Annotated in this window: 52 protein-coding genes, 1 pseudogene and 1 riboswitch; of the genes and pseudogenes, 28 read left to right on the top strand and 25 right to left on the bottom strand. The window is 59.4% G+C overall.

Annotated features, from left to right (window positions below; genetic code table 11):
- Positions 1-167: 167 nt before the first annotated feature.
- From GDJ97_RS08495 to GDJ97_RS08485, 3 genes are all read left to right on the top strand, one after another.
- Entirely contained in the window at positions 168-470 is a 303-nt protein-coding gene (locus GDJ97_RS08495) for a DUF2958 domain-containing protein (RefSeq protein WP_152070858.1), read from the top strand.
- Positions 471-472: 2 nt separating this feature from the next.
- The gene (locus tag GDJ97_RS08490) at positions 473-889 is read left to right on the top strand and encodes a DUF4313 domain-containing protein (RefSeq protein ID WP_193221379.1); all 417 of its coding nucleotides are present in this window, start codon (positions 473-475) and stop codon (positions 887-889) included.
- Between the two features lie 93 nt (positions 890-982).
- Entirely contained in the window at positions 983-1,186 is a 204-nt protein-coding gene (locus GDJ97_RS08485) for a hypothetical protein (protein WP_152070856.1), read from the top strand.
- Positions 1,187-1,445: 259 nt separating this feature from the next.
- Here the strand turns inward: GDJ97_RS08485 and GDJ97_RS08480 are convergent, their stop codons facing one another.
- The 8 genes from GDJ97_RS08480 to GDJ97_RS08450 form a co-directional block, all read right to left on the bottom strand.
- On the bottom strand, positions 1,446-3,386 hold the full coding sequence (locus GDJ97_RS08480) for a type IV secretory system conjugative DNA transfer family protein (protein ID WP_193221378.1): 1,941 nt from the start codon (positions 3,384-3,386) through the stop codon (positions 1,446-1,448).
- Positions 3,383-4,741: a hypothetical protein gene (locus GDJ97_RS09430; protein WP_193221377.1), complete on the bottom strand. Its 1,359-nt coding sequence runs from the start codon at positions 4,739-4,741 to the stop codon at positions 3,383-3,385. The genes GDJ97_RS08480 and GDJ97_RS09430 overlap by 4 nt, the downstream gene beginning before the upstream one ends.
- Positions 4,728-5,192, bottom strand: coding sequence for a hypothetical protein (locus GDJ97_RS08475; protein WP_117862498.1), 465 nt, complete (start codon positions 5,190-5,192; stop codon positions 4,728-4,730). The genes GDJ97_RS09430 and GDJ97_RS08475 overlap by 14 nt, the downstream gene beginning before the upstream one ends.
- Before the next feature lies 1 nt (position 5,193).
- A complete protein-coding gene (locus GDJ97_RS08470) occupies positions 5,194-5,679 on the bottom strand; it encodes a hypothetical protein (protein ID WP_152070854.1) in 486 nt (161 codons plus the stop codon).
- Between the two features lie 223 nt (positions 5,680-5,902).
- Positions 5,903-7,132 carry a virulence-associated E family protein gene (locus GDJ97_RS08465; RefSeq protein ID WP_152070853.1) on the bottom strand — a complete coding sequence of 410 codons (1,230 nt, stop codon included), beginning with the start codon at positions 7,130-7,132 and terminating at the stop codon, positions 5,903-5,905.
- Positions 7,132-7,770, bottom strand: coding sequence for a hypothetical protein (locus GDJ97_RS08460; RefSeq protein WP_152070852.1), 639 nt, complete (start codon positions 7,768-7,770; stop codon positions 7,132-7,134). Before GDJ97_RS08460 ends, GDJ97_RS08465 begins: the two co-directional genes overlap by 1 nt.
- The gene (locus GDJ97_RS08455; RefSeq protein ID WP_152070851.1) at positions 7,763-8,827 is read right to left on the bottom strand and encodes a site-specific integrase; all 1,065 of its coding nucleotides are present in this window, start codon (positions 8,825-8,827) and stop codon (positions 7,763-7,765) included. The genes GDJ97_RS08460 and GDJ97_RS08455 overlap by 8 nt, the downstream gene beginning before the upstream one ends.
- Positions 8,817-9,026, bottom strand: a complete 210-nt coding sequence (locus tag GDJ97_RS08450) for a DNA-binding protein (RefSeq protein ID WP_152070850.1) — start codon at positions 9,024-9,026, stop codon at positions 8,817-8,819. Before GDJ97_RS08450 ends, GDJ97_RS08455 begins: the two co-directional genes overlap by 11 nt.
- Positions 9,027-9,199: 173 nt before the next feature.
- Between GDJ97_RS08450 and GDJ97_RS08445 the strand changes: the two genes are divergently transcribed.
- A complete protein-coding gene (locus tag GDJ97_RS08445) occupies positions 9,200-9,784 on the top strand; it encodes a helix-turn-helix domain-containing protein (protein WP_193221376.1) in 585 nt (194 codons plus the stop codon).
- Between the two features lie 713 nt (positions 9,785-10,497).
- Positions 10,498-11,271 (top strand): class B sortase, encoded by a 774-nt coding sequence (locus tag GDJ97_RS08440; RefSeq protein ID WP_226808972.1) that lies wholly within the window; start codon positions 10,498-10,500, stop codon positions 11,269-11,271.
- An 11-nt stretch (positions 11,272-11,282) separates the two neighbouring features.
- Here the strand turns inward: GDJ97_RS08440 and GDJ97_RS08435 are convergent, their stop codons facing one another.
- The gene (locus GDJ97_RS08435; RefSeq protein WP_152070848.1) at positions 11,283-12,056 is read right to left on the bottom strand and encodes a hypothetical protein; all 774 of its coding nucleotides are present in this window, start codon (positions 12,054-12,056) and stop codon (positions 11,283-11,285) included.
- 4 nt (positions 12,057-12,060) lie between these two features.
- A complete protein-coding gene (locus tag GDJ97_RS08430; RefSeq protein ID WP_193221375.1) occupies positions 12,061-12,831 on the bottom strand; it encodes a nucleotidyltransferase in 771 nt (256 codons plus the stop codon).
- 208 nt (positions 12,832-13,039) lie between these two features.
- Here GDJ97_RS08430 and GDJ97_RS09425 point away from each other — a divergent pair, with 208 nt between their 5' ends.
- On the top strand, positions 13,040-13,189 hold the full coding sequence (locus GDJ97_RS09425; RefSeq protein ID WP_193221374.1) for a hypothetical protein: 150 nt from the start codon (positions 13,040-13,042) through the stop codon (positions 13,187-13,189).
- 106 nt (positions 13,190-13,295) lie between these two features.
- Here the strand turns inward: GDJ97_RS09425 and GDJ97_RS08425 are convergent, their stop codons facing one another.
- Both GDJ97_RS08425 and GDJ97_RS08420 read right to left on the bottom strand, forming a co-directional pair.
- The gene (locus tag GDJ97_RS08425) at positions 13,296-13,571 is read right to left on the bottom strand and encodes a transposase (RefSeq protein WP_152070847.1); all 276 of its coding nucleotides are present in this window, start codon (positions 13,569-13,571) and stop codon (positions 13,296-13,298) included.
- A gap of 119 nt (positions 13,572-13,690) precedes the next feature.
- The gene (locus tag GDJ97_RS08420; RefSeq protein ID WP_211158995.1) at positions 13,691-13,969 is read right to left on the bottom strand and encodes a hypothetical protein; all 279 of its coding nucleotides are present in this window, start codon (positions 13,967-13,969) and stop codon (positions 13,691-13,693) included.
- 589 nt (positions 13,970-14,558) lie between these two features.
- Here GDJ97_RS08420 and GDJ97_RS08415 point away from each other — a divergent pair.
- From GDJ97_RS08415 to GDJ97_RS09680, 6 genes are all read left to right on the top strand, one after another.
- On the top strand, positions 14,559-15,083 hold the full coding sequence (locus GDJ97_RS08415; RefSeq protein WP_152070846.1) for a type IV toxin-antitoxin system AbiEi family antitoxin domain-containing protein: 525 nt from the start codon (positions 14,559-14,561) through the stop codon (positions 15,081-15,083).
- Between the two features lie 89 nt (positions 15,084-15,172).
- Entirely contained in the window at positions 15,173-15,901 is a 729-nt protein-coding gene (locus tag GDJ97_RS08410; protein ID WP_226808970.1) for a nucleotidyl transferase AbiEii/AbiGii toxin family protein, read from the top strand.
- A gap of 392 nt (positions 15,902-16,293) precedes the next feature.
- Positions 16,294-18,834 carry a DEAD/DEAH box helicase family protein gene (locus GDJ97_RS08405; RefSeq protein WP_152070844.1) on the top strand — a complete coding sequence of 847 codons (2,541 nt, stop codon included), beginning with the start codon at positions 16,294-16,296 and terminating at the stop codon, positions 18,832-18,834.
- A 758-nt stretch (positions 18,835-19,592) separates the two neighbouring features.
- The gene (locus GDJ97_RS08400; RefSeq protein WP_152070843.1) at positions 19,593-20,090 is read left to right on the top strand and encodes a hypothetical protein; all 498 of its coding nucleotides are present in this window, start codon (positions 19,593-19,595) and stop codon (positions 20,088-20,090) included.
- 264 nt (positions 20,091-20,354) lie between these two features.
- Positions 20,355-20,990 (top strand): GyrI-like domain-containing protein, encoded by a 636-nt coding sequence (locus GDJ97_RS08395; RefSeq protein WP_152070842.1) that lies wholly within the window; start codon positions 20,355-20,357, stop codon positions 20,988-20,990.
- A gap of 168 nt (positions 20,991-21,158) precedes the next feature.
- Positions 21,159-21,281: a hypothetical protein gene (locus GDJ97_RS09680; RefSeq protein WP_255445812.1), complete on the top strand. Its 123-nt coding sequence runs from the start codon at positions 21,159-21,161 to the stop codon at positions 21,279-21,281.
- On the opposite strand, the gene GDJ97_RS08390 is transcribed toward GDJ97_RS09680, so the two are convergent.
- Genes GDJ97_RS08390 through GDJ97_RS08370 form a run of 5 tightly spaced genes read right to left on the bottom strand, consistent with a single transcriptional unit; the run spans position 21,259 to position 26,196 of the window.
- A complete protein-coding gene (locus GDJ97_RS08390; RefSeq protein WP_152070841.1) occupies positions 21,259-22,797 on the bottom strand; it encodes a sensor histidine kinase KdpD in 1,539 nt (512 codons plus the stop codon). The genes GDJ97_RS09680 and GDJ97_RS08390 overlap by 23 nt on opposite strands.
- Entirely contained in the window at positions 22,785-23,447 is a 663-nt protein-coding gene (locus GDJ97_RS08385; RefSeq protein ID WP_152070840.1) for a response regulator transcription factor, read from the bottom strand. Before GDJ97_RS08385 ends, GDJ97_RS08390 begins: the two co-directional genes overlap by 13 nt.
- A 45-nt stretch (positions 23,448-23,492) precedes the next feature.
- Complete coding sequence (locus GDJ97_RS08380) at positions 23,493-24,701, bottom strand: hypothetical protein (protein ID WP_152070839.1); 1,209 nt, start codon at positions 24,699-24,701, stop codon at positions 23,493-23,495.
- Positions 24,701-25,471 carry a hypothetical protein gene (locus GDJ97_RS08375; RefSeq protein ID WP_152070838.1) on the bottom strand — a complete coding sequence of 257 codons (771 nt, stop codon included), beginning with the start codon at positions 25,469-25,471 and terminating at the stop codon, positions 24,701-24,703. Before GDJ97_RS08375 ends, GDJ97_RS08380 begins: the two co-directional genes overlap by 1 nt.
- On the bottom strand, positions 25,468-26,196 hold the full coding sequence (locus tag GDJ97_RS08370; protein WP_152070837.1) for a lantibiotic protection ABC transporter ATP-binding protein: 729 nt from the start codon (positions 26,194-26,196) through the stop codon (positions 25,468-25,470). The genes GDJ97_RS08375 and GDJ97_RS08370 overlap by 4 nt, the downstream gene beginning before the upstream one ends.
- A gap of 123 nt (positions 26,197-26,319) precedes the next feature.
- Here GDJ97_RS08370 and GDJ97_RS09610 point away from each other — a divergent pair, with 123 nt between their 5' ends.
- Both GDJ97_RS09610 and GDJ97_RS08360 read left to right on the top strand, forming a co-directional pair.
- Positions 26,320-26,424, top strand: a complete 105-nt coding sequence (locus GDJ97_RS09610; RefSeq protein WP_226808968.1) for a TetR/AcrR family transcriptional regulator — start codon at positions 26,320-26,322, stop codon at positions 26,422-26,424.
- Positions 26,425-27,299: 875 nt separating this feature from the next.
- Positions 27,300-29,447, top strand: a complete 2,148-nt coding sequence (locus GDJ97_RS08360; RefSeq protein ID WP_193221372.1) for a YecA family protein — start codon at positions 27,300-27,302, stop codon at positions 29,445-29,447.
- Positions 29,448-29,857: 410 nt separating this feature from the next.
- Here the strand turns inward: GDJ97_RS08360 and GDJ97_RS08355 are convergent, their stop codons facing one another.
- Together GDJ97_RS08355 and GDJ97_RS08350 are read right to left on the bottom strand one after the other, a co-directional pair.
- Positions 29,858-30,049: a DUF6019 family protein gene (locus tag GDJ97_RS08355; RefSeq protein ID WP_152070835.1), complete on the bottom strand. Its 192-nt coding sequence runs from the start codon at positions 30,047-30,049 to the stop codon at positions 29,858-29,860.
- A 213-nt stretch (positions 30,050-30,262) separates the two neighbouring features.
- On the bottom strand, positions 30,263-30,682 hold the full coding sequence (locus tag GDJ97_RS08350) for a YjdF family protein (protein WP_152070834.1): 420 nt from the start codon (positions 30,680-30,682) through the stop codon (positions 30,263-30,265).
- A gap of 271 nt (positions 30,683-30,953) precedes the next feature.
- Here GDJ97_RS08350 and GDJ97_RS08340 point away from each other — a divergent pair, with 271 nt between their 5' ends.
- The 3 genes from GDJ97_RS08340 (at position 30,954) to GDJ97_RS09900 (ending at position 34,406) form a co-directional block, all read left to right on the top strand.
- Positions 30,954-32,159: an ATP-binding protein gene (locus tag GDJ97_RS08340; protein WP_152070832.1), complete on the top strand. Its 1,206-nt coding sequence runs from the start codon at positions 30,954-30,956 to the stop codon at positions 32,157-32,159.
- Between the two features lie 728 nt (positions 32,160-32,887).
- Positions 32,888-34,057: an ATP-binding protein gene (locus tag GDJ97_RS08335; protein ID WP_152070831.1), complete on the top strand. Its 1,170-nt coding sequence runs from the start codon at positions 32,888-32,890 to the stop codon at positions 34,055-34,057.
- A gap of 82 nt (positions 34,058-34,139) precedes the next feature.
- Positions 34,140-34,406: an Arm DNA-binding domain-containing protein gene (locus GDJ97_RS09900; protein ID WP_373422679.1), complete on the top strand. Its 267-nt coding sequence runs from the start codon at positions 34,140-34,142 to the stop codon at positions 34,404-34,406.
- A gap of 93 nt (positions 34,407-34,499) precedes the next feature.
- Here GDJ97_RS09900 and GDJ97_RS08325 read toward each other — a convergent pair whose 3' ends face one another.
- On the bottom strand, positions 34,500-35,471 hold the full coding sequence (locus tag GDJ97_RS08325; RefSeq protein ID WP_152070830.1) for an AraC family transcriptional regulator: 972 nt from the start codon (positions 35,469-35,471) through the stop codon (positions 34,500-34,502).
- Positions 35,472-35,651: 180 nt separating this feature from the next.
- On the opposite strand from GDJ97_RS08325, the gene GDJ97_RS08320 reads away from it, so the two are divergent.
- From GDJ97_RS08320 to GDJ97_RS08300, 5 genes are all read left to right on the top strand, one after another.
- Entirely contained in the window at positions 35,652-36,425 is a 774-nt protein-coding gene (locus GDJ97_RS08320; protein WP_152070829.1) for an energy-coupling factor transporter transmembrane component T, read from the top strand.
- The gene (locus GDJ97_RS08315; RefSeq protein WP_152070828.1) at positions 36,425-37,996 is read left to right on the top strand and encodes an ABC transporter ATP-binding protein; all 1,572 of its coding nucleotides are present in this window, start codon (positions 36,425-36,427) and stop codon (positions 37,994-37,996) included. The genes GDJ97_RS08320 and GDJ97_RS08315 overlap by 1 nt, the downstream gene beginning before the upstream one ends.
- Positions 37,997-38,014: 18 nt before the next feature.
- Entirely contained in the window at positions 38,015-38,638 is a 624-nt protein-coding gene (locus tag GDJ97_RS08310; RefSeq protein WP_152070827.1) for an MptD family putative ECF transporter S component, read from the top strand.
- 72 nt (positions 38,639-38,710) lie between these two features.
- Positions 38,711-40,534, top strand: a complete 1,824-nt coding sequence (locus GDJ97_RS08305; protein ID WP_226808966.1) for an ABC transporter ATP-binding protein — start codon at positions 38,711-38,713, stop codon at positions 40,532-40,534.
- Positions 40,524-42,269, top strand: a complete 1,746-nt coding sequence (locus tag GDJ97_RS08300) for an ABC transporter ATP-binding protein (protein ID WP_152070826.1) — start codon at positions 40,524-40,526, stop codon at positions 42,267-42,269. The genes GDJ97_RS08305 and GDJ97_RS08300 overlap by 11 nt, the downstream gene beginning before the upstream one ends.
- Before the next feature lie 531 nt (positions 42,270-42,800).
- On the opposite strand, the gene GDJ97_RS09600 is transcribed toward GDJ97_RS08300, so the two are convergent.
- Both GDJ97_RS09600 and GDJ97_RS09895 read right to left on the bottom strand, forming a co-directional pair.
- A complete protein-coding gene (locus GDJ97_RS09600) occupies positions 42,801-43,034 on the bottom strand; it encodes a transposase (RefSeq protein ID WP_226808992.1) in 234 nt (77 codons plus the stop codon).
- 461 nt (positions 43,035-43,495) lie between these two features.
- Positions 43,496-43,717 (bottom strand): annotated as a pseudogene (locus GDJ97_RS09895) (transposase family protein); the annotation flags it as partial.
- A gap of 562 nt (positions 43,718-44,279) precedes the next feature.
- Here GDJ97_RS09895 and GDJ97_RS08290 point away from each other — a divergent pair.
- The 4 genes from GDJ97_RS08290 (at position 44,280) to GDJ97_RS08275 (ending at position 52,669) form a co-directional block, all read left to right on the top strand.
- Entirely contained in the window at positions 44,280-49,709 is a 5,430-nt protein-coding gene (locus GDJ97_RS08290) for a discoidin domain-containing protein (protein ID WP_226808964.1), read from the top strand.
- A 536-nt stretch (positions 49,710-50,245) separates the two neighbouring features.
- A complete protein-coding gene (locus GDJ97_RS08285; RefSeq protein WP_152070823.1) occupies positions 50,246-51,469 on the top strand; it encodes an ATP-binding protein in 1,224 nt (407 codons plus the stop codon).
- Positions 51,470-51,587: 118 nt separating this feature from the next.
- The gene (locus GDJ97_RS08280; RefSeq protein WP_152070822.1) at positions 51,588-52,268 is read left to right on the top strand and encodes a nitroreductase family protein; all 681 of its coding nucleotides are present in this window, start codon (positions 51,588-51,590) and stop codon (positions 52,266-52,268) included.
- A complete protein-coding gene (locus tag GDJ97_RS08275) occupies positions 52,268-52,669 on the top strand; it encodes a helix-turn-helix transcriptional regulator (protein WP_226808962.1) in 402 nt (133 codons plus the stop codon). The genes GDJ97_RS08280 and GDJ97_RS08275 overlap by 1 nt, the downstream gene beginning before the upstream one ends.
- Positions 52,670-52,995: 326 nt before the next feature.
- Here the strand turns inward: GDJ97_RS08275 and GDJ97_RS08270 are convergent, their stop codons facing one another.
- Positions 52,996-53,463: a hypothetical protein gene (locus GDJ97_RS08270; protein WP_152070821.1), complete on the bottom strand. Its 468-nt coding sequence runs from the start codon at positions 53,461-53,463 to the stop codon at positions 52,996-52,998.
- 8 nt (positions 53,464-53,471) lie between these two features.
- Positions 53,472-53,566, bottom strand: a riboswitch (SAM riboswitch).
- An 18-nt stretch (positions 53,567-53,584) separates the two neighbouring features.
- On the bottom strand, positions 53,585-54,478 hold the full coding sequence (locus GDJ97_RS08265) for a hypothetical protein (RefSeq protein WP_152070820.1): 894 nt from the start codon (positions 54,476-54,478) through the stop codon (positions 53,585-53,587).
- 56 nt (positions 54,479-54,534) lie between these two features.
- Between GDJ97_RS08265 and GDJ97_RS09415 the strand changes: the two genes are divergently transcribed.
- The gene (locus tag GDJ97_RS09415; RefSeq protein ID WP_193221383.1) at positions 54,535-54,687 is read left to right on the top strand and encodes a hypothetical protein; all 153 of its coding nucleotides are present in this window, start codon (positions 54,535-54,537) and stop codon (positions 54,685-54,687) included.
- A 248-nt stretch (positions 54,688-54,935) separates the two neighbouring features.
- Here the strand turns inward: GDJ97_RS09415 and GDJ97_RS08260 are convergent, their stop codons facing one another.
- The gene (locus tag GDJ97_RS08260; protein WP_226808959.1) at positions 54,936-55,388 is read right to left on the bottom strand and encodes a hypothetical protein; all 453 of its coding nucleotides are present in this window, start codon (positions 55,386-55,388) and stop codon (positions 54,936-54,938) included.
- 161 nt (positions 55,389-55,549) lie between these two features.
- Between GDJ97_RS08260 and GDJ97_RS08255 the strand changes: the two genes are divergently transcribed.
- Complete coding sequence (locus GDJ97_RS08255; protein WP_152070819.1) at positions 55,550-56,035, top strand: helix-turn-helix domain-containing protein; 486 nt, start codon at positions 55,550-55,552, stop codon at positions 56,033-56,035.
- The last annotated feature ends 129 nt before the right edge of the window (positions 56,036-56,164 follow it).

The following is a 56,164-nucleotide window of genomic DNA, read 5'->3' as shown; positions in this document are numbered from 1 at the left end:
TACGCTTCGCTCCGATTGGTGGAGGTCTCGCGGACCTCCCTTGACCCCTCTTCGCTCCGGCGCGGCTTTGCGGGGAGCAAAGCGAACGACGACGCGCGGCGTCGCCATTCGCTTTGCCCGCAAGGGCTCGAGATTCTAAGGGCCACGCGCCCGGAACGGAGGAAGACATGCAAGCACTCATGACCGAGGAAATCGCCAAGGGGCTGCCGGCGCTGTACGCGCAGGACGGCGCCGACGACCCGACCGTTTTCGTCCACTACTTCTCATGCGTGAGCGGGTGGGACTGGTGGCTCACCGAGTACGACCCGGCGACCGGCGAGGCGTTCGGCCTCGTGCGCGGGCTCGCCGAGGAATGGGGCTACTTCTCCATCCCCGAGATGGAGGGCCTCAACCGCTCCAAGGGCTTCGGGGCCATCGAGCGCGGCGAGCGCTTCTCGCCCGCCCCGGCGAGCCGCATCGAGGGGAGGTAGGGATGCTCTCCTTCGAGTTCGAGCACCGAGGCGAGAGGCGTAGGCTCGCGGTCTACCGCGACGCCTACGCCGCGGGCGGCAACCTCGCGCTCGTTATGCTGGACGCGACCGACCCCCGCGAGGACGGGTACCTGGAGGAGTACGGCGTCCTTACGGTGAACCTCCCTTGCGACCCCGCCGCCGCCAGGTGGTGCGCCTGCCCGGGCCACGTCGTGGTGGACACCAACAACAACCCCGCCCTCCTCGTGGGCGCGCTGGAGGAGCAGGGGGTCCTGCGGGTCGCGCCTGCCTCCGTGCGCTCGGGCCATTGCCTTTACCCTCTCGCGTGTCTCTCGGCCGCGGCGATGGACGCGCTCGAGGACGCGGAGGGCACCGCGCGCTCGCTGCTCTCCGAGGCGGGGCCGCTGCCCGCGGGCTGACGCCGACGCCCCGGCCGGCGCGAGCGCCGGCCGGGGCACACTGTGGGCATGGGGGCGGGGCGGGCCCGCCCCGCCTAGGGGAAGGAGACCCGTATGGACCCGGAGGACCTGGAGGACCTGGACACCCTCGAGGAGGTCAGGCGCCACCTCTACTTCTGGGCCGAGGTGGGGACGGTCAGCGGGCACGAGGACTGCGACCATCAGCTCATCGGCGAGGAGATGGCGAGCGCCCTCAGTGCCGACGCAGACAGGGTGGGCGCCGTCCTCGCGAGGCTTTATGGGAGGCGCGGCCGCTGACGCCGGCCCGGCTGGACACGCAGAAGCGGGGCGAGGCGCAGGGACCCTCGCCCCGCTGTTTTTCCGCCGCGGGCGGCGGTGCAGGATAAGGCTCCACTACGTTTCGCCGAAGGCGAACGGCGCAACTCGGCGAGCCGAGTTCGAAGGTGCAGGTAGATAGCTGTGCCAAGCATGAAAAACGCCCGCGCCCGCGTGAAGTGCGCAGGCGCGGGCGTGTAATCGATCGGGACATTTCCGCTGGGTATGGGCGATTACACGGCTAGAAGCCCTCGGGAACGTAACCTGCGACCGTTTTCGGCTTCGTTGGCGCTGCCGCCGTGGCATCGGGGGCGGTCGGGCCCTGCCAAACCTCCGGGACCGTCCCGTTCCTGACCTTACGACGAGCGGTCGATTGCTCCATGAGCGCCCGCTCGGCATCGGGCGACGTCATCCCGAGCATGGTTCCCACGAAAGTCTCGGTGACGTCTCTGCTGGGAAAGGCCATCGGCACGCCGTCGTGGATAACGAGGGCTCCCGTCTCGCGGCCGGTCCAACGCTGGAGCTCGTCGGGCGTGATGAGCGGCCTGCGCACGAGCCCCTCGCTCGTGCCCGTCGACCCGGTGTTCGTTCCCTTCGTTCGGCTCGTGGACTGTGCGATCGCTGTGTAGGAGCCCATCGACTCCGAGAGCTTGCGTGCGGTGTCCAGGTTGGAGCAGGAGAGAACGACCTTGTCCTTGAGGAGGTCGAGTATCGTCTCGGCCTCTTCTTGGCTGTAGCCGGAGACGGACTGGAGCTGGAGGAGCGACTGGCAGAACCAGAGGACGTGGATGCCCTCCGAGCGCATCTCTCCCAGGTCCTGGACGATCCTCTCGTTGCGGCCGAGGGAGGCCGCCTCGTCGAGGAGGAGGACGGTCTCGACGGGGCAGCGTCCGGCATGGCCCGCAGCGCAGGAGCGCAGCGCCGAGAGCGCTTGCGAAACGAACGTCTGGACGAGTCGCTTGTAGTTGCCCGTTGCCGAGGACGATGAGATGAAGACCACCGTGGGTTCCTCGCCGATGCCCCCGAGACCGCACTCGTCATCGTGGAGCATCCGGGCCACGTTGCCATCGACGTATTCGGTGAGGCAGTTGCTCAAGGTCGAGACGATGCCGGGCCCGCCCCCGTGCTCGCCGTTGAGTCCGCCGAGGAAGGGGAGCGCGGGGTCTCTAGCGGGCAGGGATGCTGCCAGGGCGGCGATGCGGTCGAGCGGGCCCTGGTCGCCCAAGGGCGAGATCGCGGCCGCGACGGACATGACGGTCTTCTCGTCTTCCGGAATGGAGGCGTTCTCGATGAGGGTGAGGGAGATGCCGACGAAGAGGTTTCGAGCGCCGTCGTAGAAGAATGGCTGGCCTTTCGACGGTGAGGGTACGATGCAGCGCGCGAGCTCGCGCAGCTCCCTCGCACAGCCGCCGGCCCCCTCCGCCCTAAAGGCCTCTTTTGCCCTTTCGAGCGGATTGAATCGTACTGAGGACGCGGGCGCGTCGAACATAACGTCGACGATGCGGTGCGTGCCCGCCTTCTCGAACGCTGGCTCAAGGTAGGCCCTGAGCTCGCCCTTGATGTCGTTGATCACGATCGAGCGACCCTGCTCGAAGTTTGCCATGGCGGACATGATCGCGATACGGCGACTCTTGCCCTCGCCACTCTCGGCGAGGATGCAGGCGTGGACCGAGTCGATGAGCCTGATGCTCTTTCCGACCTCGCCCACGACCAGTGTGCCGCCTGAGGGCCTTTTGCCTTCCTGCCATGATTCGCTTCTGCGCTTTAGCTCACCGTGTGCTGAGATGAGCCTTGCGTCGCCGTGGATGGGTGCGCCTGGCGCGCGACGTCCGCCGACCCAGGTCCCGTCGTGGAGCCAACGGGACCAGTCGAGGTGGCTCCAGATACCGGCGGCTATTGAGAGGACGAGGATTGTCGCGCATCCCGCGAGGAAGGTGTCGTCCCCGATCAGCTCCGGCAGGGCTTCGAGCGGGTTTTGGAGCACGGTCTCGGGGAGTTTGGGCACCATAGCTGTGCCGAAGCTGGCGAGTGTCGCTGCCGTGCCGACAACCCATGCCCTCAGCCAGCGCCATATTGCGGGCAACGGCACGAGTGCGATCGCGACCCCGACGGCCGCGCTGGTGGCGACACAGCGCTTGAAGTGCGCGGCCTCGTCAACGTTGAAACTCTTCTGCTTGCTCATAGAATCATTCCCTTCACTATCGTTTTCGCCGGTGCCAGCACGATGCCAGCTGCATCGCCCCTGATCGCGGCCGATATGGCCGCTGCCAATGCTCTTGCGAGCACGCGCTCGGCTTTTCGCCCGACCTCGTCTGACAGGTCCTTCCTGCCTTTCGAGTTTTCCGTTGCGGATACGAGCGCTTTGGCAAGAGCTTTTCCCGCCGCAACGGGGGCTTTTGCCATGGAGAGCGCGTAGGACGGGCATGGCCGGAGACAACTCTCCGGGATGGGCCTCCGCTCGCGGACGGCTTTCCGCGCCTCCTCCAGGTCTTTACCTGTGACGCAGGCACGGATTTCGCCGATGAGCGTCCTCATGCGCTTGCGTTCCGTTGCGGGGCCGTCGTCCAGCCTTGCAGACGCTATCGGTTCCCGCTCGTTGGCCGTCGTTCGGTCTGGCGCGATGGTTCTCAGCAGGGCGTTGCCCTGGCGTACGCGCAGTTCGCGAACGGCGTCGTTTACGTAACGGTCTCTTGCGACGCCTTCGAGGCCCTTGAGGCCGGCGCAGCGCTCCACGGATTCGCGGTAGGAGGTGCCCGCTTCCTTGATTTCAGGGTGCTTTGACTCGGCTTTCGCAATCGCGGTGTCGACCGCCCTGGCGACATCTGGGTGCCAGCGGTGGAGGTGTGCGTAGGATATGCGGCCGTTCGGCGGCAGCGCGACGTCTATCTCCTCGGCGGGAACGCGGCGGGTGGCTTCGACTGTTCGCGATCTCGCGAGGTCGCGAGCCTCGTGCTCGGCCGCGAGAGCTGGGGCCAGGGCCGCGTCGGTAAGCGCCCCTCTTGCCCGATTGAGCCTGCTGCGGGCTATGAGCGAGTCGAACAAGCCGTCGGACGACCACGCTATGACGTGCACGTGCTTGGAGCTCGGGTGGTTCTCGTGCTCGGCGGCCACCCAGCGGACGCTTGACTCGGGGACGTCCATCGCCTCGGCGAGTGCTGGTGTGAGGTTCCGGCGACAGAAGCGCTGCCAATCCTCCTTGCAGGCGAGATCGAGCTCGCTCGCCTCGTCTCTTCGCACGCTGAGCACGACGGTGGCGATCGCGCCATCGGCTTTCTCGAGCTCCCTGCGGGCTGCGCGGAGCGGGATGGCCCCGTCCTGGTCGAAGAGCGCGGTCGACCCGGGTCTCTCGGCGCAGTAGCCGACGAGACCCATCCTCTTGGCGAGCGCGGAGCGCCTGAGGTCGTCGACGGTGGCGGACTTGTCGGCTCCCTCGCGTGTGGCGATGTACTCGACGTTGTTGGTGATGACGGCGGAGCGCCCGCGCGACCCGGAGAGGTGCACGTGGGCATTCACGACGAGGCTGCTACGACTTGCCATCTGACAGGCGCTCCCTCGCCTCCGAGAGCGTCATGCCGCGCTGCATGAGACCGGCCTGCTTGTCGTAGGCGGCATAGATGTCCGAGGCGCTCACGCCGCCCAGGCCCTCGAACGTGCCCTTCTCGATCTCGACCGCCGCGATAGCTGCGACGATGGAGGCTCGTGTCGCTCGGTGGACGACGCGCGCGATGCGGTCCTCCTGCTCGGCGTTGCGCTCGCCGAGCGTGCGGTCGAGCTGCTCCAGCAGCGGCTGCATGACGCCGCGAAGATAGGTGCCGAGCTCGGTGGAGTAGAGCGAGAGCCCGTCGGAGGCTAGCCCGGCGGTGATGAGCTCGCGCGTGGCTGCACTGTCGCTGAGACCCCTGGAAACCCCGTAGGCGTGGAGCCGACGGTAGGTCTTGTCGGGGAGGCGAAGGCTCATGACCTTCGACCGGTCTTTGCCGGCGGCCATATCAGATCCCCTCGTTCGGGAGGGGCGCGCCGACGGAGCGGAGGGCGGCGATGTTCTCGGGCGTACGCTCGTAGGTCTTGGGCCAGAAGGTGACGGGCACCATGACGAGGTCGTCGCGGGGGATGCCGTAGGCGAAGAGGTAGGCCGCGATGGCATCGCTGTACTCCATATTGTCGACGTTGTAGGCGTCGGTGAAGAAGATGCCGGTGGGGTCGTCGTTGCAGCCCTTGACGAAGTAGACGCCGTTCCCGCCTTCCTTGAACGGATTCAGGACCTTGTACTCCGGCTTTGCGTAGTAGGCGATCCCCGCGCGGACAATGCGCGTGAAGCCCGGGCGTTCACTGGCTCGCGCCGCTCGTGCGAAGCTCAGGCCGGGATCGGACTCCAGCAGATGGGCGAGCACGGAGCCAACGGCGTCGCCCTTGTGCTCGGGGATCGTCCCGAGAAGGTCGTCGAGGCGCGATTTGATTTTCTTGATCAGTTCCATCGTGGTTTTCCTTTCTGCCGGTGCCGTACGGGTGCCGGCAATTCGCTCGAATGTCTTGGTCGGTGATGGTTCTAGCTGCGGGGAGGTTGCGTGGTGCCAAAGGTGCCCAAGCTCGGTTAAGAGTTTTGGAATCCATGGCACCTTCGGCACCGTCCGCAAGGTCTTGCAGGTGAAGGGCGGAAGATAGGGTGCCGCTGCAGCATGCTGTGGCACCCCATCGGCCCTAATCCATTCCCCGGAACACCCAACAGCGCTGCTTGCCGTATGGAGGGCAGAGACGCTTGTTGCCCGGAACCCAACCGGGGCACTGCGACGAGAGGATGCGGCTGACCATCTTGCAGTTGGCCTTGGTCTTCTCAAGGTGGAGGGCCTTATCGAGGATCTCGAACGTGCACATGGGACGGTCGGTATTACCGGGGAGATATGCGAGGACCTTCTGCACACAGGGGTCTTCCTCGACGAAGCGTCCGCGCTGCATGGCTGCCTCGGCCTCCATCTCAGGTGTGAGGATGGTTGAGAAGCGGGGGTCGCCCGTCTTCATCCAGGTACGGGCCTCCGCCCATGCCTGGCGGACGGCGGCGGGAAAGTCCTCGTCGAAGACGGAATTCTCTGTGCGCTCGATGCCACAGAGCACTGGGAGGAAGCGCCTTGCGCCGCTCGTCCGCTCGCGGATGAAGTCGGCCTCGTTCGTGGTACCGACGAAGACCACGCGCCGTGGGAAAGCCTCCGTCCGCCGGCAGTAGGCCCCGCGGAATTCGTCGACCTGGCGGGTAATTCCGGCCTTGACACTCTCGACGGAGCGCTCGGACATGCCGTTGAGCTCGGGGATTTCAATGATCCACTTGCCCCGGTTCTGCTCGCCCGTGAGCTTGACGTCACCGAGGTTAATCACGGAGTCGCTGAAGTACTCGTCGCGCATGGCAAGGCCCCTCGCGAAGGAGGACTTGCCGATGCCCCCGGCACCGCACAGGATAGGCATGTAGTCGGCCTTGCAGCCCGGGTTGTAGGCGCGGGCGATGCCCTCGCAGAACAGGATGCGCTCGACCTCCGAGACGTATACGCTCTTCTCCGCACCGAGATAGGCGTTGAGAAGCGTCCCTACGCGCTGAGTGCCGTCCCAGGTGAGGGCGTCGAGCATGGCGACGAGCGGGTCGTAGGCGTTGTCCTCGGCGACGATGGTCAATGCGAGCAGCATGAACTTCTCCTTCTGGAGGGAGATGGTCTGTTGGAGGAGGGCGAAGAGCCGCGCGTCGTCGCTGTCGCGCCACCGGCGTTCCCTCGCATCCGCGTCCCAGGGGAGGGGCCCGGTCTTGAAGAGCTCGTTCGCGAGTCGGTTGTAGCCGACGTTCAAGGGGAGGGACTTGAGCTCTTCGACGATCTCGTTGACCGTCGGCGGGGAGCGGCGCTCCGGGGGCTGCGGCTCGGGGACGTCGTCGTGCTTCTGCGTACCCATCAGGCCACCCCACGAGACTGGGGGCGTCGAGGGCCATTGACGGGGTAGTTCTTGCCGGAGACAAGCGCTTCGAGCCGGCTGAGGCGAAGCTCCACGTCGACCAGACGCTCAACCAGCTCTTCCTCCGACAGGGGGTGGTCGAGGCCGTAGTCGCGCAAGACGGCGCGGCGTCGGGCGGAATTCATCATGCTAAGATTCATCGACAGGGTCCTCCTTACGTTGGGCTCATGTTTTTGGGCGACGGTCGAGCTTTGGTAGGGGAGGCCGTCGTCCATCCCGAGGTTTGCGATAAGCGCGTCTTCAAGTTCCACGGGGGAGCGCTCGGGTACGAACGACCCGGCGAAGGCGGAGAGCGTCTCAAGCGACTCGACGAGCTCGTCGTCCATATCTCCTGCGCGCCGGATACGTCGGAGTTCCGCTACGACAGGCCCCACGCGCTCCTTGACCGCCTTGCGCATACGGGTGGTCGCGACCACGGTAAAAGTGCCTTCCAACAGGCTTCTCGCGATGAAGTCCTGCTTCGACAGGCCGCTCAGGGCGACGCGGAGGTCGAGCTGGTCTGCCTCTGCGGGCGACATGCGAAAGGCGATGGTCTTGCAGCGACGGCGCCCCTTGGCGTCCAAAATCGGCCTAGACATCCGACATCACCCCATCGAGGGCCTCCACAAGATCGTGCTGGGTCGAGGGGAACAGATGCGCATACATCTCCGTGACCTCGGCGGTCTCGTGGCCCATGCGGTCGGCGATCGCCGTGGGCGAGTAACCACTGTTGATGAGGGCGCTTACATGAGAGTGGCGGATGTCGTGGATACGGATGCGCTTCACACCCGAGAGGTCACAACCCCTCTTCATCTCATGGGACAATGCGTGCTTCGTGACGGGGAAGAGCCGGTCGGTAGGAGCGATCTCAGGATGCATTGCCAGATAATCGTGCAGCTCCTCGCGGAGAAGACTCGGCATCACAATGTCGCGCTTCGAGGCTCGCGTCTTGGGCGGGCCGATAACGTCCTCTCCCTTGATGCGGGCGTAGGAGCGACGGATGCGGATGACATTGAGCTCGAAGTCGATGTCCTCCGGGCGAAGGGCGAGGAGCTCGCCCTCGCGGCAGCCAGATAGATAGAGCGTCAGGAAAGCGAGGTAGATGAGAGGCTTATCCTCGATGGCCTGGGAGAAGAGCTTGAACTCGGCAGGGGTCCAGTAAAGCATTTCCTTCTCAGGGCGCTTGGAGCCGACCTTTCCCGCCGCCAACATGGGGTTCTGGGGCAAGCGGTAGAATCGGACGGCGTGGTTGAAGATGGCCGAGAACTGGTTGCAAATGGTGTGGAGATAGCTCTGCGACAGGCCCTGCTCAAGGAGCCAATTCTCCCAACGCACAACGTCTGCGGCCTTGACGTCGCAGAGGCGCATCTTACCGAAGAACGGGAGGATGTACTTGTTGATGATGGCATCCTTGGTGAGCTTGGTGCCGGTGCGGAGCCGGGGATAGACGTCGCGTGCGTACATGTTCTTGACGAAGGTCTCGACGGTGACCTCGACGCGCTCCTCGCAGGACGCGAGGAAGTCGCGCTCCCAAGCGACGGCCTTCTTCTTGGAGGTGAACCCGCGCTTCGTCTTCTTGTGACGCTCGCCCATGGAGTTGCGGTACCACGCTTCGACTGTCCAGGTCCCGCGCTTCTTGTCCTGGCTAACCGACATGGCTCATCGCCGCCTTCTGCCTAGAGGGGGCGGAGAGAAGCCGTGCCTCAAAGTACGAGCGCTGGACCTTTCCGGGGATAGTCATGATTCCCTGAGCTGCAAGCTCTGCATTCAAAGTCTTGATCAGCTTGAACGCATAAGACTTACTCATGCCCGTGGCCCCTGCAACCTCCTCGGCGTTCATGAATTGGCTGGACATTGGAATGCTCCTTTCAGTCGGTTTGCACCTCACGAATATGTGAGGTGCTTCGAAAGATAGAATAGCTCACAAAAATGTGAGGTAAAGTGAAAAACTGAATTATCATCACGAAAATGTGATGTATCTCGTTTAACCTAATGAACGACGGGGAATTGACCACGAAAGAAGCGATGATGCGCAATTCGGACAAGCTGCGTATGGGCATGAAGATCCGTGCGTTACGCGAACGACGGGGAATGACACAGAAAGACCTGGCAAAGGTGGCGGGTCTAGGGGAATCTGCCCTGAGAAGCTATGAGTTGGGCGCGCGCTATCCGAAGGAGAAACATCTCGAATCGCTGGCAAAAGCGCTTAAAGTGCGCCCGGAGGCATTTGAAGTCTATGGAGTCGAAAACGAACTCCAATTTATTCACATGCTGTTTAACTTTGAGCAATCATTCAAATTGGAGCCGAATGGAGAAGGTTCTCCCAGCTTGCGCGCTTATGGGTACGGAATGGTACCGAAAGCACTTATGGACTGGGGGAGGAAGTTCGCACAGCTTGAAGAAGGCAAGATTTCGCGCGAGGAATACGAAGACTGGAAGGACACTTATAACCCGACGATTTTGAATAACTGGATGGGTGAAGAGATTCCTGATCCCTATACGGGAAAGACTCTTGCGGGCGAAGAGCGGGAAGGTGCCGTACACGCCGTGGAGATGATGCCGGAGTCACTCCAGAATGAGCTGGATCGTGCTCATCGAGCGGGGAAGATATAGCCTGCGCCTTGATCATTCCTTCCTGTGAGGACCAAATGTGTATCAAGCTGTGATGAGAAAATGCCTGATAAGACAGGTTGAGGCAATCCGAGCGCCCCATCTACCTGCGACGCTCGTTATCGAGTGGGAGTGACCCTAGGCTAATTTTGCCAAGCCACCTGAAATGATTCACCATGGCTCATAAAGTTCCATTGAGGGTCATAGCGAATCAAGGCACTTGCAAAACAAGAGAATGATTCCACCCCGGAAGCGTAAGTTTCCGGGGTATTTTTATGCCTTTGAACAGGTATTTTGATTTGCTGTCATTCTATGGATTCGGTATTCGTTACACCCCATGGCGACCATGCGACAACATAGTGAAAAAGCGACAATCGCCAAACCACCTGCGACGAGTGTTCTGGCGATTGTCGCGCTGTTTGAGGGTGATCCGAATCAATCGCGAATCACTGGGCCTTTTTCGGTGGTATTTGACTAAAACACCAGGTCAAATTGAGGGGATGACAAATCAATAATTAAGCTGATCTCAGCCTCAAAATGCCCCTTGCAACAACGAAAAAAGTGGTTTTGACCGCAAGAAGTGATTCTCAATCATTCCCAAAGTGGCTTGCTAGGCTCCGAATTTCGCCTTCCATTCGGCGAGCTGCTCGGAGGTGATTTCGCCGGACTATTCCGAATCAATCTGCGCAAGCCAAGCTTTGAGCGCCTGAGCGAGCTTGGGCGCTTTCTTCGACGACGGGCCGATCGTCAGGACGACCTCGCCCCCCCCCGATCTCTTTCGGCTTGAGGCCGAACTCCTCATCAATCCTGAAGATGAGCTCCAAGGCCTTGGCCTGGTGCTCGCCGCACTCGCCGTCGCCGCGCTATGCACCTGGATCGCCACAGACGACAGCGACAAGGCCGAGATCGCGGAGCCGCTCGAAGGCGCCGTGTCAGGGGAAAGCGAGCATGAGGAGCCCCGGGGTATCGACTGGGACAGCTTGTCCCAGGAAATCGTCGCCTGGATGGAGGTGCCCAGCACGAACATAAGCCAACCGGTAGCCAGGCCCGATAAGCGGAACCCGAAGGCCTATCTCTACCTGGATGCGCTCGGCCAAGGCGGCTGCGGCACCCCATACATCGACGCCGACTGCACGGAAGAGTCGCTCCTCGTCCCGATCTACGGGCGCAGCATGTCCGACGGCAGCGCGTTCGCGGATTTCACGAAGTACAGCGAGGAAGATTACGCGCGAAGCCATTCGCGCATCTTCCTGCATACCCGCGATGGCGGCACGTATGAGCTATCGGTCATTGCCATGGACGTCGTGGACGCCAGTGCTGAGACCGTATGCCCAAGCTTCGACGACCCAAGCGCGATTGCCGAGTGGATTGGCAAAAGCGACCTCGTTCTGCTTGAATACGATGGGTCGAGCAAAGTATTCGCTTTCGCGACCTGCTCATACCAGACCGTCAATTCTCGAACAGTCGTTTATGCGTTGTCGGCAGCCTAATGATTCGAGATTTACGATGCACTCGCCAAAACGGTCGCGGGATTCATTTCTTGCAGCAAATCATTCCATTTTCGAGAAAGCTGATCATTGAGCTTGTTGAAAACTCTAGAACTAAGCCTAGTTTTGTAATGCGCCTTCACGGCTTCGTATTCTAGGGCCGTCGATTTGAGCTTAATTGCATCGATGCCACTTCCGTCGTATTGCCGAGTGACAAAGATGTCAAAAAAGATCTCGTTCAATCGTTTGACCCGTGTATAGCATACTATGCTTCCCGTACAGCCGAAGAGAACGCAAGTAGAGAAAATGCCCTGAGCCAAGATCACTACCACCGCAGGATCGAAGCAGAACATGAAAACAGTCAGAGCGATTGCCGATAGAGTAATTTTCACGATTATCCCAGGAAGCATTTTCTTCAAGATTGCCTCAGTGAAATAGCAGCTTTCGTATAGGTTGAGCGCATATTTCGTTTCAGAATCGCCGGCGCCGTTGTTGTAATAACCTTCCGTGCGCATCGGCGTCAACTTGGTATGGAAAGCGTTTTCAATGGCGCCTTTTCGCCGCCCGTTCTCAGCTTGGTACCACACATGGAGGTCGTCGATCATATATATAGCCGAGTAAGTGAACGCCGATATCGCGATTGCGATGTTCAGGCAGAACGATATATCGTTAGGAGCCACTGTCGCAGCCAGGTTTAAAACTACCGTCAACGCGAACAGTACGGTTTCGGCTACGCCGAGACCTGTGGCAACTTTGTATACTGATGAGTGGTCATCCCTGGTGCTCATGGAATCACTCCGGGAAAATTATTTTTATTTCCGAGAGAGCGCTGTACGGCATATCATCCGCCTCGTATTCCAGAGCATTGTCGATATGTTGGACCGCATCGTCGACTTTCTTCCAATTCGTATCCCATTGAATGGCGAAGAAGGCCTTTTTCAGATATTCGGTGTAGGAAGAGCAGCAGAGATATGCATATTTCAGCTCTTCAGCGATCTTCTTCTCTAGCTCGAAAGATGCCATGTCTCTGCCGTTTAACGAAAGGTTCCATAGCTTCATGAGGCGAACGACAGGTTTGATCTTGTATTCGTTGTTCTTGTTGCACTCGACGAGGATGTTGTTAAATCCGTTCGGATCGGTTGCTTGCCATTCGCTTCTGCTTGCCGGTATATAGTAGCCGTACCAGCTCTTGTATGCAGGGGTAATTTCGAACGTGATATGTTCCATTTTCAGAACGATCGAGGGACTCGATTGAGCAACGATGCTATTTGGGTACCGGTATTCAGCAAATTTCTTAAGTTTGTCTAGGAAAGTTTGCGGCTTGCATCCGTACTCATTTTTGAATACTGCCATGATGTCAATGTCTGAGCGTGAGTCTGCCGAGCGGGGGAGGATAGTCCCCCTCGTGTAAGACCCGAATAAAAGGACATCTGACAAGTCGCTACCATAATAACCGTTGAGCCTTAATTTTATGGTATCAACCGATTTTTGAATCTTCTCTTTCTCGGTTTCACGAATAACCAAGTCATTTGCTCTGCCCTGCAAATACGAATTAACAGTCATGGCTCCTCCTTATCGAATCAAGCTATAGAGACACGTTCGTAGCTTCTTGATTTATGTTTAGTCAGTTTATTAATCACGAGTATTCTATCAGCCACCTGGAGACAAAACCGCACCGACAAGTTCTGCGCATCAATTTCTACCTTGTATCAAGATGGGCCTTGATACATTCTGAAGCAGTGCAATATTCCGCGATCTTTCAGGGGCACCTATGGCCAAACAGGTCAAATCCCGAGATCGAGTCATGGACCACGGCGAGGTCTTCACTAACGAGCGCGAGGTCAACGCCATGCTCGATAGGTGGCTTCCGAATGCGAGCGCATTGAAAGCCGCTTCCTTGAGCCCGCCTGCGGCGATGTGAGCTTCCTAGCCGAGGTATTGCGCCGCAAGCTTTCGGTTGTCAAAAAGAACCACGGCAAGTCGGCATCCGACTACGAGCGCAACGCGTTCCTCGCGGTGTCGAGCCCCTACAGCGTGGGGCTGCTCGCTGACAACACCGCAGCACGCCGCAGGCGCTTGTTCTCCTTCTCGAGCTTCAGAAGCCGCTGCTGCTCGGGTGTCCTGCTTCCGGCCGCCTTGCTGGATCCGGTCTCGTTGATCCTGGTGATCCAGCGCCTCACCGTGGACCGGCCCAAGTCGTACTCGGACATGATCTTCGAAACCGGCTTGCCAGCGTTGTAGAGCTCGACTATCTGGCGCTTGAACTCCTCGCTGAAGTGCCTGGGGTGCTGCGGGTCCACCATCTCAGGTCCTTTCTCTCAAGCGATCTTCCTCCCTCGTTTTCCTGCCCAAGATAGTGTAGCCAATCCAGGGCTCCCGGCCCTCCAGCTGGGGCCGGGATGGAGGTCGGTTACTCGACCCCTCAGCTGAAGGCGTTGATGTGGTGCCTCGGGAGCGCCCTGTCGGTGCTCACGACCAGCATGTCGATGATGTCGAAGCGGACCTGGATGTCGCCGTCGGGCGTGTTGCCTGCGAGCCAGGACGCTGCCGCGATCCCAAGGTCGCTGCGGGGGATCTTGCCGCCCCCGAAGCCGCCCCCGCCGTACTCGGTTGCGGTGACGTCGATGAAGACCAGGGTGTCCTCGTCGCTGGCGATCAGGTCGATCTGGGTTCCCTCGGGGGGAAGTCCAACCGGTCTCAAAAAGCTCGAAGCCCTTGCGCTCGATGAAGCGGGTGGCTGCCTTGACTGCCTTCTCCTGAAGTTCGAAATTGCTCATGATGACCTCCGTTTGTTCGTGGCCGGCCCCTTTGGCCTGCCTTGTGATTCGGAAGCCGCTCAGGTTCTGGCCGAGGGCAAGGAATCAAGCGAAAACCCGGTAGGGCTCGAGTTTTGCGCAGTAAAAGTTTTTCGCGCCTTGCCTGAAGAGCCTGGTTCTGAGCGAGTGTGGCGGAGCCAAGGAAGGCGAAGGGGGACGTCCCGGCATAGGGGTCTGCGCAATGAACTCAGGATGGCTGGATGGGCTTGCCGTCGCGTTTGCGCCTCCACCTGGCCGCGCTCTCATGGCTCACGCCGAAGCGGCGCTCCGCGTCTCGAGCCGAGTGTCCCTCGTCCAAATATGCCAGAACTCCATCGATTGCTTCTTTTGAGTACGCCATTTCGATTCCTCCTCGAGAGATTATCTCCAGGATTTGGGGCGCACCCCCAGCACCCATGGCGCACTGCAGGCACCATCTCAGGGCTGCATACTTTTGATAGGTCAAAAGTATAGTAAATACGCTATACTTTCGGTATGGCTAAAATCGACGACATATACGAGGCGGTAGACGACTTCGGCCTAATCACCTCTGCTGAGGCAGCCGGGCTCGGCATGTCCAGGGCGGAGATGGTCCAGCAAGAAAAGCTGGGGAAGCTCGTGCGCGTCGCGCGCGGCGTGTACCGCATGCCCATTTGGCCATCGCAGCCGCAGGCGCCCTATGCCATCGCCGTGAAGGCGGCGGGTGAAGATGCCTTCCTCTGCGGAGAATCGGTTGTGGCGCTACTGGGGCTGGCGCCGACCGACCCTACTAAAATGCGTCTCGCGTCGCCGAGGCGCTGCCGGCGCAATCTGGGCCCCGGGGTCACCTTGGAGCGAATGGGCGGGACGGTCCCCGTCTACCTGGAGGGCATCGCCTGCCAGCCCTTGCCGGCCGCCATCGCGGCGGCCTCGAAGACCATGGGGGCCGACAGGGCCGTCGAGGCCGCAAGCGAGGCGCTCGCGCGCGGCTACATAACCAAAGAGGAGGAAGAGCGGATCAAGGAGGAGATAACCCGATGAAGAGGCCCAACAGCATGCGCCATCTCGACGACGCGATACGCAGGCTCTGCGGGGGCGCGCCCCAGGACTTCGTGAGGGCGCGCACCGTGATGGCGAACGCGATCGTGGCGAGCATGCTCCCCGACGGGGTCGTCAAGGGCGGCAGCGCGCTCAAGATGCGCTTCGGCGAGGATAACACGCGGTTCACCACGGACCTAGACACCGCCACGGCGACCGATCCCGCAGCCTACGCCGCCCAGCTCGACTCGGGGCTCCGCTCCGGCTGGGAGGGGTTCTCCGGCCGCGTGGTAGAAAAGGACCCGGCCTCACCCGATGGGATTCCCGAGCAGTACGTCATGCAGCCGTATGACGTCAAGCTGGACTACCTCGGGAAGCCCTGGTGCACGGTGCCGCTCGAGGTCGGCCACAACGAGATAGGCGACGCCGACGCGCCAGACTGGGCCGAGCTGACGGACGCCGGCGAGCTCTTCGAGGCGATGGGGTTCCCCGCGCCCGGCAGAGTTCCCCTCATGCCGCTCGACCACCAGGTCGCCCAGAAGCTCCACGCCGTCTCCGGTCCGGGTGATCGGGCCCGCGATCTCATCGACCTCCAGCTGATCGACGCCAGAGCCGAGGTCGACCTTACGGCTGCGAGGGCCGCCTGCCGGAGGCTTTTCTCCTACAGGCGAGCGCAGGCCTGGCCGCCGGCCATTGCCAAGCAAAAGGGATGGGATGAGATGTACGCCTCCCTCGCAGAGGGCCTGCCCGTGCTCCAGGATGTTGACGAGGCGATTCGGTGGGTCAATGAATTCGTCGCCAGGATCGAAGACGCCCGGTAGGCTCGGGCGGAAGCAGACGGGCGGCGCCGGCCTGGGGAAAGCGCACAGTAGGAACGGGGCCTGTCTACCGCTTCTCTCTTGCCATGCAATTAAAACACCTTGAGAACCCACTCGCCAGCTTTCGTGACCCACTGTGACCTACAAAATAGCCTCCGATGACCCGAAAAGCCGTGACCCAGATTTGACCCCATGGAATTTCGTCAATTTTTGAGACTGAGCGTAAATAGGACAAACTGGAGAGAGGTTTTTGCTATTGAAGAGGTATCTGAGAAGGTCCTGGAACAAACTGAAAACCTCAAGGCAGAATCGAACTGCAGCTTCGAAGCGATGAAATGGTCAAAACAGGCAACATCTGATTTGCAACGTCGAACAGCATAGCTAAGGACTATCAAATGGTTGATTTTAAAAAGATGGCAGCATCGCAGAACTCTACGCTGCGCATAAAGCCTGATGAGATTTTCGATAGGCTGCCGAAACCCCAATCCTTTGATGATTTACATAGCAGCCAGGCTGAGGTACTTGATGCATGGTTTGCTAACAGAAAAACGAAAGACACCGTTATCAAGCTTAATACGGGAGGCGGCAAAACCCTTATAGGCCTGCTGATTGCCCTCTCTAGTGCACGAGAGCTAAAACGTGGAGCATTGTACCTTGTCGACAACAAACAGCTTGTCCATCAAGTGTGCGAACAAGCAAGGACACTTGGAATACCCGCTTCCGAATATAACGGAAGGGGATCGCTTACTGCGGATTTCAGAAATGGCTCAACGATTCTCGTTGCCCATTATCAAGCCCTCTTTAACGGCAAGTCCTCCTTCGGCTTGGAAGGAGGACCCGAAGCCGAGGAAGTTTCAGTAATCATCATAGATGATGCGCACTCTTCCTTTGACTCGGTTCGAAGCGCATTCACGGTGGAGGTAAATGCATCGGATGCACCTGACTTATATCAAAAAGTTGCGATGCTCTTTCGCTCAAGCTTTGATGATATCGATAAAGTGTCAACTTTCGACGATTTCGTTTCTGGGACTCGCACAGCTGGCGAAGAGGTGCTGGAGGTCCCATTCTGGGCGTGGGAAAAGCATCGACAGAAGGTCGCCCGAAGCATTTCTGATTTCGCAGCGTCAAATAAAAAAGGCACGCTTACGGCAAACTCTATAAGCTTTGGCTGGGATCTCATCAAAGACGATCTCAAGTACTGTCTTGCAACACTGAGTCGCGACAGATTCTCAATTACTCCAATTCTTCCCCTTGTGGAGAAGTTTCCGACATTCGAAGAAGCACCTAGAAGAGTGTACATGTCTGCAACGTTTGCTGACGAAAGTGCAATCGTTAGATCGTTTGGATGCAAGAAAGATGACATCAACGTCATCTCCCCCAAAACACTTGCTGGTGTAGGGCGGAGGATGGTTCTCGAGATTGGGGCAAAAGAAGAGCTTCGAACCGCGCTCGTCGAGAAAATGATTGCCCTTGCGAAAGACAAAAAGGGCGTCGTAGTTCTCGAACCGAGCTTTGCAACTGCAGAGCAATGGAAACAATTGGGAATCCCCACTGTAAAAGGAAGCGAGGTTGTTCAGGCTGTAAACGACCTGAAGGTAAGCAAGCTGGACACACCAATTGTATTTGCAAATCGATACAACGGTATTGACTTGCCAGGCGATGCATGCCGTATGCTTGTCGTCTCAGGCATCCCCAAGGGGATGTCCGATCACCATAAATTGATGTCGAAAAACCTAGTCCATAGCAAAGTCTATGCCCGCTCAATCGCCCAAAACATTGAGCAAGCAATGGGCAGAGGTACAAGGGGTTCGGGTGATTACTGTGTCGTTGCTTTGATTGGATTCGATCTTTGCGAGTGGGTTAATGACAACCGCCATGCTGTGTTCTTGACCCCTACAACAAGAGCCCAAATCGAATGCGGGCAAGGCATTATGAACGAAGTAAAGTCAGCAAATGACTTCGTTGAGGTTATCGATCAGGGAGTCAATGACGACCCCGATTTTGCAGCCTATTTGTCAAGCTATGTGGCAGATAAGGTCAACGATTTTGAATCTGTTGACGACAGCATGCTCGAAGATTTTGCTCTCTGTGAAAGAAAAGCGCTAAACGAATGGCGCAAAGGCAGGAGTGGTCGAGCTGTCGAGCTCCTAAAACAATTTACGAATAGTGAAAATATAGACAATTCAGTAAAGGGACTTGTCCTCCGCCTGGCAGCTCAAATTGCCTATTCGGATGACGATGTAGAGACTTCCAGAGAGCTACAAACTCGCGCAAACGGGCTCAACCGTTCACTTGCTAAGCCCATGTTCTCTAGCTCAGACTCTGACGTTAGCTTGCAAGCAAGAAAGATAATTGAATTCATTTCGTACCAAACTCGAAAAAGCAGCGATGTGTCGACGAAATTCGACACAGACTTGAATTCCTTATCGGAGCAATGCGATTCAAAAGAATTCGAATCAAAACTTGAGCTGCTGGGGAAATACCTTGGTGCCAGCTCGAAACGTTACGACGATAACGGTGACGGACCCGACGTTGCCTGGGTTTTTGAAGAAGAGGATATTGCTTTTGCCTTTGAAGCAAAAAACGAAAAACTTTCGGATAATCCGCTCACGAAACAAGAACATGGACAGCTTCAGGTCGCAAAAGAGTGGTTACGAGCTCAGTATCCAAAAATGAAATGTTTTGCAATATCTGTTCATCCAAATAATTTGGCATACAAGAATGCAAGTGCAGAATCAGCATTAGTGCTTACGCTTAATAAGCTTAACGAACTTGTAAAATCGATTGGTCAATTGATTGCGATCCTAAGTCATGGAACGCTTAATGAGGGAGGTCGATTGGCGGAATGCGAGATGCTAATCGACCAGCACAACCTTCGCCCCGACCAGATCCTTGATACCAGGGTTGAAACATTCATAGCTAAGGAACAAAGGTAGACTCGTGGTGGATTCCTCGCCAAAACCGACCGTATTAAAGCGCTTGAGATGTTTTTCAATCCTGGTCATTGCAACGGCTGATCTTAGTTTTCAGAAGAGGCAAGTGCTGGATAACGGATGCACAGAAGTTTTGGCGGCATCCATCCATGCCAACATCCTCGAGTTCATGCAGGAAGGGAGGATCTTTTAAGGGTTTGTAGAGCTTCTCTACCTTGCCCTCCCTTGATATATAGTGCCCGTGCGACTATTCGGTACTGCTCGCAGCTTGCCGTGACTCACAAAAATGCTTCGAATGACTCGGACAACCGTGACCCAGATTTGACCCCATGGAATTTCGTCAATTTTGAGACTAGGTGTAAATAGGACAAATTGGAGCAAACTGCGACAAACCAGCCCAAACTGGAGAGAGTTTCTAACTATTGAGTGGGAATAGGAAATTCTTTAGTTATGGGCGTATAAATTTGATTTACTTTAGGATAAACCCCCATAACTATATGAATTGATCTGCTGGCTCCAATGAAGATTGGAGGGTAACGGCCGGGGGGTGACGGCCCAGCAAGTGTTATTTTGTGAGCTATGCGCATCGAAGGCGAGATTTCGTGGTATAAACTAACCACCGGAAGTCGCGGCTTTTAGAGTGCGGTTTACGTGTACGTTTAACCTCCGTGGGCGACGGGGTGCCGCAAGGCGTAGAGTATCGCCCACCTGTAGGGGCCCGCAGCGATGCGGGCCCCGCTTCGTATGAAGGGGGCGAACCGGTGAAGATCGTATCCATCTCCCAGGACTTCTTCAGCCTCGTCGAGGGCGACCGCGAACTCATGCTCAAGCACAATCGCCCCTGCATCGTGGTGGTGAGGCTGCGTTTCCGCGGAAAGCGCAGGGACTTCGCCGTGCCGCTGCGCTCCAACATCGCCCCCAACGTGCCCAAAGACCAGTACTTCGCGCTACCGCCCCGCCCCGCGACGCGCCCCGGCTGCCGCCACGGCATCCACTACGTCAAGATGTTCCCCATAACCAAGGCCTGCCAGCGCCGCTTCAGGACCGAGGGCTCGGCCTACTACGAGACGCTCCAGCGCATCATCGACGGCAACACCAAGCGCATCGTCTCCGAGTGCCAGGCGTACCTCGACCGCTACGAGCGCGAGGGAGGCCTCGTTTCGCCGTCGACATCGACCGCATCGTGGGGCTGCTGGAGGGCGGGAAGTAGGGCGTCTCGGCTCAGTCTCGAGCTATGCGGAGTCGCTTCGCATTTTTGAACGCCGCGTGTGCGCCCCGAATACTTGAGAAACAAGCTGTGAAGTGCGGCGGCGCGCCCGTGCCCGTGCATAGCCATCACCAACAGCGTCTACGGCGTGCTACGACATCGCGTCCAAGACGCCAGGGGTCATCGCATGGGAATAGAACACGCGTTCGATTCTATGTTACAATACCTGCCAACGGGAGGTTTCTTCCAAAGCGGCGCCCGTTGCTATAATTGTTCGGATATCAGCGGAAACCCAAGCTCAGGGAGGTTTGTTGCGATGGCATACGATTTCAAGAAGGAGTTCAGGGAGCTCTACAGGCCGTCCGGCAAGCCGAGCGTCGTAACCGTTCCGCCTATGAGCTACGTCGCCGTGCGGGGCAAGGGCGATCCCAATGCCGAAGGCGGCGAGTACCAGAACGCGTTGCCGCTGCTCTACGGCGTCGCATATGCCATCAAGATGTCGAAGAAGGGCCCGCGGGAAATCGAGGGCTATTTCGACTTCGTCGTGCCTCCGCTCGAGGGCTTCTGGTGGCAGGACCGCACCGATGGCGAGATTGATTATGCGCGGAAGGATGACTTCAACTTCATCTCGTGCATCCGCCTGCCCGACTTCGTCACTCGCGAGGACTTCGACTGGGCAGTTTCGGAAGCTGCCGCCAAGAAGAAGCTGGACTTCTCGGCGGTCGAGCTGCTGAGGGTCGACGAGGGCCTTTGCGTTCAGTGCATGCATACCGGGCCTTACGACGACGAGCCGGCGACCATAGACGCCATGCGCACATTCGCGGCGGAACGGGGCTACGCCCCCGACCTCTCCGAAGCCCGCCTGCATCACGAGATCTATCTCTCCGACCCGCGCAAGTGCGCACCGGAGAAGCTCAAGACCGTGATCCGTCATCCCATAAAGTCGATGTAGCGAAGCGAGTGGCGCCGCGCGCTTCGGCTTTTGGGGGCTCGCCGCGGCGTGGGCGGCAGCGGGACACGCCCTGCGACCGGTGGCGGAGGCCGAGGCGGGGGGGCGTTCGTTTGCACCGCCTCGCACGACCTCGTCACCCCGCTTATGGCGGTGACCGCGAGCTGCGACGTGCTTGAGGCGGAGGCATCCGATCAGGCCGGCCTTGCGTCCTGGGTCGCCAACGTCCGTCCAGCGGCGGACGAGATGGCGACTCGCATCGCCGACATGCTCATGCACATGGGCGGCGACTAGCCAGGGCGATCCCCGCAACGGGCAGTATTATCCGGGAAGCGTTTGGTTGCGAGCCACGCCGGTGTGCGGGGCCTGAGTCGTCAGGCCCCCACAGGGGGACCGCGATGGTGGCCACCGCGCCGCCCGAGGGGCTGTTGGCGAGCGAGACGGAGCCCCCGTGGGCGCTCGCGGCCTCGGAGGCGGCGTGGAGGCCGAGCCCGTAGTGGCGGCCTCCGTCGCGCGAGGAGCGGGAGGAGTCGTCTGTGAAGAGGCGCTCGCAGCCGCGTTCGAGGGCGGCGGGAGAGAAGCCCGGTCCGTCGTCGGACACCTCGATGACGAGGTGGCCGCCCGCGACGTCGCAGGAGACCGCCACGCGCGAGCGCGCGTGCTCGGCGGCGTTGGCCACGAGGTTCGCGGCGGCTCGCGCCAGGGTGGTTCGGTCGAGCGGGGCCTCGGGCGCGCCCGCGACAGCGGGGCCCGTGGCCGCGTCGAGCGTCACGCCTCGCGCCCGGGCGATCTGGGCGGCCTCGGCGAGGACCTGCTCGCAGAGCTCGGCCGGCCGCATGGGGGCCCTCTCCGCCCCGCCGGACCCGCGCGAGGCCTTGATGAGCAGGCGCACGTAGCCGTCGAGCCTTTCGACACTGCCAGCTATGTCGCGCGCGGCGGCCGCGAGGTCGGCGTCTTTCTCGTCTTCCAGCTCCTCCGCCACGAAGTCGGCGTTGGCGCGAAGCACGGTGAGCGGCGTCTTGAGGTCGTGGGCGAGCGACGCCACCTGCTCGCGCTGCCCCCGCTCCGCGGCCCAGCGGGCCTCGAGCGACTCGGCGAGGGAGGCCCGCATGGCGTCCATCGCGGCGAGCACGTCGTTCACCTCGCGCACGTTGGTGCTGCCGACCGCGAAGTCGAGCTCCCCCGCGCCGACGCGCCCCGCCGCCTCCGCGAGCGGTGCCATCTTGCGCGAGATCACGCGGCTCGCGCGGCGAGCCACGAGCGCGAGCGCGAGCGCGCTTCCCCCTGCGGCGCCGGCGAGCATGAGGTTCTGCGGGTTGGGAAGCAGGCCGGCGAGGTCGCGCGAGACCCACTGCGGCAGGTACTCGCTGACGAGTGCGCAGGCCCCGCCGCCCTCGAGCGGGAACGCGGCGTAGGTGAGGCCCGAGCCCCCGCCCTCGATCTCCACTGTGCCCGGATCCGCGGCGAGTGCCGCACGGGCCATTTTTGCCGCGCCCTCGAGCCGCGTGCCCTCGAAGTCTGTCATCAGCACGTATCCGTCCTTGTCCAGGATGAGGTAGCGGTACGCCGTCGGCACGTCCTGCTGCCCGCAGACGCCGTCGCGTGCCAGGCCCTCCGCGACCTCGCGCGCTTTGGCCGGCCCCCAGCTTGCCTCGTAGACGAAGCCCGCGTTGATCGCCGCGGAGAGCGCCATGAACGAGGCGAGCCACGCCGTGGCGACCGCCGCGAACGCGTAGGCGAAGTAGCGCGCGATGACGAAGGAGAGCGGCATGCCCCCGCGACCTCGCGCCCCGGTCCTCAGAGCTGCCACTTGTACCCCATCCCCCAGACGGTCGCGATCGGGTCGGCGCCGGCCTCGGAGAGTTTCCTCTGGGCGCGGCTGACTTGCATGGATATGGCCGCGTCGTCGGCGTCGCTCTCCCAGCCGAGCACCGCCTCGCGGATCTGCGCGCGGCTCATGACCTGCCCGGGGTGGCGGGCGAGGTGCTCGCAGATGGCGTACTCAGTGGGCGTGAGCGGCACGGTCTCGCCGCCCACGGCGAGGCCGCGCGCCCCGAGGTCGATCCGCACCTCCCCGAAGGAGAGGGCGTGCGAGCGCGGCCGGCGCTCACGGCGTAGATGGGCCGCGACCTTGGCGCGCAGCTCCGCGGCCCCGAAGGGCTTGCGGACGTAGTCGTCGGCGCCCAGGCCGTAGCCGGCCACGGCGTCCTCCTCGGCCACGCGCGCGGTCAGGAAGATAATGGGCCCGTCGAAGTCCGGGCGGATCTGCCGCACGAGCTCGAAGCCGTCGAGCCCCGGCATCATGACGTCGCAGAGCACGAGGTCGAAGCGCGAGAGGTCCATCCCCGGGACCGTCGTCGGGTCCGCTGCCTTGACGACCTCATGGCCGTCGCGGCCGAGGACGCGCGCGAGCGCGTCGAGGATCGCCCGCTCATCATCCACTGCCAGTATCCTCGCCATGTTCGGCCTCCTGAAACTCTCGTCGGCATTGTGCCGGCGCCGCGCTCAGCGGTCCAGGGCCCCGCGCGCAGCCGCGGGCGCCTCGGCCGCGTCGCACGCGCGGTAGCGCACGCCCGAGCCGCCGCGTGCCTCGATCTCGAGCCAGCCCTCGCCGTCCGACTCCCGCCCGAAGAAGATGAGCTGGAGCTCTCGGACATTGCCTCTGTCGTCCGCCGCGTCCACCAGGTAGACGTAGTTCGCCCCCGCCCCAGTGGCGTCGGCGTAGGAGCTCGCGTGGCTGCCGGGCTCGGGCGCGGGTGCCCACATGGCGATCTCTGGGTTGGGCAGCACGCGGTCGGCGACCGAGCGCAGTGCCGACCCCCAGCCGGCGTCGAGCAGGGTATTCCCGCCCAGGACGAGCGCCGCGGAGAGGAGGGCGAGCACGGCGGCGAGCGGCTTCCTACGCATCTGCCCTCCCGTCCTCGAAGCGGCAGAACCAGGCGAGAAGGACGGCGGCGGCTGCCAGGGTGAGCACGAGGCCGGCGAGCGCAGTCGTGAGGAGGGCCCCCGCCGCGCGTGCGGCGTCGATGAAGGCCTCCACCCCGAGCGACCCCAGGCGCGCGGGCAGGCGAGCGGCACCCAGCTCAGGGGCGTCTCCAGGGCACCGGTGAGCTCGCCGGTCATGAGGCCGTGCGCAAGTCCGCCCACTGAGAAGAACGCGAGGAGCATCCCCGCCGCGCCAGCGCCGATGGCGGCGTTGCGGCCGAGGCGCAGGGCCACGCCGAGCCCCAGCGCGTAGAGGGGCAGGCTGCCCAGCACGATGCCCGCCCAGGCGGCCGCAAGCGGGGCGGGTCCGAGCGGCAGTCGCCCGGCGACGGCGAGCACGGCCCCGAACACGCCGAGCGCCACGGCCAGCGCGCCCGCGCCGAGCGCCGCAAGGGCGAGCAGCTTCGCCGCGACGGCGCGCCCGCGCGAGGGGACCGCCGTGAGGTTGGCGAGGCGCCCGGCAGCGCGCTCCTCGTCCACAGCGAGCCTGCAGACGATGGCGGACATGAGCGGCATGAGGGCGCCGAGGAACTGGGCGTAGGCGTCCGCGCCCAGCGCCGGGTCCCATCGGGTTACAGAGAAGTACTCGCCGCAGGCAAGACCGGCTGCCAGGCCGCAGACGAGGTGCACCGTCGCGAGCGGGGAGCGCGCCAGGCGCAGGACCTCGGAGAGCAGGGCCCGCGAGAGAGTCATGCGCGGCATCGGGCCGGAGAGTCGTGTCATGGCCATCACCTCTCCTCGGAGCGTGCGAACCAGGCCGCGCCCGCCGCCGTGAGCGCGGCGAACGCGAGCGCGCAGACCGCAAGGCCCGCCCGTGTGAGCATGCCGTCCGCCGCGAGCGCCCCGCCGAGCGCCATGTCCGCCGCGAGTGGCTCGCCGCTCGGCAGCACGGGGATGAAGCTCGTGGGGATGACCATGCTCGCCGACGGCGGAAAGAGCTGCGGCAGCGGCACCAGCGACCAGGCGAACCCACCCACGAGCTGAGCGGCGAGCGGGCAGAAGATGCCCGCGAGCATGCCGAGCCGCGCTGTGAGGAAGAGCCCTGCGGGGATCATCCACGCCGCGGTCACCGTGTTGACGAGCGCGCAGAGGAGCATCGTGAGCGCGCCCGCGGCCGTGAGGCCTTGCGAGGAGAACGCTGATCCCGCGAGGTAGATGCCAAAGACCACGAGGTTCGAGAGCGTGCAGAGCGCGAGGCACCAGAGCGCCTTGGCCCACCAGGCGCGCCCGAGCGGGAAGCCCAGGCCCAGAAGCCCCCGCATCCGCGTGCGCGCGTCCGCCCGCGCGACGCACGCCACCACGAGCGAGAGAGCCACGGGCAGGAAGAGCGCGTACCAGTAGTTCCACGCGCTGAAGGACTGCGCGCCCCGGTAGGGCATCGCGCCGAGCAGCGACATCGGCAGCGCCATGAGCACGGTCAGGCGAACCGGTGCCGCGTGGCGCGACTTCAGGACCTCGGCGCGCAGGCCCGCGAGCAGGCCGCCTTTCTCGCCCGTCATGCCGCCACCTCCCCGCGCGCTCGTCGCCCCTCCCGGCAGACGCTCATGAAGAGTTCCTCGAGGTCCTGCCCGGGCCGAAGCGCATCCTCGTAGGCGAGACGCCCCCGGTAGATGATGCCGATGGTGTCCGCCATCTGCTGCACCTCTGAGAGGATGTGGCTCGAGACGAGCACCGTCGTGCCCGCCGCCGCGAAGCCGCGGATCTGGTCGCGCAGCTCCTCGATGCCGATGGGGTCGAGGCCGTTGGTGGGCTCGTCGAGCACGAGCAGGCGTGGCCGGGCGATCAGCGCCAGCGCGAGCCCCAGGCGCTGCCGCATGCCCATCGAGAAGCGCCCGGCGCGCTTCTTCCCGGTGTCCGCGAGGCCCACGGCGGCGAGCACCTCATGTACGCGGCTCTCGGGAAGGCCCAGCAGCGTGGTGCGCACGCGCAGGTTCTCGCGCGCGGTGAGGTTGGGGTAGAGCGGCGCCTCCTCGATGAGGCTGCCGATTGCGTAGAGGTCCTCGCGGCGCCAGGCGTGCCCGGCAAAGAGGATCTCCCCGGCCGTCGGCCGCAGCATCCCGCAGATCATCTTGAGCGTTGTCGACTTGCCGGCGCCGTTGGGGCCGAGCAGCCCGTACACCTCGCCCTCGCGGATATGAAGGCTCACGTCGGCCACGGCGTCCTGCGCCTGGTCGCCGCGGCCGAAGCGCTTGGTGAGCCCGCGCGTCTCGAGCATGTAACCCATGGGGTCGTCCTTTCTCCGCCGGGCGCGCGGGCCGAGTCGCCGTGCCCGCGCGCCTCACCTTTCGGGTTCACCATCCATGGTGGGGCGCGTTTCTAACGAAGCCGTAACGGCCGTTGGGCTCTTTTGGCGCCAGCCCTTCTCGACCCGCTCGGCAACGTCGAGAAGATCCTCGACGTTGCCGAGCGGCTCCTCGTGGAGCGCGGCTACGAGCACACCACGATGATCTGAAGAGCAATACGCTAAATCGAAAAAGGCAAACCCTGGAGACGTGATTTTTGCCATAACGAGCAAGAATATCGAAGATGTCTGCACGCCATTGGCGTGGGAAGGCGAACAGCCGGTTGCAATCAGCCTGAAATAAGGCGACGATTGGGATCCTCTAGCTCGGATTTCCCGCTCGGTTCCTAAGGCGCTTAGAGCCGGTTCATAAGGGCGAAAACAAAGCCACCCGCGACGATTCTTCCGGTCATCGCTCTTGTGCATCCCTCATGACCTGCGGAAATGCAAGACGTTAAAGCCACTGGCTACGATTCACTATGCCAAACGGGTGTCGAAGATGATAGTCGGCTGTTTTGGCGTTCATATCGGACATTTCAGGGCCTCAAAACCAACCCGTTTTTGTCCCCGGGACAAAAATGAAACTGCGGGCTTGCGGTTTCGAAATAGTTTGCGAATTTGTCCCAGGGTTTGTCCCAAACGCCTACGCGAGGACACACGGAGGGATTCGGCGGCAAGGTGGACAAAACCGACAACCAAACTAGACCCAATTGGAATGGCACCACGACAAACGAGCGTGAAAGAGTGGGAGTAGAACAGACGTTCGACCATATGATATAATACCTGCTAATGGGCGCGGTTTCTTCCGAAGCCGCGCCCATTACTATATCTGGACCGATATCGACGGAAAGCTCTAATTCCAGGGGCAGCTACGACGACATACAATTTCAAGAAGAAAATCAATAGCATTGCGAGGAGTGAGTTAGATAAATAACGAATTGAAGGCCATTGCGCCGACTAAAATGGAATGCCTTGCTAAGGAAATCAGAGAATGCATCGAGTCGATCAGGAACTATATCCAGATCGACCAGCAAGAAATTCTGCTGATGGCCGTTACCGATATTTCGAATTTCAGCAATCCCTCTCCCGAAGGCGACATTCTTTTCTATAAGCAAGGTGGCTTGCCGTCCCGCCCTGTCGAATACTTGCAAAGTCTTATCGCTTCAACGAACAACACGATTTGTCTTCATGTCACGGACGAAGATATCGAGCGGCTTGCCCACCAATACTTGCACGATCAGGAAATGCTATTTGAAAAAGCGACGCAGTATTTGATGTTTCGAAGTTTGGTGATCGAGGACGACAGCGAAACTAGCTGTCTGGTCTTTGAAGCCCAAATGATGCACATGGTTAGAGGGAATCGATACCGCTTTCTCCAACTTGATTATATTCAACCACTCGTGCTCGTTCACGACAGCGAATTCCAAAAGCTGTTTGGAGTTTCCGCAAATGCTGTGATTGACGGATATGAAAGGCTCGAAAAGGCTTTGTCGAACGGAAGACTTGAGGGCTTGGCCGCTTTGAGGGAGCTCTTTGAAAAAGCCGGTTCTGCTGACGAGGCTGACTTTTCGATAATTCCAGAGAAGGATTTACGGGCGGCTGAGGAAGCGTTCCTTGAAGCGTGCTCCGTGCATCATTTCAATGTAGGTAGAATAACCAACTGGCCAAAGACGTTTATGGACGCCTTGTCGTTCGCTCCTGGTGAGGCCTCCTTCTTCGAAGAAGGAGAGATGCGATACTGGCCCATCGTCACGCTTCCCATTGTCGACAGGCCTTTCATCACGCTAAACGGGGAAACTTATTGCTTCGACTACTACTCGCTTACTGATATCTTTTATAGAGCAGTCCAGAAAGCGATTCTGCGTCTCGATCCTGGCTATTCAGAGCAGTGGCAGCAAAGGCAAAAAGAAGCCAGCGAAAGCATGGTCGAATCCGTTTTCAAGGAAATGCTTCCTGGATGCATTTCATATGCCGATAATTACTACGGAAGCAAGAAACATCGAAATGAGAATGATCTTCTGGTCATTTACAGAGATGCGCTTTTGGTAGTTGAGGTCAAAGCGGGCCGCTTTACCGACGCTCCACCAGTGTCTGATTTCGATTCGCACATTAAACGCTACAAAGAGCTGATACAGAAATCAAATAGCCAATGTGCGCATATGAAGGACTACATTAGAGATTCTGGTGCGGAATTGCTTCTGTATGATCAGGGCATGCTGCCGAAAGCGGCTCTCAATATCTCAAATATCAATAGAATTTTCTGCCTTTCGGTGACGATGGAGAACATCAACACTTATGCAGCGCGCGCCGAAAAACTCGGATTCTTAAAATTGAGGGAGGGTGTGTCTTGCATTGCCATTGATGACCTAATGACCTACAGAGAGTACTTCGATAATCCTCTTGAATTCCTGCATTTTCTCAAACAAAGGGAGATGGCATCTCTTAACGAAAGAATTGCCCTTAACGACGAGTTTGACCATCTCGGCATGTATATTGCCCACAACTGTTATTCCCTCGAGATTGACAACGCCCCTAAAGGGGAGATTCTATGCATAACGGGCTATAGGGAAGATCTGGATAGTTATTTCGAGAGGGTTGATACACCTTTGCCGCAACTCGAGAAACCTCGGCAAAACATGCCGAAGCGTTTCCGCGAAATTATCGACGTATTATTCAAATCCAACAATTCCCAAGCTGTCAGCATATCTTCATATTTGCTGGACTTCTCCAGTGATGCTCGTCAGCAGCTTTCAGATGACATAGATAAGGTTTTAAAACAGCAGGCGAGAACCGGTAGACAGTGTGCTCTCTCGTTTTCGGGCAAGGGAGACTCGATTCGTATGACTTACTTTGTTCTTCAAGATGAGTTGCATGATGCACAGACGGATCAAGAGATGTTCGATTATGCCGCTTCGATCCTTCTCGCAAATGGCGAGAAGGATCGAATGATGCTGTCCTTTCGATTCGATGCGAATTACGTTCTACAAAGTGTTAATGCTCGTTCAATCGACATTGACCAAATCCCGCCGAGTCGAATTGATGAATTGAAAAGCCGCGGTGAGCAAATGGGTGATTTTAGGGTTGTCAAATACAAGAGGGAGCATGGAAAAATAGGAAGGAATCAACCCTGCCCTTGTGGGAGTGGAAGGAAGTACAAAAAGTGCCATGGACAGAGCAATTTAATTAGTTCTTAAACCCTGAAAGCCTGACAGCAGAATACGTTTAAATTTGCCACCAGGCTACATCAAACGACGGTGCATAAACGAATCGACGCGAAAGGCAAGGGTAAGCCGATAAGGATTTGAGCTGCACTTTTGAGTACCGTTAGGCTTTCTTTCGTACGAGAACCCATGGTAAAGCTGTCAGCGATAGCGGTGAGTAAAACAACGATCTAGCATCCGTTCCACGTCGGAGCAGAGATTATTTCTTTGTTGTTTGCTCCTTTTCACCTTTGATTTTGTACTCTATTCCATGTTTCTTGAGGCGGCAAAGTACAGGGAGATAGTCGGAGGAACGGAAATAACGATTTAACCCAAATGAATGAACAAGCGTTTATTGCTCCCGAGGACGAAACGAGGCCGTTTCGGAGACGGCGAAACTGGATTTATCGATCCTCTTGATCCAATCCAAGTCCTTTTAGGTCTATTTCGTTTCGGATGTCTTCATCGGCTTTCTTGCCAGTGATGGCACCGTAGGCTTCTTTTATGCCATTCTTCACTGCCCATTTGATAACGAAATACAGCGAAATCAAAATAAGGACTGCCGTTCCTGCGCTTATGCCTAATTCATCCCACATGATTCAATCCTCATTATTCCGATTTGTAGCTCGATTTTGTACTCGAATTATGACTTGGGCCTGCAGCGCTGTCTAGGACAATTGCGGTCGTCATCTTTGAGCAGTTGTGTTGAAAGCGAGGATGCGCCGCTGACGAACGGCGCAATAGATAGCGGTATCGGTTTTCAAGTGAAAATGACATCGCTTCTGTATAGAGCATCCTGCAGATGGCGATCAATGCCCGCGATGCTTCTGCTTGCGTCTCAGCTTCCGCTGCTCGAAGCGCGCCTCCGCCTCGTCCGCGCGACGTTGGCTTCTTGCGCGGACCGACTCCCGTTTCATTGCCTCCCGCTGACTCGCGAGCGCCTGCTGCGCCTTTGTGCTCATTGCCGGCTGCTTGAGGGTTTTCGCCGCCTCGCGAGCGCGTCGCTTGGGGTTCTTCGCGGGCTTGCTTGCCTCAGCCGGTTTGCCACCGAAGAACGGGAGCTTCGCCCATTTGCTTGTAACGAATCGCAGGATCTCCTCATTGGACGGTTCTGCGCCGAAGACGATGCGGGCGGCGCCGTACCTTCCGCCCTCGACGCGCTCCGCCAGCCCGACCCAGAATTGGCCGTCGTGATATACGGTCAGGGTGGACGACACGCTGATCTGCATGGTTGGCTCCTCCTTTATGTAGATGACCATGCAGAGAAGGGACAACCAAGGAGGCAGGTTACTGATGCGGATTCCCGCACGCCCACGACTACCCGACGGGGACTGTGTTTTCATCTCTGGTGCCCGCATTGTAGCACGCGCGGACGTGCCCTTCATCGCTGCCGACATGACGTGGCTGGGATTCGCTCCTTGATGCATCCTTGTGTATATTGCCTTCTCAGTTTCGAAACTTTAAAATAATTCGAGTTTCGAAACCGATAAGGAGCGGATGATGGCTTGGGTAGACCGCAATACGTACATGGAGCGGCTTTGGGCGCTCGAGGGCACCCGGGACATCAAGGTGATCACGGGGATGCGCCGCTCCGGCAAGTCCGAGCTCATGAAGGCGTTCTGCGCCTCCGTCGCGCGGGAGGACCCGTCCTCAAACAACGTCTACATCGACCTGCTGGACCTCGACAACGAGCCGCTGCTCGAGTACCACGCGCTGCATCGCGAAATCATGGAACGGCACAAAGAGGGCGCCTGCAACCGCCTCTTCATCGACGAGGTGCAGCTGTGCGAGGGCTTCGAGAAGGCAATTAACAGCATTCACGCACGCGGCGGATGGGATATCTACCTCACGGGATCGAATGCGTTCCTCCTGAGTTCGGACCTGGCGACGCTGTTCACAGGGCGCCACAGGGAGGTTCACATCCTCCCTTTCAGCTTCGGCGAATACCGCTCCTACTTCGGCGGGCAAGGAGCCGTCGACGACGACTTCGACGGGTTCATCAGGCGCGGCGGGCTCGCCGGGTCCTACGATTACGATGACATCTCGGAGTCGTACGGCTACATCCGCGACGTCTACAAGACCATCCTCACGCGCGACCTCGTCCAGAAGTTCTCGCTGCCCGACTCCACCGTGCTGGAGAGGCTGGCCGAGTACATGATGGACAACTCCGGCAACCTCAACTCGCCCAACAACATCGCAAACGTCCTCGACGCCAACAGGGTTCCCACCAACCACGTCACCGTCGGGCGCTACATCTCCTACCTCCGCGACGCCTTCGTCTTCTATGAGGCGAGGCGCTACGACATCAAGGGGAGGAGGTACCTGAGCACGCAGGCGAAGCATTACGTATGCGACTCGGGAATGCGCTATGCGGTCCTGGGGACGCGCGACATGGACTGGGGCCGCATGTACGAGAACGCGGTCTTCCTGGAGCTGATGAGGCGAGGCTACGAGACCTACGTCGGGAAGCTGTACCAAAAGGAGGTCGACTTCGTCGCGAAGAGGGGGTCGGAGCTCGTCTACATCCAGGTGAGCGACGACATCAGCTCCGAATCGACGCTCGAGAGGGAGCTCGCGCCGCTGCTGTCCGTCAGGGACGCGTTCCCGAAGGTTCTTATCGCCCGCACGAGGCACGAGCCCTATACCCGGGAGGGCGTTCTCGTGCTGGACCTCGCGAGGTGGCTGCTCGGCGAGCAGGGGCTCTGAGCGTCATATGGGGATATCGCTCGACAGGGCACGCGGGGCCGTTCGTGCCCGCACGAGAAAAGCCGTCCCCGTATGGGCGGCCAGTCGCATCCGATTAGTTTTTTGTTAAACAGGCCTTTCGAGTGCGCACGAAGCGATCGCGCCAACAACGAAGCCCCAACCTGTTCGCCAACTCATGGGCAAGCCACCTGAGACTACTCACTTTGCCCACCGATGGCGAAGACCAGCGACCTGGGGTTATGCAAACGGTGCGCGAGCCACCTGCGTTGATTCGCTTCCTATTGTAGCTGGCGGCTCGCACGCGAAAAGGCACTTGAGTTTCAGAACGGGCGTTTTCGGTGCTATTGAGTTTGTGGGGGCCATCTGCCACGCGCTTTGGGACAAAAACAAAAACTCAACGTCCTGAGTTTGAAAAAAGTAATTAAGTTGTCCCAGCTTTTGTCCCCGAGGCCGACAAAACACGACATGGTGTCATCTGGCGGCACTCGGCTTGAGACGGCGCCGAAAACTGGATGCAACTGGAATGACGGGACGGCAGAATCAACGCCATCGAGTGGGAATAAGTAATTCCTTAGTTATGGGGGCATAAATCGTTTAGTCGATAATGAATGCACCAATAAACCCGTGATTCGATATACCGGCCCCAATGAAGATTGGAGCCGGTATGCGTTTGTTCCCCAAGAGAGAACTACCTGAAGAAGATTCGCGGCTTCTACCACGACGACGGGATGATCAAGGTCATCACCGGCGTCCGCCGGGGCGGCAAGTCCCGCCTCATGCAGTGCATCGCCGAAGAGCTGAGGGCCGAAGGCGTCGATGACGAGCGCATCGTCTTTTTCGGCCTCGACCGATACGGGTACCGGTCAGTCAAGACCCCGGGACAGCTCGAGGCCCTCGTCGGGCCCCTGCTCGCTGTCTCGGGCACGAAGTACCTCTTCATCGACGAGGTGCAAAACGTCGGGGGCTTCGAAGACGTGCTCAACGGGCTTCGCACCGAAGGCGGCTTCTCCATCTTCATCATCGGCTCAAACTCCTACCTGCTCTCGGGCGAGCTGGCCACGAAGCTAACCGGGCGCTGCATCGAGTTCGAGATGCAGACGCTGGACTTCGGCGAGTGTTGCCAGATGAAGCGCTTCTTGGGACTGCCCGTGAACCCGAACCCGGTCGCGGAGTTCGACGCCTACATCCTCGAGGGCGGCTTCCCGAAAGCGATGGATTACCCGCGGCTCGCCGACAAGCGCGTCTACGTCGCGGCGGTAATCCAGGAGATCTTCGAGAAGGACATCCGCAGGCGCGTGAAGATCAAGAACGTCTCCGTGTTCAACCAGGTGCGCGACTACGTCATCAACAACTTCGGCGCCACCACGTCGCTTGCGAACATCCAATCGGACCTCGAGAGCAGGCAGGGCGTGAAGGTCAAGCGCGGGACGCTCGCGCGATACCTCCAGATCCTCGAGGACGCGAAGATCGTCAGCAGGTGCGCCCGCTTCGACCTGAGGTCGCGGAAGTCGCTGCGGGGCGAGCAGAAGTACTACCTGGCGGACCTGGGCTTCCACTTCGCCCTCAACACCGACGACCGCATCGACTACGGGCCCGTGCTGGAGAACATCGTCTATCGCTACGCGCTCGCGCAGGGTTGCAAGGTCAGCGTCGGACGCGTCGGCAAGCTGGAATGCGATTTCATCCTCAGGAACCCCGAGATGGGCTATGCATACGTCCAGGTCGCCATGACCATCATGGCCGACCGGGCAACGGAGGAGCGCGAATACCGGCCCTTCACTCAGATTAAGGACGACTATCCCAAGTACCTGTTGACGCGAAGCGACCCCATCCAGCAAAGGGATGGCATCATTCATGCCAACATCCCCGAGTTCATGCAGGAAGGGAGGGCATTCTAGGAGGGCAATGCCTCCCTTTGATAACTCACCTAGCTGGGAGAGGAGGGCTGTTTCTTAGTCGTTTTACTTCCTTTCACCTGCGATCTCGCTACTTACTCCTCGTGCTGAAGACGGCAAGGCACGAGGCCGTTTCAGAGCCAGCGAGATTGGACTTATCGATTTTCTTGATTCAATCCAAGTCCTTTCAGGTCTATTTCGTTTCGGTTGTCCCCATCGGCTTTTTTGCCAGCGATGGCGCTGTAGGCTTCTGTTCGGCAACGAAGTGCACAAATGCAAGCGCGGGTTCGCGACGGCGGAAGAGGCGCGGGCTTGGGAGGAAGCCGTCAGGCCAATCGGCGGCCCCTCGTAGTTTGGCCAAACTGTAGGCCGTGCGCCGAATGATCGCCACCGAAGTTCATCGATGGCTTATCTCGGACAGTAATGAGGTGGGCATCGCCCGATGCTACTCCAATTCGATTCGTAGTCTTTTGCGATAGGTGCGTGGCGTCGTGCCGTAGGCACGCTTGAATGCGTCAGCGAACGCTCCTTGGTTGCGGTAGCCCGCGCTTTTGGCGATTTCGCTGATTTTGTGGCTTCCATCAAGGAGGAGGCGCCGACCGTACTCCAGACGCTGTGCGCGGATGTAGCTTTGTGGGGTGTCTCCCTGCACATTGCGAAATGCCGATATCATCTTTCCCTCGCTTACATGGGCGATGTCGCACAGCGTTTTCGTGCTGAGATCGGACGATAGGTTGCCGTCGATGTAGGAACAGATGCCCTCGACGCATTCTCTGTCGCTTATGCGTACGGCGTCGGCTGCCGTGACCCTTTCGGGAATGCTGCTTGCCAGCAGCGCGAAGCATTCAATCGCCTTGGCGTGATAATACGAATCGGCGACCGATGCGGCGGGGTAGGTGATGTCGAGCCCTCGAAGCGCCAAGGGCAAGCCGGGCACGCCGTCCGACGTGGTGAGCCGCCCGATGGCACAGCGTAGTTTCTTTTCATTGCAGTGCAAGGCATCCGCATAGCGGCGTATTGCTTCAGGGGCTATGGTGATCGACGCCGATGACAGTCGCTTGCCGGGTTCGAACGAGCTTATGTGGAGGCCGCCATCCCAGTCGTGCCCTATGAGCTTGCAGTTTGATCCGGCACACTCAGGCGAGCAATACATGGGCATCGCATGTTCATAGAGGCCGAACCCCAGATAGGGAATAGTCTCTATGACTGCCTCCACGGCGCGTTCGTATGTGATGTCCATCGACACGACGATGGTGTCACGGTCCATGAGGTAGAACCAATAAGAGCCCCTGCCGTATCGAGGGTCGACGAACCATGTCTCGCCGACGCTTCGCACCAGGTTGGCCTGTCCGAATCCGCGTGCGAGCGCTTCCTCCGCGCATACAGTGTGCAACTGGGAGAGCTGCGTGACGAACATGTCGTAAAGCGGGTTTCTCAGTCCCGTGGCGTAGCTCCCGTTTGATTTTTCGGTAGAACTTGAATTCAATTCGGTGCAGTTCCCATTCTGTCGTTCCGTCCTTCGATTCGCCTCATCGAGTCTTATTATATATGAAAGAGTTATCCATGGCTAACTATTAGGAAGAGAGACAAAAATCACATGGCTCTTTTGATAGGTACGCCTTTGCCCTTGAGCGCGGTAGCACAGACGCGGCCTTCGACGTCTGCCAACGCCGCGCCGCGCCATCTCGACCCGCGCGCGTCGCTTGCGGTGCTGGTGGCAATCAACGTGCAGATGGCGCTTACGCAAAGCCTGTTTGCCGAGATGGGCGTTTTGGCGCTTACCGTTGTCGTGATGGCATATTGCCGCCGCTTCTTCGCGATTGTGCGTTGGCTTGCCTTCTACGTGCTGTTCGCCGTAACGGCGCAGCTGTTCGTGGCGAGTGGGAACACTTTGCTTTCGCCCTTTGCGGCGTCGCTTCTAATGTATCGTCATGTTCTGCCCGCCTTTATGTTCGCTTTCAATATGATCGCAACCACGCGTCTTGGTGAGCTCGCTTCTGCGCTGCAGGCGATGCATGTTCCTGTGAACGTGTCGGTGGCTGTGTGCGTGGCATTTCGTTTCCTTCCCACCATGGGACGCGAATTCTGCGCTGTCGCCGATGCTATGAAGACGCGCGGTATCGCACTTACGCCGAAGTCGGTCGTGCGCCATCCCGCGAGGACCGCCGAACATTTCCTTGTGCCCGTGATCGCGCGTTTGGGCCAGATCGCCGACGAACTGGGGAACGCGGTCGTCGTCCGCGGCGTGGGGGCGAGTACGCACCGCACCTCGTATTACCACTTAAGGCTGCGAGCTATCGATGTTGCGTGTCTCATCGCTGCGATGGTGCTCCTTGCACTTTCCGTTTGCTTCAGAGCGGGGGTGCTCTGATGACGGAAAATGCCGCCGCGGCGAAGGCTTCGCCCTATGCCATCGAGCTCGATGGATGCACGTTTTGCTACAAAGGCGCTTCCCGTCCATCGCTTCGTGACGTTTCGCTGAAGATCCCTCGCGGTCAATGCGTTGTTGTGACCGGGCAGTCGGGATGTGGCAAGACAACGCTTACGCGCCTCGTTAATGCGCTCATTCCTCTTATGTACGAAGGGGACCTTCAAGGCGAGGTGCTCGTTTCGGGAAAACCCGTTTCCGCATGGACGATGGGCGAGCTTTCCGCGCATGTCGGATCGGTGTTCCAAAACCCGCGTAGCCAGTTCGTCAATCTCGACGTGACCTCGGAGATCGCCTTCGGATGCGAGAACTTCGGAATCGATCGCGAGGAAATGGTCGAACGTGTGGCGCAGGCAGCGGCAACGCTCGGTATTGAGGGTCTGCTCGGGCGCGGTACCGAGGCGCTTTCCGGCGGGCAGAAGCAGTCGGTTATCCTGGCATCGGCCTATGCGGTGCATCCTGACGTCTTCGTGCTTGATGAGCCAACCGCGTCGCTCGATGTGCATGCGATGCGGAATCTTGCGCGCACGGTTGCGCTTCTGAAGAGTCAGGGGAAGACCGTGCTTATCTCCGAGCATCGCCTGTGGTGGCTTGATGGTATTGCAGACCGCTATGTGGTTATAGGCGATGGTTCGGTTATAGGAGACTGGGCGGCGGCAGAGTTCCTTGCCATGCCGTTTGAAACGAGAGCCGATATGGGGCTGCGCGCCGCCTCTCTTGCTGAAATCGACTCTGCTGCGGCAGTGTCGCCCTTGGGCGATGCGGTCGCATCGACTGCCTCCAGATCACCTTCTTACGGAAAAGCCATCGTACGCATGGGCGGCGTAGTTGCTGGCTACCGCGGTGCGCCTGCAGTCTTGAACGGTCTCGATTTCTGCCTCCTTCCGGGGAGTGTCGTCGGCATTGTGGGGCACAACGGGGCCGGGAAAACGACGTTTGCCCGGTGCATGGCCGGCCTTCTCAAGGAAAAGGCGGGGGTGATCGAGGTCGACGGCATGCCGCTCCGCGCAAGGAAACGGGCGGGGCGCGTGTACCTGGTTATGCAAGAACCGGGATACCAGTTGTTCAGCAGCACGGTCGACGATGAGCTCGCAAGCGCGTGCTCTTCGGATGGCGCGGAAGACAGCCTAGATGATAAGGACCGGATTGCAGCAATAAAGGCTGCGCTTGCCCTCGAGGGTCTTGCCGACAGGCACCCGCTCTCCCTTTCAGGCGGGGAACGCCAGCGGCTCTCCATCGCTGCCGGCTTGCTTTCGAGTGCCCGCGCGATGATTCTCGACGAGCCTACGAGTGGCTTGGATTATCGCAACATGCGTCGAATAGATGCCCAGATCGCGCGCATGCGCGATGCGGGCATCGCTGTCTGCGTTGTCTCGCACGACTATGAATTCCTCTGCTCGGCATGCGATGAGATAGCCCTGGTCGAAGACGGGCGCATCGCCGAGCGCTTCCCCTTAAACAAGGCAACACTTCCGAAGTTGAAGCTCAATTTCGGGTTTGCAGCAATACAGTAACAAGAGAAAGGTTTCACAATGACAAGTAAAGCAACGATCGGTTCTGCCGCCAAGGAACGTAATGGCTTGAACCCGAAAGACTTCGTCTTTATCGCCGTGTTCGGCATCCTTTTGTTCCTGGTGTTCATGGTGTTCTCGATCATCTTCAGCGCGAATGCCAACCTGTGCTGGTTTACTCACACGGTAGGCGCATTGTTCGCCGGTACCGTGTTCATGTACCTGGCCTATCGCGTGCCGAAGCGTGGCGCAATCGCCATCATGGGCGTCATCGTTGGTGCGGTCGGCCTTCTGATGGGCATGTTCTGGAGCGGTCCTGTCGGCATTGTTGTGGGCGGTATCGTGGCAGACCTTATCGCAGGCGATCCGCAGAAGCGCACCAAGACCAAGCTTATCTGCGCCTTTGCCGCGTTCACGTTCTGCTTCTGGCTGGGGCAGATCTCCCTCATCCTTATGATGGGCGAGGCGTATGCCGAGATGTGCGTTCAAGCTGGCATGACCCTCGAGTACGGACAGGCGCTCGTTAACTCGATTCTAAGCCCAATGGGCGTCGTTACCGGCGCTGCCACCATCGCTGGCGGCCTCGTCGGCGGATTCATCGGTACCAAGGTGTTCTCGAAGCACTTTGCCAAGCTTGGCATGTAGGTTAACGGCCGGGAGGTAAATATGGCAATGACTCGGGAAGACGGTACTCTAACGACAGAAGTAGGAAAGGGCGTGGGGAAAGAAGGTCCTGCCAAGAAGAAAAACGCGATTCTCGAGCTGTTGGGGTTTGCTGGCAAGCGGCGGGTTTTGGCGTATGTAGGATGCTGTCTTTCGATCCTAAACGCCGTGCTCACCGTGATGCCGCTTGTTTGCGTATGGTTCGTGGTCCGCGACTTGATCTCGGTGTACCCGAACTGGGCAGAAGCGTCATCTGCCGCAATGTGGGCTGTGCTTGCCGTGGTTTTCGCCGTGTTGGGCATTATCGTGTATTTTGGTGCGCTCATGGCTTCGCATCTTGCGGCCTTCCGTATTGCGGCAAATATGCGCAAAGCGATGGTTCGCCACGTGGCGCGGATCCCAATGGGATATTTCAGCGTGCACTCGTCAGGGGAGATGCGCCGCGTGATCGACGGGTGTGCAGGCCAGACAGAAGACCTTATCGCCCATAAGCTGCCCGATTTCGTCGGCTCTTTCGCCACCCCGGTGATCTTCTTCGTCGTGGCGTTCCTGTTCGACTGGAGGATGGGGCTTCTGTGCCTTGTCCCCATCGCCGTTTCCTTCGCCGCGATGTGGTGGATGATGGGCCGCGAGGACGCGAAGGGCGGCCGCCATTTCATGGAGCTTTACCAGGCGGCTCTCATGCGCATGAGCGCTGCGGCAACCGAATACGTTCGAGGCATACCCGTGGTAAAGATATTCCAGCAGACGGTGCTTTCGTTCAGGGCATTCCATGAGGCGATCATCAGCTATCGCGACATGGCGACGAATTATACCGAGTATTGCCGACGACCCCAAGTCGTGCAGCTGGTTGCGATCAACTCGACCTTTGCGGTGCTCGTACCTGCGGGCATTGCGCTTGCCGCCGTCGCGCCTGATTTCCCGGCGTTTCTGATCGACTTCCTGTTCTATGCGTTCTTCTCGGCGATGACGACGACGATGATGTCGAAGGTCATGTATTCGTCGGAGGCGGTCATGATCGCCGAAGACGCGCTGCGGCGGATGAACACGATCATGGAAGTTGCTCCCATCGCCGAGGTGGAGCCTGGCAAAGCTCTCCATCCGAAGGAGGCGAGCATCGAGCTTTCGGGTGTCAGCTTCACGTACCCCGGTTCCAGGGAACCGGCGCTTCGCAACGTATCGATTTCTGTTCCCGCTGGGGCGACGGTGGCTCTTGTCGGGCCGTCGGGCGGAGGCAAGTCGACGCTCGCATCGCTCGTCCCGCGCTTTTGGGACGCAGATGAGGGTTCCGTTTTGGTGGGCGGGGCGGATGTGCGACGCATTCCTGCCGAGGAATTGATGGGTGCCGTTTCTTTCGTGTTCCAAGACGATCGGCTGTTCAAGCGAAGCTTGGCGGACAACGTACGTGCGGGCCGCCCCGATGCGAGCGATGCCGAGGTGCTCGCGGCTCTTCATGCGGCCCAGTGCGATGACATCATTGCCAAGTTCCCCGATGGCGTGAACACCGTGATAGGAAAAGCTAGCGTGTACCTTTCCGGGGGAGAGCGTCAGCGCATCGCGCTTGCGCGTGCCATTCTGAAGGGAGCCCCAATCGTGGTTCTCGACGAGGCAACGGCGTTTGCCGACCCCGAAAACGAAGCACTGATCCAGGCCGCTCTTGCAACGCTTTGCAAAGACAAGACGGTGCTTATGATTGCGCACCGTCTGTCAACCGTCGTGAATGCGGATCGTATCTTCGTCATCGACCATGGTTCTGTCGTGGAGCAGGGCGCCCATGAGGAGCTTGTCGCGCAAGGCGGACTGTATGCGCGCATGTGGCGAGATTACCGAACGAGCGCGACGTGGAGGATTGAAGGGGGTGACAGCCATGTGGCGTAGGATTCAAGATGCTTTTGCCTTGACCGATCAAGGCATGAAGGATTTTATACGCGGTGCTGGGTTCTGTGCGTTGGCGAACCTAATGCTGATGCTGCCCATCGTGGTGCTGTACTTCGTCGCAAGCGATTTCATCAGGTACTTGGACAACCCTTCAGTTGGCCTGCCGGGCATGGCGCTCTACGTAGCGGGCATTGTGGCGGCACTTGTTGTGATGTTCGTCACGCAGATGTGGGAATATCGCGCGACGTACACGGTGGTGTACCAAGAAAGCGCCCGCAAGCGCATCTCCATCGCCGAGCGTTTGCGCCTGCTTCCGCTCTCGTTTTTCGGGAAGCGCGATTTGGCCGACTTGACAAGCGTTATCATGAAGGATTGCTCCGATCAGGAGCGCCTGTTCTCGCACACTATGCCGCAAATTTTCGGTATGGGCGCTTCGACGCTGGTGTTCGCTGTCATGATGTTCGCGTTCGACTGGAGACTGGCGGCATCTGCGCTCTGGCCCATCCCCGTGGCGCTTGTGGTGTTGCTTTTGACCGCGCATATCCAGAAGTCGCATACTGCGAAGAAGAACGCGGCGTCCCTTTCATTCGCCGATGCGCTGCAGGAATACCTTGAATGCCATCGTGAGATACGTTCGCTCAATAAGGTGGGCGTATTCCAGGGCGAGCTTGATTGCCGCATCGATCGTTTCGAGAGAGAGAAGATCGATGCCGAGCTGGCTATGGGTGTGGCGGTATGCTCTGCCCAAGGCTTTCTGCGTCTGGGAATCGCATCCGTCATCGTGGTGGGGACGATGCTGCTCGTGACGGGGCAAGTCGACTTTCTCGTGTTCTTTGTATACCTGTTGGCGGTGACGAGGGTCTACGATCCCATCAACGTTGTTTTGCAGGCTGTGGCCGAGCTGATGGACATGAGTTTAAGCCTGGAGCGCATGCGCACCATCGAGAACGAGCCGGTCCAGACGGGTAGCATCTCGTTCGAGCCTCAGGGCTATGACGTGGTCTTCGAAGACGTGGGCTTCGCATACGCCGACGGCGAGGACGTCTTGAGCGGCGTATCGTTCAAGGCGCGGGAAGGGCAGGTGACAGCGCTTGTGGGCGCGTCCGGTTCGGGCAAGAGCACGGCTGTCAAGCTCGCTTCACGTTTTTGGGACGTAAGCTCTGGCGCGATCTTCGTGGGCGGCGTTGACGTCTCTGCTGTCGATCCGGAAACGCTGCTTTCTGCATTCTCCGAGGTGTTCCAGGACGTGGTGCTCTTTGACGACACCGTGCGTGAGAACATTCGCCTCGGGAAGAAGGATGCCACGAACGAGGAGGTCCTCGCTGCGGCGAGGGCGGCGCGCTGCGACGAGTTCGTGGAGCGTTTGCCCAACGGCTACGACACGATGATCGGGGAAAACGGCAGCAGGCTTTCCGGTGGTGAACGCCAGCGTATCTCGATTGCGCGTGCCCTGCTGAAAGACGCTCCGATCGTGCTGCTCGATGAAGCGACGGCCTCACTTGACGTGGAAAACGAGACATACGTGCAAGCTGCTCTTTCTGAACTGCTTCAAGGCAAGACGGTCCTCGTTATCGCTCATCGCATGCGCACGGTTGACAATGCCGACAAGATCGTGGTGCTCGAAGGCGGTTGTGTGGTGGAGCAGGGAAGCCCGGCAGAGCTGCGTGAGAAGCCCGATGGTAGATACCGCCGTATGTTGGAGTTACAGCGCGAAAGCGAGGTGTGGGCGCTCTAACGCAAAGGCGATGCCAGGCGGGGCAGACGAGTATGTACCGAAGCCCCGCCTGGCATATCTGCGAGCCAGTGGTGCAGAGGAAGTTTTGCTAGCGATATGTTTTGCCTCTTGAAACCACGGGAGCCGACCGTGCGTGAACTGCGCCCCAAAACTGCAAAGGACCCCGTTACCTGAACATCAAAAGAAGTGAATCAAGGAGCGGGAGGTAGTGTCGAGAAAGTTGGTGTAGCGGCCAGTCCGCCGGTCGGGCCATCGCCCCGAATCCTCGATCATCCTGTGATGCCACGCCGCTTCCAGCTCGTCCGCAAGCTCGAGGCTCGCCTCGATGGCCCCCTGGCCACGAGCCGGAAGGCCGCGAGCTGCTCTCCGGTGGGCGCCGCGGCCTGCCGCGCGCCCGACTCGTCGGAGAGCTCGGGCATGACGCGCCCCGAGAAGTGTCCCGAGCGCGGCCACTCCCTGCACCCTCCTGGCGCTGGTGCCCGTGGCGCACGTCTCGGCCACGGCGGCCACGACGGCCCGCTCGACGCGCTGTTAGCACTCGAGCACGTCCTCGGGGGAGAAGCTCCCCGGGCGGAGCCTCGGCACCCTGGGCTTCGGCGTCCCCACGCACGTCGCGATTACGCGCTCGTGACGGCCGTCCCCGCCGTTGCCCGTGGCCCCGCAGAGCCGGTCGGCCTCGGCGCCCATGGCCTCGCTGGCGATGGGCGCGGTCGGCCGCCGGGGCGCCTCCTGCAGGTTAATCGGGCCGTCCGCAAACCGGGGCATCTCGGCGGCCAGCGCGAGCGGCGCCGCGGCAGCCTCGTCCGAGCATCGGCGACGCGCGCCTCGACCTCGGGCGGCGCGGGCCTCGCCAGACGGCGCGGGCGGCAGCCCCTGTCGGCCATCGGCTCGCCACGCCGGGCGCGCCCGTCGGTGACAGCGACCACGCGCCTGGCGTCCAGGTCTGCCATCACGGAGATGTGGGTGCGGCGCCTGGCGCGCGAGGTGTCGTCGACGCCGACGCGGGCGACGCCCGAGTGGTCGGCGGCCTGCCTGGCCTCGGCTACGGCGCGGCGCAGGACCGCCCATGCGCGCCCGTCGGCCTCGCGCAGGCGCGGGGTCACCGCCGAGGCCGTGGCGCTCGGCATGACCGCCGCGATCACCTGCGCCTCGAAGAGGGCGGCGAGGTGCGAGTTCGGTCGCACCTCCCAGGGCGTGCGGACGGTGTACACGCCGTGCTCCGGACAGTCGGCGCGCGGCACGGCGCAGTGGACGATCGTCTCGTACTGCCAGAAGTCGAGGTGGCGCCAGGCGCGCTCGCGCGAGTCGTGCACGCCGCAGGGCGCCCCGCACGCCGGGCAGGGCACGGCGGCCCCGCGCCTGCGGGCGACCCCCACGTGCAGCTCGTCGGCGCCCTCATGCGGCTCAAACCAGACGTCGGCGACCTCCCAGGCGTCGCCGTGGCCCATCGACCTCTCGAAGAGCCTGGCCGGCGTCCCCGCTCGAGCGTCCATGTCGGCACCTCCCGTCGGGCGGGCTTGCGTGCCGATATCGTACCGCTCGCGGGACTCGGCCCAATCAGGCCCGGGGTGTGCTAGCCACCATAAGTGTCGAAGAGCCCAAAAAAGCGGAAGTAACCACCATGCTAGCCTGATGTGCTTGAGACTGCGCATGCAATCGGTCAAGGAAGCGAGCCGGGCTGGGGTTGCTTAGCGTTATCTGTATTGATGGGAATTAGAAAAAAGTGCGCCGTTTTGCATTTTGGGTTAGGGCAAAACTACCCGATTGAAACCCATGAATATATTGGTATTAAAAATCGGCTACCAGCGGTTTTATATGTTGATGCCAGTTGGTATCAAGGATATAGAACGTATACTCATTCAACACGCTTTAACCGATGAATATCAACCATTTGCCAGCTGATGATCGGTTGCCGAGGTTCGTGCTGAACGGCTTCGCTATCATAACCACTATTGCTGGAGGTGCTGGCAGAGTTGCGCCTGATGGCTGTAGGGCGTTGCGCGGATTGAAGTGAAAGGGGAGCGAATGCTCAAAAAACGCTATTTTGCCGCTATCGTTCTTGCGATGGGGGGGGGGGGGCTCTTGGGGTTGTCGGCTCCGCCCGCCTCTTACGCGGACGGCTATGGCAGCGTGGACGTGAACAAATCGAACGGTAATATAACTATCGGGAACGATGCGATTTCTAGAACGTTTAGCATCGCAGACGGCAAGCTTACAACTGTCGAGATTAACAACAAGCTTGCTTCGACCAAACTTGTTCCCGGATCAGGATCCGAAGAATTCGTCATTCAATCGCTCGCCGAGGCTACGCGTTTAGAACCAACGGCTGCACTCACGAGTGTTAGGCCTACGGCGGCAACTGCCGTGGGGTCCTCTGTTGATTCGAGCGAGGGTGCGCTGGCGTCAAAGGCGATCGATGGAGATGCAAGTACCTACTGGGCTTCTTCTGCAGAGACTGCGGGCACGGCAAACCTTGTTGTAAATTTTGGTGGAATCAAAACCATCGCAAGCGTTAGCTATACGCCGCGCCACCACGATTCGGCGGGCTATAACTGCACGGGTCGAGTCAAGACGTACAAGCTCGAGTACCAGAAAGCCGACGGCACGTGGGTGACACTCGTGGAGAATGGCACCATGAAGGATACGGGCGCCACCGTCATCACCTTTAATGCTGTGGAGGCAAAGGCGATTCGCCTGACTGGTCTTACGACCTATCATTGGCAGTCTTCCAACGAGAATAAATATATGAACGCAGCGGAGCTCGACGTGCTCGGCACTTCGGGCGATTCCGTTGTGCACGAGGCCAAGGGCTGGACTGTGACGGGAACGTCCGTTGCCACCAACGAAGGCGGGGGATATGATGCTCTGATCGACGGTGACCTCACCACCTACTATCATTCCCGCTATGGCGCGGGCGAAGGCGACACGAAGAAGCTTCCTGTCGATTTGACGATCGATCGCGGCCAGGGAGCGAAGAGCTCCTTCCAGACGGTCGGTTACGCGGGTCGCAACGTCAAGGGTGCTAACGGTACCTTTAAGAAGTTCGCCGTGTATGTCTCGGACAGTAAGGATAACCTGTTCGAGAACGCTAACAAGAAGGGCACGTTCTCGGTCGATTTGAGCTCTTCCTATAATGATGATGGCACCTGCAAGATGACCTATTTTGGGCTCGATAAGGCTCAAACCGGTCGTTATGTGGGTATTCGCGTGCTCGAGGCGCAGGGCGGCAGCTTCGCCTCTGGTGCCGAACTCGACCTGTATAAGGAGAAGTTCGATACGTTCGAGAGCGGTTCGGGTAAGCCGCAGCTCAAGACGAGCAGTCTTGAGCTTGATGGAGAGGCGCAGGTTAGCGATACTTCCGCGACGATCAATGATGTCAAGAAATCCGGCAAGATGCTGACGTTCACCTTCAAGCCGGTGCAGTTTGGTAACGGTCTCGCCACGGTGACCGAGAAGATCGTCATGTATGACGGTGACCACTTCATGCGTAAGTTCCTCGAGGTCAAATCCGAGGATAAGAGCATCCGCTTTGACTATATCGACGGTGAGCATCTCAACGTTAAGGATGCGGACTACACCTGGACCATCCCTACGGGCAGGGGCGGCGTTGTCGAGATGACCGAGGCCCGTGCCAACCTGGGCCAGCCTATCTACGTCAACGGCATGTTCATGGGCTCGGAGTTCCCCGAGACCGATACGCAGATTGTCGATAGCCTGGGCCGTATGCGCTACTGGACCGGTAAGAATTTCACCGATTTTGAGCGCGATGGCCAGCTCACTTCGGATGGCAAGTACGTCTCGTGGCAGACTGTCGTGGGCGCTACCCATTCCGACGGTTCGAACAACGATGTGGTCCGAACCGATTTCTACAGCTATATCAAGAGCATTTCTAGGCCAAGTGAGTTCCGTATTCAGTACAACTCCTGGTTTGACAACATGATGCTCATCGACGAGAACAACATTCTCGATTCCTTCAAGGCAGTGGACAAGAACCTCTCCGCCACGGGTGTTCGTCCGCTCGACTCTTATGTTGTTGACGACGGTTGGAACAATTACAACAACACCGAGACTTCGGTTGACCCGGGCCGCTCCGGCACGGGCAAGAATACTGAAGGTTTCTGGGCATTCAACTCCAAGTTCCCCAATAAGCTCTCGACGTCTTCGACGCTTGTGGAGAAGCTCGGCTCGAACTTCGGCGTTTGGGTGGGTCCGCGCGGTGGTTATAACTTCTACGGCCAGCTTGCGGACATCATTTCCAAGGCGGGCAACGGCTCGGCCGCTGGCGGCTCGATTGACGTCGCAGACCAGCGCTATGTCAACAAGTTTCAGGAGCTCGCACTCCAGTGGATGACCGATTACGGCGTCAACTACTGGAAGTGGGATGGCTATGCCGATAACGCACAGTACAACGCATTCGCGCAGGGCGAGGGTGTTGTTGGCTACGATGAGAATCACCATCATATGTATGGTGGACCAAACGGTTTCTATCATTCCACCGACTTGTGGGAAAAGTGGATTGTTCTGTTCGAGAACGTATGGGATAAGGCCGATGAGCTCGGCATCGACAACCTGTGGGTCTCTCTCACCTGCTATGTGAACCCGAGCCCCTGGTTTTTGCAGTGGTCCAACTCGGTGTGGATTCAGTGCACGCACGATCGCGGCGAAGTCTCCAATTCAACGCTCAACAACAAGATGGACAACATGTTGAGCTATCGAGATGGAGCCTACTACGACTTCGTCAAGAACCACGACTTCCAGTTCCCGCTTTCCAACCTCTACAACCACGACCCGATTTACGGTAAAGAGGGCACGGGTATCACGGCAACCTCTATGGACGGCGCACAGTTCCGCAACTATCTGTACATGATGGCCACGCGCGGCACATCGTTCTGGGAGCTCTATTATTCCGATAGCCTGTTTGACGATGAAAAGTACTTGGTGAATGCCGACTTCCTCGAGTGGGCTGAGAAGAACTTCGATAAGCTTCAGAACGCCAAGATGATTGGCGGCGTTCCGGCCTCGGGCGTCAAGCTCGGTGGCATTAGCGGTGCGGGAACGCAGGAAGCTTACGGCTTCTCTTGCTTCAACGGCGCCGGTGATGAAGGCATCATCTCGATGCGCAACCCGTCGGCCAGTGAGAAGACCATCACCTTCAAGCTCGATGCCGGTGTGGGTGCCTCGCACGCTGGCACCTTTAAGCGCTCAATCGTGGAATCCTACACTTCGGACGGAAGCGCACTCGGTTCTTCGAAGGATAGCTATGCCCAGGGCGATACGGTTACCGTGACGCTCAAACCGGGCGAGACCCAGATTTGGAACTTGAGCCAGAAGGGCGACACTCAGGCTCCGAAGCTCGACACGATGTATGTCAAGGGTGCAAAGAGCCTTCGTGTTCAGGCAAGCGAGCACGTGACCGGTGCCAAGTTCACTGTTACTGTTGACGGTAAGCAGGTCGAATGCAAGAGCGTTGAGGCATCTGCTGATATGCGCACATTTGACATCAAGCTTGTTGATGCCGTGAAGAGCGGCAGCAAGATTGAGGTTACGGCTGCCCAAGGCCAGGATGCTTCTGGTAACGGCCTCAAGGGAAGTGTCTCGGGTGTCTATCGTCAGAATGGCATCATCGCCTCTGCGGAGACTTCGACCGGCGGTGAGCTTTCGAATGCCAAAAACAGCGTGGAGGGCAAAAACGGCTTTACTGTTGCCACGAGCGTTTCCGACGCGGTGTCCTCGACGGTGCTTCTCTCTCAGGGTAATGAGTGGAAGCTCGGTATCGACAAGGACGGCAAGGCGTACTTTGTCGTTAACGGTACAACCGCTACCTCCGATGTGACGGTTACGGGCGGCAACGTAACGATTACGGGTGTTCGCGAGAATAACGGCATGCTTAAGATCTATGTTGACGGTGAGCTTGCCGGCAGTGCCTACCTGGGTGCGAAGAATGCCGACCATGTCGTGAACGTCGATGCGATTACCGCTGGTAACGGTACGAAGCAAACTTCGCTTGCTGTCTACGATCATGCCCTTGCCTACGACGAGGTGCCTACATCTGCGCTGGCGGAGTTGATTGCGACCGTCGAAGCGAAGAAGGACTTGGTGAGCGACGCATCCTGGGCAAATGCCGATATGGACAACCTGTTGGCCCAGGCAAAGGCGGCGCTTAAGGGTGACGCTGCTGCCAAGAAGGCCGCATATGACAACCTTTATGCGGGTTACCTCAAGCTCGTTCCTGCGAACAAGATTGTGAACCTTGCCTTGGGCAAGGTGCCGACGGCTGCTTGGGTCGATGGCGACACGGCAACTCCGGTGACGAATCCTGACGCTTCTCGCGCTCTGACCGTTGCAACCGATGGCAACAATGCAAGCGCAAACGGCTATTGCATCTTTGGCAACGATGCTAAGGAGGCAGGCTCGTACATGCAGGTCGACCTCGGATCTGACTGCAAGATCACCGGAGTGAACCTGTGGCGCTATTGGACGGACTCGCGCACCTACAAGGCGACCGCACTTGTGGTTGCAAGCAAGTCCGACTTCTCGGATGCTCGGGTTCTTTACTATTCGGGCGATAGCGACGTGTTCGGTTTGGGCGAGGATCCGAAGGATAGCTTGTACGCCGAGACATCTGCAGGCAAGCAGCTTTTCGACGCCTCCAACTCCGAGGCAGCGACGACGGCACGTTACGTGCGCCTGTACGCCTCCGGTGTCAAGGGCACGGGTACTTCGAAGGAAAACCATGTGGTTGAGCTCCAGGTTTTTGGAAGCGTAAAACAAAACGACCCCTACGACCTGAACGGCAAGAACGGCTTGCTTTCCCTGATCGCTCGCGGAGAGACCGCTCAGAAGAATGCCGATTCGTATGAGTCGGTGGAGGGCCTTACCGATCCCTTGAAGCGCGCACACGACGTCATCGACCGCATCGATGCCGGGCAGGACGTGACGTACGGCGAGGTCAAGGATGCCGCCGAGGCTCTCAAGGCAGCGCTTGACGCTCTGGTTGTCAAGGCCCCCGCAAAGAAGGTTACCGTGACGTTTGACGACGGCTGCGGGAATAGGACTACGGTCGAGCTTAACGAGGGTGGCAAGCTGGCCAAGCCTGCTGACCCAACGCGAGAGGGTTATGACTTCGCTGGGTGGTGCACTGACAAGGGCGGCGAGCACGCGTTTGACTTCGACTCTGCGGTGAGTGCCGACATGACGCTCTACGCCAAGTGGAGCAAGCGGCAGTCCGGTGGCTCCGGTAACGAGGGCGGCTCCGGCTCCGGTGGCGCTTCTACAGATAAGGACACCACGGGCTCCCAGAACAAGGGTGACAAGAAGGGCACCAAGGCCGATCTTCCCGGTACGGGTGACAACTCCATGTTCTTCGCGGGTCTTGCACTTAGCCTGGGCGTGGTGGCCATCGCGGCTTCCCGTTTTCTCGGGCGCAAGCGTGAGGAGTAGGTCCTAGCAGCGGGTACCAGCTGGTGCTTTATGCGGATGAACGGGCACGGTGCGCAAGCGCTGTGCCCGTTTTATTTGTTTCAGGCCTTAGCCTGTGCGGCGCGCCGCACCAGAAACCACCCGCTAGGTGTTTCGTGCCGACAGGTTGTTTACGCCCGAGTGACGACAGATAGTGAGACCCCTGCCAAGCTGCGAGTTGTCTGGATTCCCAGCGAGGAGGGGCCTCCCGTGTGCCGGCATCCTGACGCAAAGCTCACCCATTACTGTCTGGGTTGGCCACAAAGGAACGGTTGGCATCCGTCGGCCCCCCGAAGCCGACGAAACGCGACGTGGCGTTATCTGGCGGCACTCGGCTCGAGACGGCGCCGAAAACCGGGTGCAACCGGAATGACGGGACGGCAGAACCGTCACCATCGAGTGGGAGTAAACAAAAATCAAACTTAAGGGACTATTTTTCGCATTCTTGAAATAATTGGTGCCTTAAACGCACGAAACACCTCCTAGCGTACAATCTCGCTAGGAGGTGTTATCTTGCTATGGAGCTATTTCGCAGAGAACAATATCTGAAGAAGATCCGCCCGTTTTACGATGACGACTTGATAAAAGTCATCACGGGAATACGACGGTGCGGAAAATCGTGCCTCATGGCAACCATCGTCGAAGAGCTCAAGGAGCGAGGGGTCCCAGAGAAAGACGTCGTCTACCTCGACCTCGACAAGCGCGGTAACCGCTCTATCAAGACCCCGGATCAGCTTGAGGCGGCAATCGAGTCGAGGCTCGTCGACGACGACTTTAAATACCTCTTCATAGACGAGGTTCAGAACGTCCGCGATTACGAGGAGGTCGTGAACGCGTTCAACACCGACGGCGGCTTCTCCATTTTCATCACGGGATCGAACTCCTACCTTCTCTCCGGTGAGCTCATGACCAAGCTCACGGGACGTTATATCGAGTTCGAAATGTTCACCTTGTCGTTTAGCGAATTCCTAGCCATGAAGGAGTTCCTTGGCGTCGAGGCGAAGGACGATAGGATTGAGTTCGAAGAATACCTTCGCTACGGCGGCTTCCCCCGTTCCCTCGAATACGACGACGTCGAGGCGAAGGCTCGCTACATCGAGGATGTCGTGAGGCAAATCGTCAAGAAGGACATCAGGTCTCGGAATAAGATACGAAACATCGACGCCTTCGAGCGCGTCACGGCCTATATCATCAACAATTACGGCGCACCGACAAGCCTCACCAACCTGGTTGATCACCTTAGGAACGTCGAGAAGATCGCCATCGAAAGAAGAACCGTCTCTGCATACATCCAGATGCTGGTCGACGCGAAGATTCTCTACAAATGCCAGCGCTTCGACCTGAAATCGAGGAAGTCTCTTCGAGGTGAGGAGAAGTACTACCTGGCCGATCCCGGGATTTACTTCGCGAGGAATGTCGATGTGCGCTTGAATTACGGGCCATCTTTGGAAAACGCCCTCTACATCTACCTCAGGTCCCGTGGATACAAGCTCTCGGTCGGGCGAATCGGCAAGCTGGAATGCGACTTCATCGCCAGGAGCCATGACCTTTACGCCTACATCCAGGTGTCCATGACGATCGCCGACCGTGATGTAGAAGAGCGCGAGTACAGACCGTTCAGCCATATCAGAGACGGATACCCGCGCTACCTCTTCACATTGGATCCGCTCCTGCAAAGGCGCGAAGGCGTGAGGCATCTTAATTTGATCGACTTCATGAAGAACGATGAAGACCTGCAGTAGCGGGATGAGCGACGAAACAAAGCAGATTTCCTTCGTCTCGAGTTTTTTCCCGATACTGCATCGCCCGAGGCAATCAGATACTGTGGTCGAAATGATTCGACCATAGAAATGAGCGGCCATGGATCTGATGGAAGCAATCGAAGTGCGCCATTCGGTGCGTCAATATCAAGACAAGCCCATTCCCGCCGCCGTGCGCGAGGCGCTGCAGGCTGAAATAGACAAGGCAAATGAAGAGGGATACCTTCAGCTAATAATAGCCTTTGACGAGCCTAGAGCTTTTTCCAGCATGATGGCACACTACGGTAAGTTCAGAGGCGTGAACAATTACATCGTATGCGGCGGAAGGCCAAGCCCTGATCTGCAGGAGCGCGTCGGGTTCTTCGTCGAGTGCGTGGTGCTGAAAGCCCAGCAGCTCGGACTCAACACCTGCTGGGTGGCACTCACGTACGGCAAGGGCTCTTGCAAAAGCCTGGTCGAACCAGGCTCGAAGCTGGTATGCACGATAGCGCTAGGTTATGGCGAAACTCAGGGGATTCCCCGCAAAAGTAAAGCCGTGCAAGACCTATGCAGCGTAAACGGCGTCCTGCCCGAATGGTTCGAACGAGGCGTGAAGGCAGCACAGCTTGCCCCCACCGCCATGAACCAGCAGAAGTTCCGCTTTGAATTGCACTCGGACGGGCATGCCGTTTCCGCCAAAAGCCTGGGCGGGTTCTACTCGAACATAGACCTGGGCATCGTTCGCTACCATTTCCAGATAGGCGCGAATTCGGCATCCGAAGACTGGCGCTGGGAAGCATAATGCAGCGCTCCACGAATCGCAAATGCGCGCCTGCCGCTAGTGAAACCAATAACACCATCGGACATGCCGACCTTACCGCACGCAAAATGAGTGAGCTCGGCCAAGAATTCGCCATGTGCCGCGATGCCTTCATCGCCCTTGGTGACGAGAGCCGGCAGCTCATATTCATGCAGCTCTTGCAGAATTACTGCGGTATGCGCGTTGGCGAGCTGACGAATACCGTAGGGTTATCGCGCCCAACGGTATCGCACCATTTGAAGATCCTGAAAGACGCCGGCCTGGGTCAGCATGTATTCGGTTGGCACCAAGAACTTCTATCACGCCAGTTCCAACCTGGCCAAATGGCGCCAAATCGCTCACTTAGCCAAACAGGCAGAACGCTTCGTGGAAGACTACCTTAAAAGCTGCGATCAAGGAACGATCCCACCCTACCGAGCAGAGTAGAGTTGCGCATCGGCTTCCTCAAACCTGGCCTATTAGGTTCTTCTTACTCGGTCATTCATAAACGGCCAGGTAAGTTCGTCCTGATCATGGACCTCTCGCGCCTATCAGAGGTCACGCCCAAGGACCTTGAGCGCGTCGAGAAGTACGAGAGGGCCTACGCCATCCTCGAGGAGGCAGATTCGCGGCAGCAGGCTTCAGCCTAGACCAGCCCGTCCTCGATCACGGTGAAGCAGGGCGAGGACTTAGGCTTGCCAACAGGCTTAGGCGCATCCTTGACCCATGCTCACTCGGGGGCGACGAGCGTAAAGGAATATCCGCAATCGTCGCAGACCTCGTAGACGGCGTCCGGGTTGAGCGTCCCGGCGAAGTGGGTCTTGAGGACGCAGCGAGGGCAGAGCCGCACCTGCTTGGCGAGCGAGAGAAAGTACGGGGACACGACGGGCTCGTCGAAGAGGCCCTTGGTGAGCCACGGACCGTCACCCCCACGGTCATTGGTGCTGGTGGCAGGCGCATCGCCTGCGTCATTCGAGGCATCTTCGTCTTCCACGCACGCCCAGTCCGGCGCCGCCACAGCCTTGAAATAGGTACAGTCCGGGTTGACGCAGACCCCCATCGCGCCGTTCGCGGAGCGTTCCAGGCCGTTCAGGAGCGTTGGCCGACCGCAGAGCGGGCAGAGCCGCTCCTGCTTGCTGAGCGAGATCAGGTGCGGGTTCGTGAGCGGCACGCGAGGCCGCCGGGCCATGAGGTTCATGGCAACTCCCTTCATCGGTGTTGGCAGTACCACCGTTGGCCTTCTTGGCCTGGTTGGTGCCGGGATCAACGAGCCAACTCTCTACCCCGGCTCTGGATGAATACGTAAGCTATGGTACACCTTACTGCATGCAGTACGGGCAGGGCGTGCAGTAGGCCTTCGCCTCGGCAAGCGACACCTCGCGCGTGGAGTAGCCGAGCTGCCGCAGGCGGCTGAGCTCGTCGCAGTCGTACGTGTGGTACCAGGACTCGCCCGCGCCGTCGCAGACGTAGACGACGGAAGCCGAGCCCGACCCGGAGCCGCCGCTCGCCGCGAGCACCGGCATGAGGACCTTCTCCGTGTCGCCGTCGAAGATGTAGCCCGCGCCAACGGGGTCTACCCGGCAGGCGATGTAGCACCCGAGGTCGGCATCGGTGAGCGTGTACTCGGTGCCCGTCGCTCCGTCGATGTACTCGTACTCGCCGTCCCAGCTGGGAGCCCGCATCCAGCGCACGAGGGCTTCCGTGCCCTCGGGGAGCTCCAGCTCCACGCTCACCGTCTTGCCCACGCGCATGGGCTCCGGGTGATGGACCGTGTCCTTGAACTTGGCATGCTGCGAAGCGATGGGCCCCACCGTTCTGCTCGCGGCTGCGGCGGCCTCCTCGCCGTCCACGGTCGCCGTGACAACATAGCGCCAGTAGAGCCCCGTCCACTCGCGTTCGGTCGTGAGACTGCGCTGTCGGCCCTCCTCGTGGCTCTCGCCAAAGCTGAGCCACTTGTCACCCGACGCGGACAGCATCTGCCAGTCGTACGCGAGCTTTGCGCCCTCGGGCTCGCCGGTCACGACGGCCGAGAGCGTGCAGCCCCAGGCCACGTCGTCCTCGGAGCTGGTAATGCGCACGGTCATCTCCTCCTGCTCGGAGACGGCGCTGTCCTGCGGGTCGGAACCCGTCGAGGAGGAGCAAGCACAGAGAAGCGCAACAGCGCACGCAAGCAGCGTCGCAAGCAACAACCTGCCTTTTGTGTCTCCGCGCATGTCCACCTCCAATCAACTCGCCTTTGCGGAAATCATGCCACATTGACCGGACAAAAATGCAGCTCTCGAACCTAGCCCGCCGTCAGGTGCCCGCGTTCCTCCGCGACGAGCTGGCGGAGTTCATCGAGATGCGCGATGACGTGGCATCCGACGAGCGGCTCCTCGCCGTGTGCGACGCCGATGAGCTCGATGCGGACCTCCAAAGGTAGCTCGCCCTGGTCATGGAGATCTTCAACGGGTCCGGCGAGGCGCCGCCGTCCGGAAAGCGCGCAACGCGCGAGAAGAACCCCAGTGATGACCTCTTCGGGATGCCACGGCGCTGATTCGGGGCTTACGCCTTCGCTGAACCGCCGCGACACACCGTGACCTTGCATGAGTAAACTCGCCAGCAGAACTCAGGGTCGTCGTCGATACCGTCTTCTCCGAAGCAGGATACCTCTCTAACACGGCAAGCAAGCTATTCGCCGCCGCGCAGGTTCTCGAGGGCACCCTGGAAAAGCTGGTCGTCGTAATCATGGTAGGGCTCGTATGGCACCGTGGGTCCATCGGCCAGATGGAACCTGTAGCCCCATTCGCTGATGTCCTCCGAGCACGGACGCACCTCGAGCAGGTCGCCCTCCTTAAGGGAGGCCGCCGACCTCTCGAGGTCCACGTCGCGTTCGGTTTCACCTTCCTCCCAGGTGGAATCAGACCAAAGGTCCGCGATTCCAATTTTCTCGGCACCCAGCGGGGCGTCGTCCAGGAAATCGTCCGGGGTCACGTCCCCGAGGAACGCCTTGGCGCCCCGTATGGCGATGGCCTCCTCGAGCGTCCGCGCCTCCGCGTATTCTTCCGTCCTGTAGTCTTCGACGGTGAATTGCTCGCCCTCGTATTTCTCCGGCCTTGGTAGGCCAAGCTCCTCGTCGTTCATCCTTTCAGCCTTTCTCGGTTGGGCTACGGTTAATAGTGGACCTTGCCCCTTCGGCTGAAGCCAGAAAGAACCGTCGGCAGCTCTGTTTGCAGTGAACCCCTATAGTTGGACAGACAATGTTCTGCTTCTCCTATAGGGGTCTTCTGCGTTAGGGGGTTGATTTGCTGAGCAAGGATTACTCCGCTGAGTTCAAGCGGCGCTTTGCGGACAGGTACGCCGATGGCGCGACCATCACCGCGCTGCAACACGAGTTCGGTCTTACGAAGTCGACCGTGAAGCTTTGGAGGGAGAGGATCGACCAAGGCGGCGCCGGGGCTATAGACAGGCCGAGGAAGAACAACCGCTACCCCCAGGAGTTCAAGCTTCGCGTCGTGGAAGCCTATCTCCGCGGCGAGGGCGACTACAAAGCCCTCGCTCTCGAGCATGGCGCGCGCAACGGCGCGCAGATACGGGACTGGGTGAAGCGGTACCGAGAGGGAGGCGAGGACGCCCTCGTCGTCCATCCATCGGGGCGAAGGAGGAAGGAGCCCGCGAGAGAGGAGACTCTCGAGCAGCGGTGCGCCCGCCTCGAGATGGAGGTGGAGATCTTAAAACGAATGGCCGCCTCGGCGACGGATCTCTCGGCAACAGGCGGAAGCACGAGATAGTGAGTCGCTGAGGCGGGAATACCCACTCTCCACGCTCCTGAAGCTCATGGGGATGTCGCGTTCCACCTACTACTACCACGAGGCGAACCCTCCCTCCGACAGGCAGGCGACCGAGCGGCCGGTCATAGC

It is taken from the genome of Collinsella sp. AK_207A (genome assembly GCF_902501965.1).
Taxonomy (GTDB): domain Bacteria; phylum Actinomycetota; class Coriobacteriia; order Coriobacteriales; family Coriobacteriaceae; genus Collinsella.
Note: the sequence above shows the minus strand (reverse complement) of the source record. Positions and strands in the feature narration are given on the sequence as shown.

Excerpts from the sequence above, each read along its gene's own strand:
- GDJ97_RS08495 (WP_152070858.1), top strand. The coding sequence starts at position 168 with ATGCAAGCACTCATGACCGAGGAAATCGCCAAGGGGCTGCCGGCGCTG.
- GDJ97_RS08490 (WP_193221379.1), top strand. The coding sequence starts at position 473 with ATGCTCTCCTTCGAGTTCGAGCACCGAGGCGAGAGGCGTAGGCTCGCG.
- GDJ97_RS08485 (WP_152070856.1), top strand. The coding sequence starts at position 983 with ATGGACCCGGAGGACCTGGAGGACCTGGACACCCTCGAGGAGGTCAGG.
- GDJ97_RS08480 (WP_193221378.1), bottom strand. The coding sequence starts at position 3,386 with ATGAGCAAGCAGAAGAGTTTCAACGTTGACGAGGCCGCGCACTTCAAG.
- GDJ97_RS09430 (WP_193221377.1), bottom strand. The coding sequence starts at position 4,741 with ATGGCAAGTCGTAGCAGCCTCGTCGTGAATGCCCACGTGCACCTCTCC.
- GDJ97_RS08475 (WP_117862498.1), bottom strand. The coding sequence starts at position 5,192 with ATGGCCGCCGGCAAAGACCGGTCGAAGGTCATGAGCCTTCGCCTCCCC.
- GDJ97_RS08470 (WP_152070854.1), bottom strand. The coding sequence starts at position 5,679 with ATGGAACTGATCAAGAAAATCAAATCGCGCCTCGACGACCTTCTCGGG.
- GDJ97_RS08465 (WP_152070853.1), bottom strand. The coding sequence starts at position 7,132 with ATGGGTACGCAGAAGCACGACGACGTCCCCGAGCCGCAGCCCCCGGAG.
- GDJ97_RS08460 (WP_152070852.1), bottom strand. The coding sequence starts at position 7,770 with ATGTCTAGGCCGATTTTGGACGCCAAGGGGCGCCGTCGCTGCAAGACC.
- GDJ97_RS08455 (WP_152070851.1), bottom strand. The coding sequence starts at position 8,827 with ATGTCGGTTAGCCAGGACAAGAAGCGCGGGACCTGGACAGTCGAAGCG.
- GDJ97_RS08450 (WP_152070850.1), bottom strand. The coding sequence starts at position 9,026 with ATGTCCAGCCAATTCATGAACGCCGAGGAGGTTGCAGGGGCCACGGGC.
- GDJ97_RS08445 (WP_193221376.1), top strand. The coding sequence starts at position 9,200 with ATGCGCAATTCGGACAAGCTGCGTATGGGCATGAAGATCCGTGCGTTA.
- GDJ97_RS08435 (WP_152070848.1), bottom strand. The coding sequence starts at position 12,056 with ATGAGCACCAGGGATGACCACTCATCAGTATACAAAGTTGCCACAGGT.
- GDJ97_RS08430 (WP_193221375.1), bottom strand. The coding sequence starts at position 12,831 with ATGACTGTTAATTCGTATTTGCAGGGCAGAGCAAATGACTTGGTTATT.
- GDJ97_RS09425 (WP_193221374.1), top strand. The coding sequence starts at position 13,040 with ATGGCCAAACAGGTCAAATCCCGAGATCGAGTCATGGACCACGGCGAG.
- GDJ97_RS08425 (WP_152070847.1), bottom strand. The coding sequence starts at position 13,571 with ATGGTGGACCCGCAGCACCCCAGGCACTTCAGCGAGGAGTTCAAGCGC.
- GDJ97_RS08415 (WP_152070846.1), top strand. The coding sequence starts at position 14,559 with ATGGCTAAAATCGACGACATATACGAGGCGGTAGACGACTTCGGCCTA.
- GDJ97_RS08410 (WP_226808970.1), top strand. The coding sequence starts at position 15,173 with ATGGCGAACGCGATCGTGGCGAGCATGCTCCCCGACGGGGTCGTCAAG.
- GDJ97_RS08405 (WP_152070844.1), top strand. The coding sequence starts at position 16,294 with ATGGTTGATTTTAAAAAGATGGCAGCATCGCAGAACTCTACGCTGCGC.
- GDJ97_RS08395 (WP_152070842.1), top strand. The coding sequence starts at position 20,355 with ATGGCATACGATTTCAAGAAGGAGTTCAGGGAGCTCTACAGGCCGTCC.
- GDJ97_RS08385 (WP_152070840.1), bottom strand. The coding sequence starts at position 23,447 with ATGGCGAGGATACTGGCAGTGGATGATGAGCGGGCGATCCTCGACGCG.
- GDJ97_RS08380 (WP_152070839.1), bottom strand. The coding sequence starts at position 24,701 with ATGGCCATGACACGACTCTCCGGCCCGATGCCGCGCATGACTCTCTCG.
- GDJ97_RS08375 (WP_152070838.1), bottom strand. The coding sequence starts at position 25,471 with ATGACGGGCGAGAAAGGCGGCCTGCTCGCGGGCCTGCGCGCCGAGGTC.
- GDJ97_RS08370 (WP_152070837.1), bottom strand. The coding sequence starts at position 26,196 with ATGGGTTACATGCTCGAGACGCGCGGGCTCACCAAGCGCTTCGGCCGC.
- GDJ97_RS08360 (WP_193221372.1), top strand. The coding sequence starts at position 27,300 with ATGGCCGTTACCGATATTTCGAATTTCAGCAATCCCTCTCCCGAAGGC.
- GDJ97_RS08355 (WP_152070835.1), bottom strand. The coding sequence starts at position 30,049 with ATGTGGGATGAATTAGGCATAAGCGCAGGAACGGCAGTCCTTATTTTG.
- GDJ97_RS08350 (WP_152070834.1), bottom strand. The coding sequence starts at position 30,682 with ATGCAGATCAGCGTGTCGTCCACCCTGACCGTATATCACGACGGCCAA.
- GDJ97_RS08340 (WP_152070832.1), top strand. The coding sequence starts at position 30,954 with ATGGCTTGGGTAGACCGCAATACGTACATGGAGCGGCTTTGGGCGCTC.
- GDJ97_RS08335 (WP_152070831.1), top strand. The coding sequence starts at position 32,888 with ATGATCAAGGTCATCACCGGCGTCCGCCGGGGCGGCAAGTCCCGCCTC.
- GDJ97_RS08325 (WP_152070830.1), bottom strand. The coding sequence starts at position 35,471 with ATGTTCGTCACGCAGCTCTCCCAGTTGCACACTGTATGCGCGGAGGAA.
- GDJ97_RS08320 (WP_152070829.1), top strand. The coding sequence starts at position 35,652 with ATGGCTCTTTTGATAGGTACGCCTTTGCCCTTGAGCGCGGTAGCACAG.
- GDJ97_RS08315 (WP_152070828.1), top strand. The coding sequence starts at position 36,425 with ATGACGGAAAATGCCGCCGCGGCGAAGGCTTCGCCCTATGCCATCGAG.
- GDJ97_RS08310 (WP_152070827.1), top strand. The coding sequence starts at position 38,015 with ATGACAAGTAAAGCAACGATCGGTTCTGCCGCCAAGGAACGTAATGGC.
- GDJ97_RS08300 (WP_152070826.1), top strand. The coding sequence starts at position 40,524 with ATGTGGCGTAGGATTCAAGATGCTTTTGCCTTGACCGATCAAGGCATG.
- GDJ97_RS09600 (WP_226808992.1), bottom strand. The coding sequence starts at position 43,034 with ATGCCCCGGTTTGCGGACGGCCCGATTAACCTGCAGGAGGCGCCCCGG.
- GDJ97_RS08285 (WP_152070823.1), top strand. The coding sequence starts at position 50,246 with ATGGAGCTATTTCGCAGAGAACAATATCTGAAGAAGATCCGCCCGTTT.
- GDJ97_RS08280 (WP_152070822.1), top strand. The coding sequence starts at position 51,588 with ATGGATCTGATGGAAGCAATCGAAGTGCGCCATTCGGTGCGTCAATAT.
- GDJ97_RS08275 (WP_226808962.1), top strand. The coding sequence starts at position 52,268 with ATGCAGCGCTCCACGAATCGCAAATGCGCGCCTGCCGCTAGTGAAACC.
- GDJ97_RS08270 (WP_152070821.1), bottom strand. The coding sequence starts at position 53,463 with ATGAACCTCATGGCCCGGCGGCCTCGCGTGCCGCTCACGAACCCGCAC.
- GDJ97_RS08265 (WP_152070820.1), bottom strand. The coding sequence starts at position 54,478 with ATGCGCGGAGACACAAAAGGCAGGTTGTTGCTTGCGACGCTGCTTGCG.
- GDJ97_RS09415 (WP_193221383.1), top strand. The coding sequence starts at position 54,535 with ATGCAGCTCTCGAACCTAGCCCGCCGTCAGGTGCCCGCGTTCCTCCGC.
- GDJ97_RS08260 (WP_226808959.1), bottom strand. The coding sequence starts at position 55,388 with ATGAACGACGAGGAGCTTGGCCTACCAAGGCCGGAGAAATACGAGGGC.